Source organism: Nonomuraea sp. NPDC047529, from assembly GCF_040642995.1.
Lineage (GTDB): Bacteria > Actinomycetota > Actinomycetes > Streptosporangiales > Streptosporangiaceae > Nonomuraea.
Genome location: NZ_JBEYTJ010000015.1, coordinates 1 through 57671 on the forward strand (window position 1 = coordinate 1; position 57671 = coordinate 57671).

Sequence of the window (57671 nt, forward strand, 5' to 3'; positions counted from 1 at the left end):
GGGTGCTCTCGGCGGCGTCGGCCGGGATCGCCGTCGCCAGTGCGGTGATCAGGCCGAGGGCGCCTAACGCGCCGGTGATCAGTGCCCGGCGGCGCGCGCCGCGCGGCCGCCGGGCGGTCGGTGGGGACATGGCGTTGACACGCATGGTTCGAGCCTCCAAAGGCGAATCATGGGGGAGGGATCGTGCGGGGCGCGACCCGTGCGCCGGTGGGGACGCACACCACAGGCGCCGGGACGGTAGTCCGTGTGCTGGACACCGCCGATCCGATAGGGGGGACCACCTCGGGCACTCAGTGTGAGAATGGCGGCCGAAAATTGTCAAGGACGCAGTGAAAATTTCCGGCCCCGGCCCGTGCCGTTCGTCTCGATTGAGCAGGTGCAACGTGCATCTTGGTGCCCGGAAAGTTTCGTCAGCTCCTGTCGTGGGGAGGCGGATGAAAGTTTCATGGCGACGCTCTCGCCGGCCCTCTCGATAATTCAAGGTGAGCGGGCTCGGCGGTCGCCTCCTCCGGTCGCCGCGCGTCACGGCGCTCTTGACAGCGCCGTTCCGGCTCGTATTTGCTCCCTCCGTCCCTTCCATCGGCCCGGAAGAGCTCGACCGGTCAGCGCCTTTGTTAGCGCTAACAGACGAGAGGTGGATGCATGAGACCAGGCGAATCGCGCAGGAGAAGGCGCGCGGGCATCGGAGCCGCGCTGGCGGCTGTGATCACGGCGGCGGCCACCACGTTGGCCATGTTCCTCACCACTGCTCCGGGAGCGTCGGCGGCGGCCTTGACCGAAGTGACGAACTTCGGGAGCAATCCCGGCGGACTGCGGATGTACCTCTACGTCCCCGACAGGGTGGCGGCCAGGCCGGGCGTCCTGGTGGCGATGCACGGCTGCAACGGCTGGGCTCCGGGCTTCCACCAGGGCACCGAGTTCGCCTCGCTGGCCGACCGGTACGGCTTCATCGTCATCTATCCGCAGGCGAACAAGACCGCCAACGGCCTGTCGAACTGCTTCGACGTGTGGTCGAACGAGGCCCTGCGGCACGGCGGAGGCAGTGACCCGGTGTCGATCGTCTCCATGACGAACTACGTGCTGCAACGCTACGGCGGTGACCCGCAGCGGGTGTTCGCGACCGGTTTCTCCTCCGGGGCGATGGAGACCAACAACCTGCTCGCCACCTACCCCGACGTGTTCAAGGCGGGAGCGCCGTTCTCGGGTGTCCCCTACGGCTGCCTCGGGCCGGCCGGATGTGGGGACAAGACGCCGCAGCAGTGGGGTGACCTGGTCAGGAACGCCTATCCCGGCTACACCGGACCCCGGCCTCGCGTGATGGCCTGGCACGGCACCGCCGACTCCGTCCTGCCGTACACGATGTTGCAGGAGGAGGTCGACCAGTGGACCAACGTCCACGGACTGGGCCAGACCCCCGCCTCCACCGACAGTCCGCAGTCCGGCTGGACGCGGCGGGTGTTCGGTTCCGGGCAGGTCGAGGCGTACACCGTCGCCGGCGCCGGTCACGACCTGCCCCACCCGGGGATGGCGGCGTACGCCATTCGCTTCTTCGGCCTGGACGGCGGGTCGTCCACCACGACGCCGACTCCACCACCCGCAGGTCAGATCAGGGGAGTGGCCTCCGGCCGCTGCGTGGACGTGCCCAACGCCGCCACCACCGACGGCACCGCCGTGCAACTGTGGGACTGCAACGGCCGCACCAACCAGCAGTGGACCCAGACCTCGGCCGGAGAGCTGAAGGTGTACGGCAACAAATGCCTGGACGCCGGCGGCACCGGCAACGGCGCCAGAATCCAGATCTACTCCTGCTGGGGCGGCGACAACCAGAAATGGCGCCTCAACACCGACGGCACCATCACCGGCGTCCAGTCCGGGCTCTGCCTCGACGCCGTCGGCGCAGGCACCGGCAACGGCACCGGGCTCCAGCTCTACACCTGTCACGGCGGCACCAACCAGAAGTGGACCTGGACGTGACGCCCCTCAACGGCGGGCGTCATCGCCCGGCTCGCCCGGCGCGTGGCCGGTGGTGAGGGGGTGAGCATGCGTACCTGGAGGCGATGGCGGGCCGCCGTGCTGACGGTGGCGGTGTTGCTGGCGGCCGGCACGGCGATGGGGACGGGGGTCGCCGGAGCCGAGTCCAACGGCGGGGTACGGGTCATGCCGCTCGGCGACTCGATCACCGAGGGCACGCAGGTGCCGGGCGGCTACCGGATCGGCCTGTGGCAGCGCCTGGCCGGCGGCCGCTACACGGTCGACCTCGTCGGTTCGCAGTTCAACGGGCCCAGCAGCCTGGGCGATCATGATCACGAGGGCCACCCAGGCTGGCGCATCGACCAGATCGACGCGAACATCACCGGCTGGCTGCGTACGTACACGCCGCGTACGCTGCTGCTCCACCTGGGCACCAACGACATCCTGCAGAACTACGACGTGGCCGGCGCTCCGCAACGGCTGTCCACGCTGATCGACCACATCACCGCGGCCGTGCCGGACGCGGACGTCCTCGTCGCGACCGTCATCCCGCTGTCGAACGCCGGACAGGAGTCCGCGGCGCGCACGTTCAACGCGGCGATCCCCGGCATCGTCCAGAGCAAGGTGAACAGTGGCAAGCACGTCCACCTGGTCGACCTGCACAGCAGGCTGACCACTTCGGACCTGATCGACGGCGTTCACCCGACCGCCGGCGGCTACGACAAGATGGCCGCCGCCTGGTACGCGGCGCTGCAAGCGGTTCCCGGCAGCATCGGCCAGCCGCAGGGCAACCCCTCCGGCGGCTCGGAGATCAAGGGCGTGGGCTCGGGCCGTTGCCTGGATGTCACCGGCGTGTCACAGGCCAACGGTGCGCAGGCGCAGATCTGGGACTGCAACGGCCAGAGCAACCAGCGCTGGACGTCGACCAGCGCCGGTGAGCTGCGCGTGTACGGCGGCAAGTGCCTGGACGTGGCCAACCGGAGCACCGCCGACGGCGCCGGCGTGATCATCTGGGACTGCAGCGGCCAGGCCAACCAGCAGTGGCGCTTCAACACCGACGGCTCCATCACCGCCGTCGGTGCGAACAAGTGCCTGGACGTGCCGAGCAACAGCACCGCCAACGGCGTCAAGCTCCAGATCTGGTCCTGCAGCGGCGCCGCCAACCAGCGCTGGACCCGCGCCGGCTCATGACGACCCCCAGGAGGTGGAGAAGCGAATGCGCACAATTCTCGGCCTGACGACGGCCGCGTTACTGGCGGCCGGCTCCCTTGTCGCGATCGGCGGCGCCACGTCCCCGGCCGTCGCGCTGGAGAACGGCCTCGCCCGGACCCCGCAGATGGGCTGGAACGACTGGAACAGCTTCGGCTGCAACGTCAACGACGGCCTCATCCGCCAGACGGCCGACGCCATGGTCTCCAGTGGCATGGCGGCGGCGGGCTACACCTATGTCAACATCGACGACTGCTGGTCCACCAAGAGCCGGAACGCGAGCGGCGACCTGGTGCCGGATCCGCAGAAGTTCCCCGACGGCATCAAGGCCCTGGCCGACTACGTGCACTCCAAAGGGCTCAAGCTCGGCATCTACTCCTCGGCCGGTACCACGACGTGCGCGGGCTACCCGGCCAGCCTGGGCTACGAGCGGCGGGACGCGGCCCTGTGGGCGTCGTGGGGGATCGACTATCTGAAATACGACAACTGCGGCGACCATCGCGGCATGAACGGGCAGCAGCGGTACACGGCCATGCGGGACGCGCTGGCCGCCGCCGGCCGCCCGATCGTGTACAGCCTGTGCAACTGGGGTCAGGAGAACGTGTGGACCTGGGGGACGCCGGTGGGCAACTCCTGGCGTGACACCGGCGACATCGCGGCCAACTGGAATTCCGTCATGGGCATCCTGGACCAGCAGGTCGGGCTGGAGTCGTACTCGGGCCCGGGGGGCTGGAACGACCCGGACATGCTGGAGGTCGGCGTCGGTTCGGTGACGGCTACCGAGGGGCGCGCGCACTTCAGCCTGTGGTCGCTGCTGAACGCGCCCCTCATCGCCGGCAACGACCTCCGGACGATGAGCGCCGACACGCGCACCATCCTCACCAACACCGAGGTCATCGCGGTCAACCAGGACTGGGGCGGCAAGCAGGGCCACAAGATCAGCGACAACGGCAACCTGGAGGTCTGGCGCAAGCCGATGAAGAACGGCTCGGTCGCGGTCGTCCTGCTCAACCGGGGCACCTCGACCGCGACCGTCTCCACCACCGCCGCGGCCTTGGGGCTGGGCTCGGCGTCCTCCTACTCGGTGCGTGACCTGTGGGCGCACACGACGTCCTCCTCACCGGGGACGATCAGCGCGCCGGTCCCCGGGCACGGGGCGGCCATGTACGTCGTGACGGGAGGCGGCATCGTCCCGCCCACCGCGGTCGCGATCAAGGGAGTGGGCTCGGGCAGGTGCCTCGACGTCGCCGCCGCCTCGCAGGCGAACGGCGCGCAGGCGCAGATCTGGGACTGCAACGGCCAGGGCAACCAGCGCTGGACGCCCACCGCGAGCGGCGAACTGCGCGTCTACGGCGGCAAGTGCCTGGACGTGTACGACGGTGGAACCACCGACGGCACCAACGTCATCATCTGGGACTGCAACGGCCAGAGCAATCAGCAGTGGCGCTTCAACGCCGACGGCACCATCACCGCCGTCGGTGCGAACAAGTGCCTGGACGTGCCGAACAACGCCACCGCCAACGGCACCAAGCTGACCATCTGGTCGTGCAACGGCGGCGCCAACCAGCGCTGGACCCGTAACTGACCCGTCATCCCGGGAGCGATCGTGAGAATGGCATTACGGTTGCCGGCCACCACAAGAGCCGGACGCGGAATCGTATGGGTGCTGGTCCTGCTCGGCCTCGTGGCGTTCCTGCCCGCCCACCCGGCCAGGGCGGACAACCCGATCATCCAGACCGTCTACACCGCCGACCCGGCGCCGCTGGTGCACAACGGCCGGGTGTACCTCTACACCGGCCATGACGAGGACGGCTCGACCTGGTTCACCATGAAGGATTGGCGGGTCTGGTCCTCCGCCGACATGGTGAACTGGACCGACCACGGATCCCCGCTGAGCCTGACCACCTTCAGCTGGGCGAAGTCCGACGCCTGGGCGGGACAGACCATCTACCGGAACGGCCGGTTCTACTGGTACGTGCCCACGACCAACCGGGCGACCGGCCGGATGGCCATCGGGGTGGCCGTCTCCGACAGCCCGACCGGGCCGTTCAGGGACGCACTCGGACGGCCGCTGATCGAGAACGGCGAGATCGACCCGACGGTCTTCATCGACGACGACGGGCAGGCCTACCTCTACTGGGGCAACCCGCACCTCTGGTACGTGAAGCTGAACCCCGACATGACCTCGTACTCGGGAAGCGCAACGCAGATCCCGCTCACCACGGCGGGATTCGGCACCAGGACGGGTGACGCCAACCGCCCGACGCTGTTCGAAGAGGGGCCCTGGGTCTACAAGCGGAACGGCCTGTACTACCTCGTCTTCGCGGCCAAGTGCTGTTCGGAGTTCCTCGCCTACTCCACGGCCCCCGGCCCCACCGGGCCCTGGACCTACCGGGGGACGATCATGCCCACGCAGGGCGGCAGCTTCACCAACCACGCGGGCATCGTCGACTACCAGGGCGGCTCGTACCTCTTCTACCACAATGGCGCACTGCCGGGCGGCGGGGGCTTCACCCGTTCGGTGGCCGTGGAGAAGTTCACCTACGGCTCCGGCGGCACGATCCCGACGATCAACATGACCGCGTCCGGGGCGCCGCAGGTGGGCACCCTCAACCCGTACGTCCGCCAGGAGGCCGAGACGATCGCCTGGGAGTCCGGGGTCGAGACCGAGCCCTCCGGCGAAGGGGGGATGAACGTCGGCTGGATCGAGAACGGCGACTACATTAAGGTCAAGGGCGTCGCGTTCGGCTCCGGCGCCAGGACCTTCGCCGTGCGGGTCGCCTCGGCGTCCAGCGGCGGCAGGCTCGAACTCCGTCTGGACGGCGTCAACGGCCCGTCGGCCGGGACGTGCACCGTGCCGGGCACGGGCGGCTGGCAGACCTGGAGCACCGTGTCCTGTCCGGTCAGCGGCGCGACCGGCACCCGCGACCTGTACCTGAAGTTCACCGGCGGAAGCGGCTACCTGTTCAACATGAACTGGTGGCAGTTCAGCTGACGTCGCATCTCCCGCGCGTCACCGGTGTCACCGCCGCCCGCCTCCTGCCCCGCCGGCGAGAGGGGTTGGGGTTCCCGGTTGGCGGCCGGGCCCCGACACAAGACCGGGAAACCTCCACCGAACTTCCGGCCCGCGCTGGAGGCGACCGCGCCCACGCGGCCGACCTGGCCGTACCCGGGACGCGCGAGGCGGTCGCGGCCACCCTGCCGTGGACGAAGCGGAAGGTGCGTCCGCGGGCCCGTGGCTGCTGGACGGCGACCGGCGTCAGTACTCGTGGTGGGGGTCGTAGCTGAACACGCTCGACCTCTCCTCCTCCTCGAACAGCACGGCCGGGCGGAAGGGTGAGCTCGGCGGCGCCTCGATCGCGGCGGCCCGCCGATCGTGTTCCGCGGTGAAGGCGGAGCTGAGGACCGCCCTTGCAAGAAGCGGCTGATGCAGGAGGAAGTCGCGGGGGCCGAGGTAGAGGTAGGCGTCAACGCCCGGGTAACCGTCGCCGGAGTCCAGCGGCGCGTCGCCGGGCAGCGAGTAGTAGGAGGAGTCCAGGTCGCCGAGCCAGGTGCCGTCGAACGTGGCGAGCGTCGGCACCGGCCAGGAGGCCATCTGCCGCTCCAGCCGGTCGTTGTCCTTGGCGAAGCCGAGGTGGGCCGTGACGATGAAGGCGCAGCCGGGATACTTCTCCTCGTAGATCTCCGCGGCGCCCTGTTCATGCCGTACGTGCCCGGTCCCGGAGAGCAGCAGGGCCCTGCGCTTCTTTGACAGCACCTCGCTCTGCAGGACGGCGGCCATGTGCCGGTCCCGCTGCCCGAGCAGTGACTGCAGATCCGCCTGGCTCGTCACCCTGCTCCAGTCGGCGGGCGGGCCGCAGGCCAGGACGCGCAACCGCTCGTGCACCGGCAGCCGCTGGTTGACGCGGCGGACCAGGGGATAGAGCTGCTCGTAGAAGGCCGAGTAGCCGGCCCCCGGCTGGAGGGTGTCGCGCCACGCCTGCCGTACCTCGGTCAGCGGCACGTCCTCGCCCGCCACGTACCGGTCGATGATCGGCTGGAACCTCGCGTTCCCGCCCTCGACGGCGATGTCGTCGACCCGGCCGGGCAACCGGGGGTCGCGCAGCAGCGAGATGAGGAAGTCGTCGACGTCCTTGACGCCGTGCGACGGGCTCAGCCCGCCGACGAGCTGGTGCGTGCCGAAGGCCCCCAGCAGCGCGTCCTTGGCGTCGAGCGGCCGGGCCTCGCCCGGCGCGGTCAGCGCTCGCGCCCCGCCGACCGCGGCGGCCGCCAGCGCGGATGCCGCGGCCGCGGCGAGGACCTTTCTGCGTCGCATCGGGCGACCTCCTCTTGCGTTCGTGGGATTCGTGTCGCCTGCCGTCCTACTCCGGCGCCGGTCCCGGGACGGTGCGCGCGGCTGTTACGCGGTTGAGACCGGCCGCCCGGCATGCTGGGTGCGGACCACCCGTCAAAAGAAGGAGCCTGGCCGGTCATGAGAGTGCTCGTGGTCGAGGATTTCGAGCCGATGGCTCGGGCGATCGTCACGGGTCTGCGGCGTGAGGGCATGGCCGTCGACGCCGTTCACGACGGCGGCGCCGCGCTCGAACGGCTGGCGTGCACGCGCTACGACGTGGTGGTGCTGGACCGGGACCTGCCCGTCGTGCACGGCGACGAGGTCTGCCGCCGGCTGGCCGCCGACCGGTCACCGGGCCGGATCCTCATGCTCACCGCCGCGGGCGGGCTCGGAGACCTGGTCGACGGCCTCGGCATGGGCGCCGACGACTACCTGGCCAAGCCGTTCGACTTCGTCGAGCTGATCGCCCGGGTACGCGCCTTGGGCCGCCGCTCGGCCCCGCCCACTCCGCCGGTGCTGCGCCACGGCGACATCAGGCTCGATCCGGCCGGCCGGTCGGCGTTCCGCGCCGGTCGGCGCCTGCCGCTCAGCGCCAAGGAGTTCGCCGTGCTGGAGCACCTGCTCACCCGAGCCGAGCAGGTGGTCTCCGCCGAGGAACTCCTGGAACGGCTCTGGGACGAGGCAGCCGACCCGTTCACCACCGCCGTGAAGCAGACGATGTACCGGCTGCGGGCGAAGCTCGGCGCACCTCCCGTCATCCACACCGTCCGCGAAGGCGGCTACCGGCTCGGCGCGCCGAGTGCCTGACGCACGGTCCCCGCGCCGGGGCCGCGGGCTCACCGTCCGGGCGCGGCTGACCCTGCTGTACGCGGCCCTCATCTGCTCCTCCGTCGTCGTCTCCCTCGGCGTGGTCTACCTCCTCCTGAGCGGCAGCAGCTGGCAACGGGCCCCTGGTCAGGTGCGGCAGGGCGGGATCATGGCGGCGGGCGGGCACTCACCGGCCCTCCTCGCGCCCTTCGCCGCCGCGGAGAGGACGGCTGGGCTGGCCGTCGCGCTGGGGGTGGTCGCCGTGGTGTCGGTCGCGCTCGGCTGGCTGGTCGCCGGCCGTTTCGTACGCCCGCTGCGTACCATCATCGCCACAGCCCAGGACATCTCGGCCACCAACCTGCACCGGCGCCTCGGACTGCGTGGCCGCCGCGACGAGTTCACGGAGCTGGGCGGCACCCTGGACGACCTGTTCGCCCGGCTGGAGGCGTCCTTCGAGGCGCAGCGGCACTTCATCGCCAACGCCTCGCACGAACTGCGTACCCCGCTCAGCGCGGGCCGCGCGCTGCTGCAGCTCGCGATCACCGACCCGGCGCCGACCGTGGAAAGCCTGCGCGCCACCTGCGAGGAGCTGGTGGAGCTCGGCGACCGGCAGGAGCGCCTCATCGCCGCGCTGCTCACCCTGGCGAGCAGCCAGCGCGGCCTGCACCGGTCGCAACCGCTGGACCTGGCCGAACTCGCCGCCCGAGCGCTCGCGGCCCGCGAAGCGGAGGCCGACCGGCGCGGCATCCGGCTCGACGTCACGCTCGGCCCCGCCCCGGCGACCGGCGATCCAAGCCTTGTCGAGAGCCTGATGGCGAACCTGCTCGACAACGCCGTCCGCCACAACGTCCCCGGCGGGCAGGCCGAGATCATCACGGGCCGCACCGCCGCCGGCGCGGCCCGCCTGGCCGTCGGCAACACCGGGCCGGTCATCGCGGCCGACGCGGTGGACTCCCTGTTCCAGCCGTTCCGCCGGCTCGGCGCCGAACGGATCCGCCCCGGCGAGCAGGACGGGTACGGGCTCGGCCTCGCCATCGTCCGGGCCATCGCCGGCGCGCACGGGGCCACCCTCCTCGCGCGCGCCCGCTCCGAGGGCGGCCTGCACATCGAGGTCACCTTCCCCGACTGAGGGTCATGCCGCACACCGGCCTGCCCGCGGAAGCGAGCCATACCGAGAACTGTCCCGGTGACCCCAAAAAAGTCTTGGACGAGCGGTTACTGAAATCGTTTTCTGAAAGAGCTGGAGCCGCACCTCCCCTCGTCACCCCGCTCCGGCACCGGGAGGAGAACCATGAGGTCGTTGCGCATCCTGGCCGCCGTCACCGTGACGCTGGCCCTGACGACGAGTCCGGCGGTGGCTCAGTCGCCGCCGCCCGGCAGAGACAAGCCGGTCACCATCGTCTCCGATCAGGCGGGCGAGACCTTCACCGAGTCCGTCAGCACGGCGGATGCCGTCGGGGTCCGGACCATCACCTGGACCTCGAACACCGGCGCGAAGCTCAGGCTTCAGGGAGTGCTGCCCGGCAGCACCGTCCGGGTCGTCCACGCGGCCCCTCAGGTCCCCGGTGTGAGTCCTTCCGCCCAGCTCGCCGGCGGCCGAGCGGTCGGACTGTCCATCACCGGACCGAACCTCAGCAAGTCCGAACTGCTGAAGTACGCCGGGTTCGTCCCCGATCCGGCGACCAGCGGGGCCGCCGCCGCCCTGAGCACCCCGGTGGACCGGAACCCGGACTGGTGGCTGGTCGCCGACTTCACGTACCGCAACGCCCACTTGTACGGCTGGTACAGCTACTGGCTGGTCAACAGCGACGGAGCCGGGAACTGGGGAGTCCTCGGCCAGATCTGGCACAGCGCCAACGACCTGGCGAAGGGCACGGAGCTCAAGCAGACCTGGCAGTGGACCTATGTCCCGCCCGGCAACTGGGTCGTCGACCAGGACCCCAAGTGGACGCAGTTCTTCGAGCCCTGCCGGCAGCAGCCCATCTCCATCAGTTTCCTCGGCTTCTCGGTCGGAGGCAGCATCTACAACTGCCGGGGCCAGGTCGACCCCTGGGCCTGGGCCAACAGCACCGACACCGGCGTCGGGGTGAGCTGGAAGGGCAAGAGCGGCTACACGACCGTCGGTGGCGCGATCGACTTCGCCATCTACAGTCCCTCGACCGCGGCCTGGAATGTCTCGGGCTGGGTCGCACTGATCGACGACTGACCGCTGGTAGTCAGGAGCAGTCCTGGGCCCAGGCGAGGCTCGCGGCGATGTAGCCGGTCACCAGGGGCGAGTGATCGGTGCTTCGCCTGGCCAGGACGAGGTGGGTCGGGGGATGATCGGCCAGCGGGACGTAGCGCACGCCCGGGACGGGAGTCGTCCGCGTCGTCCGCTCGGGAACGAAGATCGCGGCCCGCTGCCACAGGACCGCGTGCAGCCCCTCGCCGAGTGATCGCACCACCGGACCGTCGCCCGGAATCTGCCAGAACCTCACCCAGGTGGGGTCCGCCTCGCTGGGCAGCCGGACGGTCCGGTGGCCGTGCAGCTCGGCGCGGGCGAGTGAGAGCCGGTCGGCCAGCGGGTCGTCCATGGGCAGCGCCACGTATATCGGCTCCGCCCGGACCACGTGAACCGCCAGCCCGGTCTCGTCGAACGGCGTGAACGTGATCGCCACATCGACCTCGCCGCGCCCCAGCCCGATCGTGGGATCGGCCACGTTGCCCTGGCGAAGCTGGACCCGCGAGGCCGGATACCGCTGGGTGAAGCTCCGGGCGGCCTCGGCCGACAAGGCGGACTCGGCCGGGCCCAGCACGCCGACCCGCAGTACCGGCTCACCGTTGGCCTGCCGTACCCGCTCGACCGCGCCCGCGGCGGCGGCGAGCAGTCCCCGGGCCTCCCTGAGCAGCACCTCGCCGGCCATGGTGAGGATCATCCCGCGCGCGGTGCGGACGAACAGCGCGCATCCCAGCTCCGCCTCCAGTTCGCGAATGCGCTGACTCAGCGGCGGCTGGGAGATGAGCAGGCGGTGGGCGGCGCGTCCCACGCTGCCCTCTTCCGCGACGACCACAAAGTATTGCAATCGGCGTAAGTCCACACGCGCGACGGTATATCGAAATCTTGACCATGGATCTACCGAAGGGGGCATGAACTTGATGGGGAGGGAATGGCGGGCACGAAGCTACGAATCGTCCTGCCGGCCGCTTTCCCGGCCCGGAGGTCCGCGACGCCGTGGAGCCATCCCATGAAGCCCAACGGCAGGAGACCGTCTGCGGCGCCCTGGGGGTAGTTGACCATCATGATTCTGGCCTTGCCGCTGGTGGCGGTGCGCATCGCATCCGGCGAGCGTGAAGTGTGCCCGTCCGCCGGGCCGTCGCGTAGTGCCCGGCAGGGGGCGTTCAGGAATGGACGGCGCGGATCTCCGTCACGGTGAACGTGTCGACGATGTGCCGGTTCTGCACCAGGAACCCCACCACCCCGGCCACCGCCTCCACGCCCAGGGCGGCCCTCACCCGTGCACTCAGAAGGTAGACCAGGGGCGTCGACGGCTGGGTCAGCGTGAGCCCGCGGTCGTGGCGGTGCACGTCCTGCAACGCCCTGATGGGGATCGGCCGCTCGGTGGTGAACCACGCCGCCACCTCCCATTGCAGAAGTGCCGGATCGGCGTCGGCACAGGCGTGGTAGCAGTCGACGCAGCCATGGCCGGCATGCCGTCCATGCGGGCAGGTCCACTGGGCGACCTCGGCGGGGCTCTGGTCGTGGGCGCTCAGGACGGCTGCTTCGGTGACGCGGCGGCGCGCCGGCCGTGACCGGTCCTCCGGCGGAGAGGCAAAGTCGCTGCTGATGATCGGATCCCTTCCCGGCTGCATCCCAACACGTCGGAGCCTACCGGCGGCAGCCTGTGGACTTCCTGGCACAGGTGGTGCAGCAGCGGTTCGACGACGGCGCCGAACCGCCGCCGTCGGTGACGTTCGGGGGCTCTTGCTCGACGATCGCCTTGCCGCCGCTTGGGCGCGCCCTGAACCATGCGGAGTTCTCGTTCGAGAAGAAGGCCCCCTTCGGGGTGGAGGTGAGGCCCAGTAGGTGGATGCGGCGGGTCTCGATCTCCATGACGAACGGGACCCGGCTTGTTGAGCGCGGCCCTGGCACCAACCGCTTCACCAAGGCCGTCGAGCAACTCGGCGGAAACCAGGCTCCGGCGCGGCTGGGCGGGCTGTACGCGCTGGAGCAGCTCGGGCAGAACAACTCAGGCCGAAGGGGACGGGACGCCGAAGGCGCGGCCCACGGTATGGAACCAGTGCTCGTCGAGGGAGCGGCCCGTCATCCGTCCCACGACGGTGAGAAGGCGTGCGCCAGCTTCTTCTCGCCCGCGTTCAGGAGGGGGCGCCCGGCTCCCCCCGGTTCGGGTCGGTGCCCTTGACCGGCGGGTGCCCGCACAGGGCGGCGACGGCGGCTCCAGGGACGACTACCACTCGGCGAACGAGCCGTCCCGGTGCCGCCAGATCGGGTTGCGCCAGGCGTGCGACGACGCCTGGCGCACCGCCTTCTCGTCGACCTCGATGCCCAGGCCGGAGGCCGTCGGGCGATCGAGGTGGCCGTCGGTGAAGGTGAAGACCGAGCGGTCCACCAGGTAGTCGAGGAGTTCGCTGCCGTCGTGGTAGCCGATGCCCAGCGACTGCTCCTGGATGAGGAAGTTCGGGGTCGCGAAGTCGATCTGCAGGCAGGCGGCCAGAGCGATCGGGCCGAGGGGGCAGTGGGGAGCGAGGGTGACGTCCCAGGTCTCGGCCATCGCGGCGATCCGGCGGACCTCGGAGATGCCGCCGGCGTGCGACAGGTCCGGCTGGATCACCGCCACGCCCGTGGGGAGCACGTCGCGGAAGTCCCAGCGGGAGAACAGGCGCTCGCCGGTCGCGATGGGGATCGTTGTGGACTCCACCACTCGTCGCAGGTCGCGGGAGAACTCGGGAAGCACCGGTTCTTCGGCGAACAAGGGGGACAGCGGCTCAAGCGGCGGCAGCACCTTGCGCGCGGCCGCCGACGTGAAGCGGCCGTGCAGGTCGACGGCCAGGTCGACGCCGTCGCCCACCGCATCGCGCACCGCCGCGAAGCGGGCCACGATCCGGCTGGTGAGGGCCGGTGACGGGATCGGCGGCAGCCGGCCCTCCCAGGCGGCGAACTTCAGCGTGTCGAAGCCCGCCTCCACCCTGGCCATGGCGTTCTCGGCCAGTTCCGCGTCCGTGTCGCCGTGCGCCCAGGTGTAGACCTTGGCCTGATCGCGTACCGGGCCGCCGAGCAGGTCGTAGACCGGCACGCCGAGAGCCTTGCCCTTGATGTCCCACAACGCCTGGTCGATCCCGGCGACCGCGCTGGACAGCACCGGGCCGCCCCGGTAGAAGCCGCCCTTCGACATCACCTGCCAGTGGTCCTCGATGCGGCCGGGGTCGGCCCCGACCAGCGCCTCCATCAGCGTGTTCACGCAGGCGGCGACCGTCTCGGCGCGGCCCTCGACGATGGGCTCGCCCCAGCCGCTGACGCCCTCGTCGGTGTCGACGCGCAGGAACATCCAGCGCGGGGTGACGATGAAGAGCTCGAAGCCGATGATCTTCACTGGAACACCTCGGGGTGGTCGCCGTGCAGGTTCCGGTGGAACGGGTCGCCCGGACCGATTTCGCCGGCACGCACCGGCCGCCCGGTGAGCGCCGACTTGTACATCGCCGTGATCAGCTCCAGCGCCCTGCGGCCGTCCTGGCCGCTGCCGCGTGGCCGCCGTCCGGCCCGCAGGTCGGTGATCAGGCCCCGGAGCTGGGCCAGGTGGGAGCTGGGCACGTCGTCGGGCGGGGGCCAGTCGAGGCCGGTCACGCCGGGGGCGGGGGTGATCGTCCAGTTCTCGTTGGCGTAGCCGTACAGGTGGGTGAGTTCCAGGGTGGCGGCGGCGAGGTCGACGCGCAGGTGGCTGACCTGGCGCGGCGCGAGCGACGTGCTGACGACCGTGGCCAGCGCGCCGGAGTCGAAGCGCACCAGCGCGGTCGTCACGTCGTCGGTCTGCACGTCGCGGGCGAGCCTGGCGGCCATGCCGCGCACCTCGCTCCAGTCGCCGAGCAGTTCGAGCATGAGGTCGATCTGGTGGATGCCGAGGCCCATGGCGGGGCCGCCGCCCTCGGTGTCCCACCGGCCGCGCCACGGGACCGCGTAGTAGGCGGGGTCGCGGAACCAGGTGGTCTGGCAGTGCGCGACGTACGGCCGGCCGAGCGCGCCGCCGGAGATCAGCGCGCGGGCGTGCCGCGCGGCCGAGCCGAAGCGCTGCTGGTAGATGATCGCGGCGTACGGGCCGCCGTCCCGCTCGGCCGCGGTGATCTCGTCGTACTCCGCCAGCGACAGGCACGGCGGCTTCTCGCACCACGCCCACGCGCCCGCGCGCAGCGACGCGATCACCTGGTCGCGGTGGAGCGCGGGCGGGCTGGCGATGTCGACCAGGTCGGGGCGCACGTCCCGCAGCGTCGTGGCGAGGTCGTCCGAGGCGTACGGCACGGCCCACCGATCGGCGAACGACTCGGCCGCCTCGACGGTGGCGTCGACGACCGCCACAACCTCGATATCAGATGACATTTCGCGAAAAGTCGGCATGTGGGTGGAGTTGGCGATCTGGCCGCCGCCCACCAGGGCGACGCGAAGAGGGGAAGGCATGGGGGGTACCTCGGGGGTTCAGGCGGTTTGGGCGGAGACCACGCGCAGATAGGCACGAGCCGACTCGCGGGTGCGGATCTCGATCGGCAACACCACGTGCTCGACCTCCGACGCCGTCTCCGGGTGGTCGATGCGCTCGGCCAGCAGCCGCATCGCCCGCTCGCCCATCTCCCGCGACGGCAGGCGGGCGGCGGCGACGGTCAGCGGCAGCAGGTCGAACGGGCCCGCGTCGTCCATGCCGGCCAGCTCGACCTGGCCGGGCACCTCGACGCCCATCGCGGTGAGGTCGGAGGCCGCGTGCGCCAGCACGAACCCGTTGGCGCACAGCAGCACCGTCGGCGGCTCGCGCCGGTCGAGCAGCCCGGCCAGCATCTCCCGCCGCCGGTCCTCCGGCAGCCGCAGGTAGGTCTTGAGCGCGGTCAGCTCCGGCGAGACCGGCAGCCCGTGCTCGCGCAGCGACTGCACGTGCCCGGTGAGGCGCTCCTGCACGGAGGTGCACTCGGTGGCGTCCCACAGCGCGGTGATGCGCCGGTGCCCCTGCCCGATGAGATATTCGGTCAGCCGGTAGCCGATGGCGAAGTTGTCGAAGAGCACCGCGTCGGTGGGGGACTCGGGATGGTAGCGGTCGACCATGACCAGCGGGACGTGCCGCCGCCGCAGCTCGGCCAGGGCGGGGGAGTCGTGGTGGGCGTCGACCGAGTACAGCGCGACGCCGCTGGCCTGGGTGTCGAGCGCCTGACGCAGCGCCTTCTCCTGGGCGGCCGGTGAGCCCTTGGTGTTGGACAGGAACATCCGGTAGCCGAGTTCGGCGCAGACCGATTCGATGCCGTCGATCACGTCGGAGTTGTGCGGCCCGTGCCCGTGCATGATGTAGGCGATGGAGCGCTCCCGCGTCGACTCGGCCGGGACGGGCCGATCGGCCACGAACGTGCCGCGTCCGCGCCGCCGTACCAGGTAGCCCTCGGTGACCAGTTCGTTGAGCGCGCGCACCGCGGTGGTGGTGCTCACTCCGAACCGTTCGCAGACCTCGCGCTGGCTGATGAACGGCTCGTCCTGCACGTACTCACCGCGCGAGATCGCCGCGACCAGATCCCGCTTGACCTGCTGGTAGAGCGGCTCCTGGCTGTCGGACGATTCGTTCATCCTGCCCCCATCTGTCCCATTCGTGATCGTTGACACGTTAACACGCTAAGACTAACGTCGGGCCGCATTCGGCGAAAGGACACCCAGCGGTGACACCCGAGGAGTTCCTGAAGGTTCAGGACGAGCGCTACGACCCCGAACACCGGCTGCCGTGGCAGCTGTCACGCAGCAACGGATACCACACGACGATCCCGGCCGGCACCCGCGTGCACGACACCCGAACCTCCACCGACTACGCGATCGCGTTGCTGCAGGCCGGCCGCCTCGACCGCGCCAAGGACGTGCTCAGCGCGATCGTCGACCTGCAGGAGCGCGACCCGCTCGACGATCACTACGGCATCTGGGGCTACTTCATGGAGGAGCCGCCCCAGGCCATGGCGCCCGCCGACTGGAACTGGGCCGACTTCATCGGCGTACGGCTGGCCCAGGTGCTGGCCGCGCACGGGGACGTCCTCGACGGCCGGATCGCCGAGGCGCTGCGCCACGCGGCCCTGTCCATCTTCCGGCGCAACGTCGGCCCGCGCTACACGAACATCGCCCTGCTCGGCTCCGTCACCTGCGCGAGCGCCGGCGAGCTGCTCGACACCCCCGGGTTCCTCGACTACGGCAGGCGCAAGCTCACCGCGATGCTGGAACGCGACGCCTTCGCCGAGTACAACTCGCCCGCCTACAGCCCGTTCCTGCTGGAGATCTGCGAACGCGCTCACGCGCTGGTCCGCGACCGGGAGTTCCTGGAGCAGATCGAGGTCATGCGCGAACGCGTGTGGGCGGCGCTCGCCGAACGCTTCCACCCGGGCACCGGGCAGCTCGCCGGCCCACACGCCCGCGCGTACACCGACTGGCTCAGCGAGGAGTTGACGTGTTATCTCGCCGCCCAGACCGGAGCGCCGATCGAGGCGCGCCCCGGCGTCGGGACCCGCGACGACACCCCGCGCATGGTGCCCACCCTGCCCTGCCCACCGCACCTGGCCGAGCGCTTCGCCCGGCTCCCCGAGCCCGAGGTGCAGGTCAGGACCGTCTTCGACGGCCGGACCACCGGCACCACCTGGCTCACCGAGGACGCCACACTGGGCACGGTCAACGAGGAGTTCGCCTGGGTGCAGCGCAGGCCGCTGCTCGGCTACTGGCGCACGCCCGAGGACCCGGCCGTGGTGCTGCGCGCCCGGATCATGCACAACGGCCACGACCTGACCGCCGCCTGGTGCCGCCAGGCGCAGGACGGCCCCAGGGTGCTGGCCGGATGGTGGCTCACCTACGACTCCGGCGACTTCCACCCGAACCTCGACAAGCCAGAAGGCAGCATCTTCGACGTGGGCGACCTGCGGCTGCGCGTCACGTTGCGCGGCCGGGGCGTGCGGGGCCGCGAGCTGGGCGACGGCGTCTTCGAGCTCGCCGCCGGGACGCGCCGGGCGGTCGTGCACACGGGCGAGGCCGGCTTCCTCGGCGAGCCCGCCACCTGGGCCCTGGCCACCGGTGAGGACGAGGTCGCCGTCGAGGCGGTGCTGTACGACGGGCCGCGCGAACCGGTCGACTTCCACCACGCGATCCTGCGTGCCGGGTTCGCCGTGGAACTGCTCAGGGCGGGCGCGGAACCCGCCGCGCAGCCGGTGCTCAGCGCCGTGGGGGAGGAGGAGGTCCGCTGGTCGTGGGGCGGCCTGGAGGTCGCCGTGCCCGCCCGTCCCACCCGCTTCTGAAAGGCGCGTTCCCGCATGCAGGAAACCCAGGCCCCCTGGCCGTCCAGGGACGGGCTGACGATCACGCGCGTGCGTGCCGTCGTCACGGCGCCCGAGGGCATCCCGCTGGTCGTGGTCAGGATCGACACCTCCGACGACGGTCTGTACGGCCTCGGCTGCGCCACCTTCACCCAGCGCTTCCACGCCGTCGCCGCGGCCGTGGACGAGCACGTGGGCCCGATGCTGATCGGCCGCCATCCGGCCGACATCGAGGACATCACCCGCATGGTCCACCTGTCGTCCTACTGGCGTGGCGGGCCGGTGCTGAACAACGCGCTGTCCGGCGTCGACATGGCGCTGTGGGACATCGCGGGCAAGCGCGCCGGCATGCCCGTGTACGAGCTGCTCGGCGGCCGGGTGCGCGCGGCGGCGCCCGTCTACCTGCACGCCGAGGGCGCCACCGTCGAGGGCACGCTGGAGCACGCCCAGCGGCTCATGGCCGCCGGATATCACCACGTCAGGCTGCAGACCGGGCAACCGGGGCTGGGCGGCTACGGCGCGCCCGGCAGGGCGAACGCCTACCCGGACTCGCCACATCCCGACGGCTGGGACGTCAGGCACTATCTGCGCACCACCCCCGCCCTGTTCGAACGGGCCCGCGAGGTCCTGGGCGAGGACGTCGAGCTGCTGCACGACGTGCACAGCCGGCTCACGCCCAAGGAGGCGATCCTGCTGGCCAGGTCGCTGGAGCCGTACCGGCTGTTCTTCCTGGAGGACGTGGTCGCGCCCGAGCATTACGACCGGCTGCCCGAGGTGCGGGCGGCCTCGCCCGCGCCGATCGCGGTAGGCGAGCTGCTCGTCTCGGTGCCCGACGCGGCCAGGCTGGTCCTGGGCGGCGGCGTCGACCTGCTGCGCTGCCACGTCTCGGCCATCGGCGGGCTGACCCCGGCGCGCAAGCTGGCCGCGCTCTGCGAGCTGACCGGGGTGCGCACGGCCTGGCACTCCCCGGGCGACGTCTCGCCCATCGGCGTGGCGGCGAACCTGGCGCTGGACGTCACCACGCCCGCGTTCGGCATCCAGGAGGGCCATGTCTACCCCGACAGCGTGTGCGAGGTGTTCCCCGGCACGCTCAATCCCGTTCGCGGCCACCTCCGTCCCGCCGATCTGCCCGGCTGGGGGATCGAGCTGGACGAGCGGCTGGCCGCCGCGTACCCGCCGGTCACGCACCTGCACGAGCGGTGGGCGGCACGGGTCCGCCGCCCCGACGGCGGGATAGAAGCACCTTAGTTGACGCGTTAACTCGTTGCATTTCGCCCGCGTTACCATCCCGTGCTTTACACGTTAACGCGTCATATATAGCGTTCGACTCGACTCGCCCCCCGGCATGAACTGGAGTCCCGATGAACACGTACATGGCTAGAGGAGCCGCGGGTCTGCTGCTCCTGGCCGCGGTCGCGGCGTGCGGCGGCGGGCAGGACGGCACGTCCGGCGGCAAGACCGAGATCACCGTCTCCGGCATGCCGCCCAGCACCCAGCCGGAGAGCCAGAAGAACTTCCTGGCCCAGGTCGCCGAGTTCGAGAAGGCCAACCCGAGCATCAAGGTCAAGCCGACCGAGACGCAGTACGACGTCAAGACGTTCGCGGCGCGCCTGGCCGCGGGCCAGCTGGAGACGGTCTTCCGCGTCCCGCTGACCGACCCGCAGGCCATGATCAAGCGCGGCCAGGTCGCCGACCTCACCGCGGACCTGAAGCTGCTCGCCAAGTCCGACTTCGACAAGCGCATCCTGGCCCCGAGCAGCACCCCCGACGGCAAGATCTACGGCCTGCCCACCGAGGCGTACGCCGCCGGCCTCGTCTACAACCGTGAGCTGTTCACCAAGGCCGGGCTCGACCCCGACAAGCCCCCCGCCACGTGGGACGAAGTGCGGGCCGCCGCCAAGACGATCAGCGACAGGACCGGGGTGCCCGGCTTCGGCATGCACGCCACCGCCAACACCGGCGGCTGGATGCTCACGACCATGACCTACTCCTACGGCGGCCGGATGGAGAAGGAGGAGGGCGGCAAGGTCGTCCCCGCCTTCGACGACGCCCCCACCAGGCAGGCCCTCGGCCTGCTCAAGGCGATGCGCTGGGACGACCGCTCGATGGGCACCCAGCACCTGCGCAACCAGGACGACCTGCTGCGTGACTTCGCCGCCGGCAAGGTCGCGATGATGATGGGCGCGCCCAACCTCTACGGCAGTTACATCGCCAAGTTCAACGGCAAGCCCGAGGTGTACGGCCAGACCACGCTGCCGTCCGGGTCGGGCAAGGGCACGCTGCTGGGCGGCACGGTCGCCGTCGTCAGCCCGAAGGCCACCCCCGAGCAGCGCCGGGCGGCGGTCAAGTGGATCGACGCCGTCTACCTGCGGCCCAAGTACGACCCGGCCCTGGCCACCGAGCGGGCCGAGAAGAAGAAGGCCGACGGTCTCGTGGCCGCCGTGCCGCAGCTGCCGTTCTTCGCCCCCGCGGTCTCCGACCCCGTGATGGCCGCGGAGAAGGCCGCCTCCAACGTCGACTGGGAGCACTTCGCCACCTACAACGAGGGCGTGAAGGCGCAGGAGTTCATCTCCGAGCCGGCCGTCGCCGGCCAGGAGCTCTACGCCGCGCTCGACACGGTCGTCCAGGCGGTGCTGACCCGCCAGGACGCCGACCCGGCGGCCGAGATCACCAAGGCCGTCGAGAAGGTGAAGCCGATCCTGGACAGGTCGCAGCAGTGACGGCGCTGGCCGAGAAGGCGGGCGCGGACACGACGGCCACCACGCCGCGTCCGCCCCGGCGGCGCGGGACCAGGCACCCCTACGCGGTGGCCTCGGTGTTGTTCCTCGCGCCGCTGGTGCTCGTGTTCGCCGTGTTCTCCTGGTGGCCGATCCTGCAGAGCGCCATGCTCGCCTTCCAGCGCACCAACCTGGTCGAGGCGGCGAGCTGGGTCGGCTGGCAGAACTTCACCAACCTGTTCGCCGATCCGCTGCTCGGCAAGGCCGCGCTGAACACGCTCTGGTTCACCGTCCTCGCCCTGGTCCTCGGCTTCCCCATGCCGGTCTTCCTCGCGGTGGTCATGTCGGAGCTGCGCAAGGGCGGCGGCCTGTTCCGCGTGCTGGTCTACCTGCCGGTGGCGGTGCCGCCGGTCGTGGCGATCATGATGTGGAAGTTCTTCTACAACAGCGACTACGGCCTGCTCAACGGCCTGCTCGGGCTGGTCGGCCTGGGCCCGTTCCCGTGGCTGCAGGACACGCAGTGGGCGATGCCCTCGCTGGTGCTGGAGGCCACCTGGGCGGGCGCGGGCGGCACCGTGCTGATCTACATCGCGGCGCTGACCAGCGTCCCCAGGGAGCTGTACGAGGCGGCCGAGAGCGACGGCGCGTCGATCCGGCGGCGCGTGTGGCACATCACGCTGCCCCAGTTGCGCGGCGTGCTGCTGCTCATGCTGCTGTTGCAGGTCATCGGCACCTTCCAGGTCTTCACCGAGCCGTTCGTCATGACCGACGGCGGCCCGGAGGACGCGACGGTCACGGTGCTGCTGCTCATCTACCGGTACGCCTTCGTCTACGGCGACTACGGCATGGCCGGCGCGCTGTCGGTGCTGCTGGCGGTCGTGCTCGGCCTGCTGTCGGCGGTGTACCTGCGCATGACGAAGGCTTGGAGCACGACATGAGCGGACTGATCTCCGATTCCGACCGGAAGAAGCGCGGCGTACGCGCGGTGCTCGGCTCGACCCAGTTCGCCGTCTTCCTCGGCGTGCTCGTCGCCGGGCTCGGCCCGATCCTGTGGACGGTCAAGGGGGCGATCTCCCCGACCCGGGAACTGCTCACCGACCCGCTGCGCCTCTACCCGGCCGCCCCCGACTGGTCGCTGCTCGCCGAGGCGTGGAGCAGGCTGCGCATCGGCCACTTCATGCTCAACACGGTCGTCCTGGCCGGAGGGTCGTGGCTGGCGCAGATCGTCGTGTCGGTCATGGGCGCGTACGCGCTGTCGGTGCTCCGGCCGCGCTACGGCAAGTACGTCTACGGCGCGATCCTGGCGACGCTGTTCCTGCCGGGCAGCGTGTCGCTCGTCGCGCTCTACCTGACGGTGCTCGACGTGGGCATCGCCAACACCACGTGGGCGGTGTGGCTGCCGCACGCCGCGCACGCCTTCACCGTCCTGCTGATGAAACGGTTCTTCGACGGGATCCCGCGCGAGCTGTTCGGCGCGGCCCAGGTCGACGGCGCCGGACCGTGGCGGATGTTCTGGTACATCGTGCTGCCCATGTCGAAGCCCGTCCTGGCCGTGACGTCCCTGCTGACGATCATGGGCGCCTGGAAGGACTTCCTGTGGCCCATGGTGGCCATCTCCGACGGCGAGATGCACCCGATCTCGGTGGCGCTGCCCAGGCTGGCGGAGTTCGCCGAGGAGAACATGGTCATCGCCGGCATGTTCATGGCGTTGATGCCGCCCGTGCTCGTCTTCATCGTCTTCCAGAAGTACATCGTGCGCGGCGTGGGGTTCACGGGGGTCAAGGGTTGATGCTCAGCAGAGTGCTCGTCACCGGCGCGGCCGGGTTGATCGGCCGGGCCGTCCTCGCGCGCTGCGCGGCCGAGGACGTGCCGGTGACCGCGCTGGTCCTGGAGGATCCGGGCGACCTCAAGGCCGACCGCGTCGTCGTGGGCGACGCGGGCGACCCCGAGGTCGTACGGCAGGCGCTGGAAGGCGTCGAGGCCGTGATCCATCTCGCGGCCATCCCCAGCCCCAACCACAACCCCCCGCAGGAGGTCTATCTCAACAACACCGGCGCCACGTTCGCGGTGCTCGACGAGGCGGGCCGGGCCGGGGTGCGCCGGGCGGTCATCGCCAGCAGCCTCAGCGTGCTCGGCATGCCGTTCTCCCCACACGGCCTGGAACCGGCCTACCTGCCCGTCGACGAGGCGCACCCGCTGCTGGCCGCCGACCCCTACGCGCTGTCGAAGGAGGCCGACGAGTCCACCGCGCGCATGATGCACCGGCTGCACGGCATGACGGTGGTGGCGCTGCGCTTCCCGTTCGTCGGCGGCCCCGAGGACCGGCTGCCCGAGCGGGCCGCCGAGTTCGCCGCCGAGCCGGCCAGGGGAGCCGTCGACCTGTGGGCCTACCTGGACTCGCGGGACGCGGCCACCGCCTGCTGGCTCGGCGTCACCCGGCCGATCGACGGCTCCCACGTGCTGTTCGTGGCCGCCCCCGACACCATCGTCCCGCTGCCCACCGAGGAACTCCTCCACCACTTCCTGCCTCGTTCCCCGCTGCGCGCGGCCCTGCCCGGCCGGGCCGTGCCGATCGACGTGACCAAGGCCCGCCGAGTCCTCGGCTTCGAGGCGGAGCACCTGTACCGGCTCTGACGAACGGAGAGGATCCACCCCCCATGAGATCCCGCATCCATCTCTGGTTACGAACCGTCATCACCTCACTGCTGATCGTTCCACTCCTGGCCGTGCCGTCCCACGCGGCCACGGACATCGACGAGGTCGTCGGCGACTTCGAGTACGGCACGCAGGGCTGGGCCCTGGGGCTCGGCCCGGAGTTCCCCGGCGCCAAGGGCACCCTCACCAGCGACGCGGCCGACGCGAAGACCGGAGCGCGCTCGGCCCTGCTGACCGCCGACCTCACCGCCGGCGGCAAGTACGTGGAGGCCGGGTTCGCCATGGCCGCCGACCTGAAGGCGCTGTCGCTCTGGGCGCGCTCGCCCGCACTGCCCACGGTGACGCTGCGGCTGGTGGACAGCACCGGGCAGACCCACCAGCAGCGGCTGCCGCTGGCCGCGGGCGGCGGCTGGCAGCGGCTCACCGTCGCCGCCTTCGCCGCCGGGCAGTCCTACCAGCACTTCGGCGGGGCCGGCGACGGCGTGTGGCACGGGCCGGCCAAGCGGGTGGCGTTCCTCGTCGAGCGCACCGGGCAGCTCAGGCTCGACGGGGTCACGATCACCGCGCCCGCTCCCGACCTCGCCCTGGGGCAGCGGGCCGTGGGCAACGTGTTCGTGCAGCCCGCCCAGCCCTCGTTCGACGTGACGAGCCGGGGTGACGCGCTGACCTGGAGCGTACGTGACCTGTCCGGCGTGCAGGTGGCCGCGGGCAGCGGAACCGCCGGGACGCTGGCCGTACCGGTCGCCGAGCCGGGGCACTACCGGCTCAGCGTGACCGCGACCTCGGCCGGGCAGGCGATCGCCACCAAGGAGACCGCGTTCGCCGTGCTCACGCCCTTCACCGCGACGGGCGACTCCCCGTTCGGCGTGGCCGGGCACTTCACCCGGGCCGACTGGGGCGCTCCCGGCGGCGACCTGCTGGAACTGGCCGCCAAGGCCGGGGTGCGCACCGTGCGCGACGACGCGGTCTGGGAGTCGATCGAGAAGACCGAGGGCGTCTACGAGTACGGGCGCTACGACCCGCTGCACGCCACGCTCGACGCCGAGGACATGCGCTGGCTGGCGATCGCCGCCTACACCAACCCCCACCACGACGGGAACGCCACACCGTACACCGACGCGGGCCGCGCCGCCTACGCCGCCTACGCCTCGGCGTTGATCGGCACGTACGACCTGCCGTGGATCGAGGTCTACAACGAGTTCAACATCGGCTTCGGCGACCGGGGCAACGGGCCCGCAGACTCGCGCGCCGACTACTACTTCCCGCTGCTGAAGGCCACCTACGAGAAGGTCAAGGCCGACCACCCGCAGGTCACGGTCGTCGGCCCGGCCTCCGCCGGCGTGCCGCTCGCCTGGCTGGAGGAGCTGTTCAAGCTCGGCGCCCTCGACTACCTCGACGTGGTCTCCATCCACCCCTACGTCTACCCGGGCACCCCCGAGTCGGCCGCCAAGAGCATCGACGACCTCGACGCCCTGATCAGGAAGTACAACCACGGCAGGTCCAAGCCCATCTGGATCACCGAGCAGGGCTGGCCCACCCACACCGACGCACGCGGCGTCACCGAGGCCACCCAGGCCGCCTACGTGGTCCGCGCCCACGTGGCGGCGCTGGCCAAGGGCGTTCAGCGGTTCTTCTGGTACGACTTCATGAACGACGGCACCGACCCGGCGCTCAACGAGGACAACTTCGGCCTGGTGCGCAACACCGCCGACGCCTCCGGCCGGTGGACGCCCAAGCCCGGCTACGTCGCCTACGCCGCCATGACCAGGCAGCTCACCGGGGCCGCCTACGTCAGGCAGGAGGCCGAGGGCCGTCAGCTCTTCCGGAAGGACGGCCACGACCTGCGCGTCCTGTGGTCGGCCCAGCCCGCGACCGTCTCGCTGCGCACCGACGCCCCGCTCACCGTCACCGACCTGACCGGCGCGAGCGAGGTGCTGCGCCCGCTGGGCGGCCGCGTCACGCTCTCGCTGTCCGGCGACCCCGTCTACGTGCGCGGCGACGCCGTGCTGGAGGACGCCGCCCGCTACACGATCACCGGCGGCGGCGCCGTGGTCGGCGAGGGGATCGAGCTGAAGCTGGCCGTGGACACCACGCGCGGCCCCGCCGTACGCGGCAGCTTCGCCGTCGGCGACGTCGACGTGCCGGTGTCGGTGCGCGGCGGGCGCAAGGCCGAGATCCCGGTGTCGCTGCCCGCCGTGACCCGCACCGGCCCGCTCGACCTGGTCGGCCGCCTGAAGATCCACGGGAGGCCGGTCGCCAGGCTCGGCTCGCGGGTCGAGGTGACGCAACCGTTCGCGATCACCGCCAGGCACGTGCTCCCGGACGACCTGGCGATCACCGTGCGCAACCTGTCGGCCAAGGAGCTGGCCCCCGGCGACCTCGGCTGGGCCTTCGGCGCTCGCACCGGCACGCTCCCGATCGCCGGGACCGTGCCCGCGGGCGGCTCGCGCACCGAGCGCCTTCCCCTGGCGGACCTGCCTGCCGGGCCGTACGAGCTGCGGCTGGGCGCCGTCGCGGGCGTCGGCGTCACCGGCCGGGTGGCCCGCGTCGCCGACGGCGCGCTCAACCGGGCCGACCGCGCCACGATCACCGTCGACGGCGTGCCCGACGACCTGACCGGCCGCCCGGCCGTCGACCTCGCCGACGGCACCGTCAAGATCCCCTCGTACGGCGGGGCGGACGACCTCAGCGGCACCCTCCACGTCACCTGGGACGCCGACCGCTTCTACCTCAGCGCCAGGATCCACGACGACGTCCACACCCAGGCCGGCACCGGAGCGGACATCTGGCAGGGCGACTCCCTGCAGTTCGCCGTCGCCGCCGGACTGCCCGGCGAGACGCGCACCTGGTCCGAGCTCGGCCTCGCGCTGACCGCCCAGGGCCCGCAGTTCCACCGCTGGCTCGGCGACGGACCGGAACCCGACGCCAAGGTCGCCGTCACCCGGGACGAGACCGCCGAGGAGACCGTCTACGAGCTGTCACTGCCCTGGGCGGCACTCGCCCCGCTCACCCCGGAGGACGGCCTGTTCAGCCTGTCCGTCGTCGCCAACGACAACGACGGGACCGGCCGCGAGGGCTGGATCGAATGGGGTTCCGGCATCGCCGGGACGAAGAACCCCGCCCTCTTCCGCCCCGCCCGCTTCATCGGGCAGTAGACGAAACCCCCTGCCCCCACCTCACCCTGCCCACCGGGACCCGCACCGGTCTTCGCGCGGGGCCCGATCACGAGCGTCACCTAGGAGTGGCATGCATCGGCTGAAACGCTGGAACACCCCCACCGTCTACAACGGCTGGGAACAGATCACCCAGCGCGACATCGCCTTCCACCAGGAGGAATCGCGCGACTTCATGCCCCAGATGGGCCCCATGGTCGGCCGGGCGGTCACCGTCGTCATCGAGCCGGGCAACCCGGAGCACCCCGCTGACGTGTGGGACGACTACCGGCGCTACGTGGCCTCGGTCGACGGGCCGAAGATCGTCGTCGTGCAGGACCTCGACAAGCCCAGAACCGTCGGCTCGTTCTGGGGCGAGGTCAACAGCGGCGCGCACCGCGCGCTGGGCTGCGTCGGCACCATCACCGACGGCGCGATCCGTGACCTGGACGAGATGACCGGCGCCGGGTTCAAGGCCCTCGCCAGGCGGCTGTGCGTCGGGCACGCCCATGTCCGCCCGGTGCGCTGGGGCGTACCGGTCGAGGTGTTCGGGCAGGTCGTCGAGCCGGGGCAGCTCGTGCACGCCGACCAGCACGGGTTCCTGGCGATCCCGGCCGAGGACGAGGAGGGACTGCTGGAAGCGGCGGCCTTCATGGACGCCAACGAGTGCGGCACCGTCATCCCCGCCGCGCAGGCGGCGGGCCGCTCCCACGAGCAGGTGATCGCCGACCTCGGCGCGGCGGGCGAGGACTTCGCCCGCGCGGCCGGAGAGCGCTACGGACGGCAAGGAGAATCCCGCTGATGAAGATCATCTCAAGGAGGGTGGCCGCCGCCTGCGCGGCCATCCTGGCGGCCGGGCTGCTGACGGCCCTGCCCGCGCAGAGCGCGAGCGCCGCGGCGGCGGCCACGGCCGTGCTCGGCGCCGACCCCGTCTACACCGGCGTCGTCAAGGCGTGGCCGGGCGACGGCGACAAGGACCCGGCCCACGCCGTCAGCGAGCGCGGCGGCGAGTCGTGCTGGCAGATGTCCGGCACGCCGTACAACCGCTACGTCTACGTGGACGTGGCCGACGCCTCGATCCCGGCCGGGGCGACCCGCGCGTGGGTCGTGGTCCGCTACTTCGACGCGGGACCGGTCGGCCTCGACGTCCACTACGACGGAAAGGCGGGCGCCTTCACCGGCAGCGCCAACGTGGCGCTGACCGGCACCGGCACGTGGAAGAGCTCGGTCATCGGGCTCAGCGACATCAACTTCAAGAACCGGGTCAACGGCGCCGACTTCCGGCTCAACGTCAAGGCCGACGCCGCCTCGATCCCCGCCGTGTGCTTCAGCAGGGTCGAGGTGCACTTCACCGACCCGTCGCAGCTCACGATCACCAACCCGTCGCTGGTCTTCACCCAGGGGACGAACACGATCGACGTCGCCGCGGCGGCCGACCAGGTCGAGTGGACCATCGGCGACCCGAACGGGGTCCCGCTGCGGTCGGGCACGCGGGCGGTGGCCGGCGGCACCACGAAGATCGACATTTCCGATCTCGGCCCGGGTTACTACCGGCTGACCGTCTCGACCGGGGTCACCACTCGTTCCACCTCGTTCGGGGTCGTCACCCCGCTCGCCACGAGGGATCCGTACTTCGCCGCCGCCATCCACTACGGCTGGCAGCCGGGCATCGAGGAACAGCTGCTCAGGACGGCCGCGCAGATCGGATGGACCGAGGTGCGCTCCGACGCCAACTGGTCGGGCATCGAGAAGCAGGCGGGCGTCTACGACTTCACCGGCGCCCTCGACACCGGCCTGCGCAAGGCGCATGAGAACGGCATCACCACGATGCCCATCCTCGGCTACCGCAACCCGCTGTACGACGGCGGCAAGACGCCCAGCACCCCCGCCGGTCTGGCCGCGTTCGCCCGCTTCGGCGCGGCCGTGGCGGCCAATTACGCCTCCTTCACCAAGGACGTCTCGGTCTACAACGAGTACAACTCCACCGGCTTCAACGACGGCGCCTGCGGCATCACCCCACAGTGCTACCTCGATGTCGTCAAGGCCCTCTACCCGGCCATCCATCAGGCGGTGCCCACGGCCAACGTGGTCGGCCCGACCTCGGCCGGCACCCAGCTCGCCTGGCACGACCAGTTCTTCGCCCTCGGCGGCCTGGACTATCTCGACACGCTGAGCGTCAACTTCTACGGCTACGCCGACGCCGGGGCCGGCACGCCGCCCGAGCGGACCGTGATGACGACCGAGTTCCCGCAGCTCGTGGCGAAGGTCAAGGCCAAGAAGAACCTGCCGATCTGGATCAGCGAGAACGGCTGGCCCACCCACACCGCCGGCTCGACCGAGGCCCAGCAGGCCGACTATCTGATCAGGGCGCAGACGCTGGCCAGGAGCGCGGGCGCGGACAAGTACTTCTGGTACGACCTCATCGACGACGGCGACAACGCCGGCGAGCGCGAGCACCGCTTCGGCCTGTTCCGCCGCCCGGTCTCCGGCGTCGCCGCCCCCTCGCCCAAGCCGGCCGCGATCTCCCAGGCCGTGCTGATCCGCAAGCTCGCCGGCCGCACGCTCGGCGCCCGCCAGGACACCGGCGACGCCGACGTCTACTCCTACCCGATCAGCGGCGGCACCCGGCTGCTGTGGGCCACCCAGCCCCGCTCGGTCACGCTCGGCGCGCTCGGCGATGTCACGCTGTCCGACCAGTTCGGCGCGGTCAGCACGCTCAAGCCGCAGGCCGGCAAGGTGCGGCTCGACCTGGACGGCAGCCCGGTCTTCGTCTCCGGCCTCATCGCCTCGGTCAAGGCCGGCGCCTCGCCGCTGTCGGTCAGCGCCCCCGAGCAGTCGGTCACCGGCGAGAAGCTGGCCGTGACCGTCACCGCCGACCGTACCGGCGGCGCGAAGCTGCCGGGCAGGCTGGCCGTGGCCGCCGGCGGGGTCAAGGCCGATCTGGTCACCCGCAAGGGGCGGAAGACGTCGGTCACGCTGGAGTTGCCCGCCACCCCGGCCACCGGCCGCCGGGCGGTCACCGCCACGGTCGCCGACGACCACGGTCCCATCGCCCGGCTGCGCTCGGGCAGCCAGGTGGTCAAGCCGTACACGGTCGAGGGGCGGCCGATCATCGTCGGGAGGAAGCTGCGGATCACCGTGACCAACAACAGCCCCGCCACACCGGTCAAGCCGGGTTCCGTCGGCTGGCAGGTGGGTTCCTGGCGCGGGGTGGTCGCCGATCCGGCCGAGGTGCCCGCGCTGGGGTCGGTCTCCGTGGAGGCCCCGGTGCCGGACGCCCTGCCGTACGTGAACTACAGCTACGCGGTCACGGCCGGCACCGCGAGCGACACCGGGTCGCTCAGCTTCAGTCCGATCGAGAAGGCCGGGGCGACCACCCTGGACTCGATCGACCTGGACGGCCTGGGCCGCTGGGCCGGGCTCCGCGGCGGCACGCGGACCGGCCCCGACGACCTGTCCGGGACGGTCCGCTTCACGCACAGCCCGGACGCGCTGATCCTGGACGCGGTCATCAAGGACGACGTGCACAACGCCGCCCGCACCGACCCGTCGCTGAACTGGCAGGTCGACTCCGTGCAGTTCAGCCTGTACTCGGCCTTCCCCGGCGAGCTCACCGGTGAACGGGTCGAGGTCGGCGCGGCCCTGCTGCCCTCGGGGCCCGCCGCCTACACCTGGACCGGCCCGGCCGGTCCGACCCCGGGCGCCGATGTCGCCATCACCCGGGACGAGACTGCCAAGACCACCACGTACCGGCTGGCCGTGCCGTGGGCGTCGCTCGGCTACGACCAGCCGCCGACCGGCGTGATCGGCATCTCGTTCCTCGTCAACGACGCCGACGCCGGAACGGGCGGCGACGCCCGCGACGGCTACCTCGAATGGGGGAGCGGCGTCGGCAGCGCGCCGAAGAACCCGGCGCTGTTCCGCTCCGCCCAGCTCGTCTGAGCGGACCGGTCCAGGTCGTCGAAGCCCAGGACGTCGAGTCCCAGCTCGGCGGCCTGGGCCAGCACCGTCTCCAGCCGCGCCGGTGACACGTGATTGCACTCGTGCGAGTCCGCGACCGCGTGCGCGTAGAACGTCACCGCCTCCTCCCGCTCGGCGGCGCGCACCAGGGCCGAACGCACCGAGGCGTCGTCGACCCCGGCGGGCCTGAACAGCTTGCCCGTGTCGATCCCCGCCCCGATCAGCACGCGGCGCCCGGCGAGCTCGGCGGCCGGGGTGAAGATCTCGTCCACGGTGTCCAGGCCGCCCTCGGCCGGGTGCCGGGCGCCGCCGCGTAGCCGGTGGAACACCCCGCCCAGCACCGCGTCCGACCGTTCGTCGCGGCGGCTCACCGGATAGGCGAAGCAGGCGGCCTCGAACCCGTGCGCGCGCAGCGCCGCCAGGCACGGGGTGACGTCCTCGGCCAGGTAGCCGTCGCCGCCGAGGGCCGCGATCCGGTCGGGCGCCCACAGGTGCCGGTAGCCGTGCGCGCCCACGGTGTGCCCGTCGTCCGCCAGCTCGCGCAGCCGTCTCCATCCGTCGTCGTCGATCCGGTACGGCTCGCTGACGAAGAACGTCACCCGCGCGCCGTACTCCCTGAACAGGCCGCGCATCGCGCTCCACTCGGGGACGAAGAAGTCGTCGAAGGTCATCAGCAGGATGCCGCTCATGGCGGTGATCGTAACGTGTTAACGCGTCAACCTGAAGGCGTCAGGTCACTCGTACGCGTCCGTTGACGGGAGGTGGTCCGGATCTCTAGTCTCCACTTAATCCGGGGGATGGATTTAGTCGCCGTTCGCGAAGGAGAACCCGTGACCGCAGCCGATCCGCCCGACGTTCCTCGTGCCCTCTCCCGCCGTGCCGTCCTCGCGGGCGCGGGTCTCGGCGCGGCCGCAGCCGTACTCGGGCTCCCCGGGCCGGCGGACGCCGCCGTGACCCCCGTGCCGTTGGGGGCGCTGCTCGGGACCAACCACGCCGGCACCGCCGGTCCCGGGATCGGCGCCCTGGCGGGCATGTCATGGGATCGCGCCGACGTCCTCTGGGCCGCCGTCGAACCCACCCAGGGGACGTACGACGACAGCGCCGTCCACGCCTTCGGCGCCCGGTTCGCCGCCGCCGCGGCCAACGGTGTGACCCTGCTCCCGGTGCTGGCCTACTCCGCCCCGTGGGCCGCCCGGACGACCGCGTACGGCTGGACGCACTGGGACGTGCGGTACGAGGTCGGCGCCGCCCAGGCCGCCGTCGGCCCGGGCTGGCAGCGCCGGGTGACCCGGACCCGGATCAGCACCGGTGAAGTCCTCCAGGACGAGGTCGTCGTCCTGCCCAAGGACAGGACGCCGCCGGCGGACCCGGCGAGGTGGAGCGCGTTCGTCGACCACGTCGTGGGGATCCTGCGCGGCACGTACGGGGTCGAGTACTTCCAGGTGTGGAACGAGGCGTACTGGTCGGCGGGGTTCTGGTACGGCAGCCCGTACGAGTACGTCGACCAGATCCACAAGCCCGCGTCCACGATGATCCGCGGCCACGGCGGCAAGGTCGTCTACGGCGGCTGGCCCTCGGTGGCGGCGATCGCCCGCTTCACCGCCCTGCTGACCGAGACAGGCGCCTGGTCCAGCATCGACGTGCTCGACGTGCACTACTACAAGCCGTCCGACCTGGAGTCGCTGCGGGTCGCGTGCGTCGCCGCGCTGGGGACGTCGCTGCCGATCTGGCAGACCGAGATCGGCTACTCGACCAGCCCGGCGGCGGCCGCCCTGGTGTACCCGGGACTGCTGCACTGGGCGATCACCCGCGGCCTCGCGCAGCGGCCGGACGGCTTCAAGCTGCTCTGGTACGCCTGGCAGGCGCCCGCCTCGGCGTCCGCGGCCGACGCCGGCCGCTACCTGCGCAAAGCCGACGGGACGCCGACCTCCCACGGCGTCTGCCTCGGCACCGTCGCCGACCTCTTCGACGGCGTGGTGCCCGAGACCTACGACACCCACACCAACGACGCCGGGCTGACGACGGCCCGGGACTGGGCCTCCGGTTCCGTCGAAGGGTTCCTGGTCGGCGGCAGCAAGATCGTCATCGCCGTCCACACCCCGGCAGGCTGGGCGGGCACGCACGTGACCTTCACCCTGGCGTCGCCGCCGCCCACGGCCGTCGCGGCCCGCGTGGACCTGACCGGTCAGCGCACGCCGCTGGCCCTCACCGGCGGCACGGTCACCGTCCCGCTGGCCGACGCGCCGGGGTCGGCCGCCGCCTCCCACAACGCCGCTTCCAGCATCCGCACCTGCTATCTAGAGGTCTCCTCGTGACAATCTCCCGCCGTACCTTCCTGCGCGGCGTCGGCGTCTCCGCCACCGCCGCCGTGCTCCCCGCCGTCACCGCCCAGTGGGCGGCCGCCGATCCGCGCTCCGCCCTGCTGACCCGCGAACAGCTGACGGCGCTGCTCGGACGGGGCGCGCACCTCCCGCTCGTGAGACTCGCCGCGGCGGGGGACCTCGGCGGCGCGTTCGGCGCCCACCTGCCGAGCCGCGACGGCCAGGTGTCCGTCACGGGCTGGGCCGGCGCGGACGACCTGTCGGCCGACCTCGCGCTCGGCTACGACGCCGAACGGCTGTACGTCGCCGCGACGGTGACCGACGACGTCCACCACCCGATCGGCGGCACCAACCAGTGGCAGGGCGACGGGCTCCAGATCGCCTTCGGCGACAGCGGCGGCGGATACGGCCCGGAGTACGGCCTCGCGCTGCTCGACGGCTGCCCCGAGGTCTACCGGTTCAGCGACGGCCCGGTCACCTCGCCGGTCGGCGACGTCACCCTGACCGCCCGGCGAGAGGGGACGAAGACGCACTACCTGGCGGCGTTCCCGTGGGCCTCGACCGGCGTCGACGCTCCGGCTCCCGGCGGCTCGGTGCTGTTCAACGCGATCGTCAACGACAACGACGGCGCGAACCGGCGGGGCTGGATCCAGTGGCGTCCCGGCATCGCCACCGGCAAGTCCGCGCAGGAGTTCGTCCGGCTGGCGGCCCTGCCCGAGTCGGGCGCGTGCCAGGCGTGGATCACCCTCGACGAGGACGAGGTCGAGGCGGGGTCCACGATCGAGGCGTCGATCTTCGTCCTGAACTGGGACGACGCCGACCGCCGCGTCGAGGTGACCGGCCCGGACGGCGCCGCGACGCCCGCGGCGATCCCGGCTCGCACCACCCTGCGGCTCACGATCCCCATCACCGCGACGACCGCGGGCGAGCTCGCGATCACCGCCTCGGTGAAGGACCTGACCGGCGGCGCCACCACCGATCTGGCGGCGACCGGCCGGGTGACGATGTCGGCGGAGGCGATCGCGCGGGACCTCGCCGAGATCGCCGCCTCCGTCAGGACGGCCGGGGACCTGCTGGCGCAGTGCGCGGACCGGGGGATCCCCACCCACTACGAACGCGTCGACGCGACCACCTTGGAGAAGTTCACCGGCTACACCCGCGACGACGTCACGGCAGGTCAGAGGTGGCGCGCCACCTACAACACGGTCACCATGACGGCGATGGCCGACCACCTCCTCACCCGCCTGCGCGCCCTGGCCGCCGGGAAGGCGGAGGGGACGCGGGTGCCGCGCTACGTCACCGGGCCGATCGGCCGCGAGGACTGGATGTTCACCGGCACGGTCTCCGACGGCACGACGACTGGGAAGGGCCGCCCGGTCGTGTTCAGCGGCCCGATGGGATGGGCCGAGGTGGTCGCCGACATCCCCAGGCTGGCCGATCTGGGCTTCAACGCCTGCGCCCTGGAGATGGGGCCGCAGAGCGCGATCGTCCCGCCGGACGCGATCCCGGGCTGGGGCACGACGGGCGTCGGCGACGCGGCGGTGACCTTCGCCCGCGACGCGTCGGTCTCGCACGGCTCCGCCGCGTCCCTGCGCGTGTCGTTCGCCGGTCCGAGGAGGCCGAACAACTACCGCCAATTCTCCCAGCTGCTGACCGTGGAGCCGGGGGCCGCCTACCGGGTCCGCGCGTGGATCAAGGGGCAGGACGTCACCCTTCGCGCGGTGTCGATCCCCACCGCCACCTGGGCCACCCGCTACTACCCGCCGGAGGGCACCTACGACTGGCAGCCGGTCGAGTTCACCCTCACCCCCGGCAACGTGTCGTCCTACCGCTTCTCGATCATCTGCGAGGGCCAGGTCGGGGCGCTGTGGATCGACGACCTGACCATCACGCGCGCCGATGGGACGGGGCCGGAGAACATCGCGGGCAACGGCGGGTTCGACGAAGCCGTGACGGTCGCGGCGAGCGGCGAGTACGCGGTGTCGCCGTACGAGATCGACCGGGGCCCGGTGCGCTGGCTCGCGGCGGCGGCCGAGGCGGACGTCGCCCTGAGCCTGCTGCTGGCGCCGCAGTACTTCCCGGCCTTCCTGACGGCCAGGCACCCCGACCTCAAGCTGGCCGAGGGGTACGACGTCCACCACCCGCTGGCGCGGGAGGTGATCGAGGCGTTCCTGCGTGCGATCATCCCCAGGATCGCGAAGTCGCCCGCGCTGCACAGCCTGATCCTCAGCAACGAGCCCCGCTACGTCGACACGGCGAGCCCGTCGACCAGGCGCGGCTGGGCGCGCTTCCTCACCGCGGAGTACCGCGACATCGCCGCGCTCAACAAGGTGTACGGCACCGCGCACCGGAGCTTCGACGAGGTGCCCGTCCCCGGCGTGCGGGCGGTCGAGCCGACCGTGCCCTGCCACGACTGGATCACCTTCAACACCAGGGCGTTCGCCTCGTGGCACGCGTGGATGGCCGAGGTGGTCCACGACCTCGCCCCGGACGTCCCGGTGCACTCCAAGATGGTGGGCAGCACCCTGAAGGACCGCAACTACCTGCTGTGGGGCCCCGATCCCGAGCAGTGGGCCACCTTCTCCCAGCTGTCGGGCAACGACGCGTCGAACTACCCGGGACAGGGCGTCGACGGCTTCCTGGGCAAGTTCGCGTTCTACGACCTCCAGGCCGGCATCGCGCGGACCCCGGTGTTCGACTCCGAGGACCACGTGATCCCCGACCGCAGCACGTCGTACTCCAAGGTGGAGGCGGCCCACGTCGCGGCGGACCTGTGGCAGGGGGCCCTGCACGGCCGTTCCGCCACCGCCTTCTGGGTGTGGGCGCGGACCACCGAGGCGGCGTCCACGCTGGCGGGCAGCATGCTGCACCGGCCGGACGTGATCGCCGCGGCCGGCCGGACCAGCCTGGACCTGAACCGGTTCGCCGCCGAGGTGGCCCTGTTGCAGGGTGCCGGGGCCGGTGTCGGCATTCTGTACTCGCGCACCTCGTCGGTGTACTCCGCGCGGCACCTGGCCGCGGTGCGCGAGGTGTACAAGGCCCTGACGATGAACGGCGTCCCCGTGCACTTCGTCACCGAGTCCGGCCTGTCCGGGCGGCAGGCCACCGAGGGGGTGAAGATGGTGATCGCACCCGGGGTGACGCATCTGCCGTCCGCCTGCCTGCGGGGGCTGCGGGACCTGGCCGGCAAGGCCCGGCTCGTCGTCGCGGGCGCCGACGCCCTGACGCGCGACGAGCGGAACCAGGCCCTTCCGGCCGGTGAGCGCGCGCAGGTGCTCAGGAAGGCGACCGTCCTGCCGGCCGACGGCCCGGCCGGCCTCGGGGCCGCCGTGCTCGGCCTGGCGCGGCGGAGCCGGCTCGACGTGGTGACGCTGGAGCGTACGTCCGGCGGCGCGCCCGCGGACGTCGAGTGGCGGCCGGTGCACGACGGCAGGCGCTGGCTGGTCGGCGTGACGAACTACGGCAAGCGCACGGAAGTGGTGACGATCAGGCTCCACGGCCGCGGGCCTCTCGAACTCCAGGACCTGCTCACCGGCGAACGACTCGACCGGTCGAGGACGGAGCTGGCCCCGCTGACGCCGCGCCTCCTGACGCTCCGGTAAATGCCGTCTTTTTATTCCAACCAGCGGACTAAAGGAAACCCAACGTGTTGTGGACCGTGAAGTCGCCCGAGGGCGCGGTCGAGCTCGACGTCTCACTGGACGACCGGGGCCGGCTCTTCTACGACGTGCGGCGGCGCGGCGTCGTACTCCTCCGGCGCTCCAGGCTCGGCGTCGAGCGGCAGGACGCGTCGTTCCACGACGGGCTCACGCCGGTCGCCGAACCCGTGGCCGAGGTGCGGGACGACGGTCACACCGCGGCGCACGGCAAGCGCGCCGTGCTGCGCGAGCGGTTCACGGCGGCCACGCTGTCGCTGCGTGGACGCAACGGCGCGCGTCTCGATCTCGACCTCCGCGTCCTGGACGACGCCGTCGCGTTCCGCTACCGCTTCCCCGAGGGCTCCGGCACGGCCACGGTCACCAGGGAGCTGACGACCTTCGCGTTCGCGTCGGAAGGGCGGGCCTGGGCGCAGCCGACCTCGCCCTCCGACGGTGGCGGACCCGCCCACGAGCACCTCTACACCAACGGCGTGCCCATCGGCACCCCGACCGGCGCGCGCTCGTACGACCTGCCGGCCACGTTCGAGGTGAACGGGCAGTGGCTGCTCGTCTCCGAGGCCGGGCTCGACGAGACCTTCCACGGCACCCGGCTGGCCCCCGTCCCGGCCGGCCGGGAGTACGGCGTGCTGGGCCCCGACCCGGACGAGGGCCTCGGGCACGGCGACGTCCTGGCCACGTCGGCGCTGCCGTGGACGCTCCCGTGGCGGTTCGTCGCGATCGCGGACACTGCGGCCGAGCTGGTCGAGTCCACGACCGTGTGGCACCTGGCCGAGCCCTCCACGATCACCGACACCTCGTGGATCAGGCCGGGACGCGTCTCGTGGAGCTGGTGGTCGGAGAACGCCAGCCCGCGCGACCTGGCCGCGCTGCGGCGCTTCGTGGACCTCGCGGGCGAGATGGGCTGGGAGTACTCGCTCGTCGACGCGAACTGGACGGTCCACGCGGAGCAGGAGATCCGCGACCTGGTCCGCTACGCCGCAGAACGGGACGTGCGCCTGTTCCTCTGGTACAACTCCGCCGGGCCGAACAACGACTCGACCGAGGGGCCGCGCGACCTCATGCACCTGGCCGAGGCGCGGCGGGCGGAACTGGCCAGGATCGCGGACTGGGGGATCGCCGGGATCAAGGTCGACTTCTTCCACTCCGACAAGCAGGCCGGGATCGCGCACTACCTCGGCATCCTGCGGGACGCGGCCGAGGCCAGGCTGATGGTCAACTTCCATGGCAGCACCGTCCCGCGCGGCTGGGAGCGGACGTGGCCGCACCTGATGACGATGGAGGCCGTACGCGGGGCCGAGTGGTACCTGTTCGGGCCGACGTTCGCGGAGGAGGCCGTGTGGCACAACACCGTGCTCCCGTTCACCCGCAACGTGATCGGCCCGATGGACTACACGCCGGTCACCTTCGGCGACGCGCTGAGGCCCCGCAGGACCACGGCGGCCCACGAGCTGGCGCTCGCGGTGGTCTACGAGTCGGGGCTGCTGCACTTCGCGGACTCGCCCGAGTCCTACCGGGCGCAGCCGGCGGAGGTGCGCGAGGTGCTGCGGGCCGTGCCGGCCGCCTGGGACGACACGGTCGGGCTGGCGGGGGAGCCGGGCGACCACGTCGTGCTGGCCCGCCGTACGGGAGGGACCTGGTGGCTGGCGGGCATCAACGGCCCGGTCGCGCGCCCGGCGGCCACCCTCGGCCTCGGGCGTCTCGGGCCGCTGAGCGGCACCTGGCGCCTGGTCGGCGACGGCGCGGACCGCGACGCGGTGGCGGTCTCCGACGTCGCGGCGGGCGAGGCGTTCCAGGTGCCCGCCATGCCCCCGGGCGGCGGCTTCGTCGCCCGCCTGCTTCCCGGGTGGGGCTAGGGGCGGGCCGAGAAGCGTTCGTCGAGGATCAGGCAGGCGGCGCCGATCGCGGCCACGTCGGCGCCCAGAGCGGTGCCCACGACGCCGAGGTCGTGGATCTCGCGCATCACGAACCGCTCGGCCACCGCCGACCGGAGCAGCGGCAGGTAGTGGTGTGGGGGCCGGGCCCCGGCGGGCCCCCCGCACACCACCACCCCGGGGTCGGGCCCGTGGGCCCGGGGGGGGCTCGCGCGGGGGCGCCAACCCCCACCCCCGCCCCCCGCGCCCCGTGTTGGCGGTTGTGGTTGGGGGGGCGGCCGGACGCCCGGGGGGCCCCCCCCCCCACCACGAGCTCGGTGTCGAGCAGGTTGCCGATGGTGAGGATCGCGCGGGCGAGCCGCCGCCCGGACCGGCGCAGGATCTCCACCGCCCGCGCGTCGCCGTCGTCGGCCGCCCGGCACAGCGCGCCGAGCCGCCTGACCGCCTGGACGAGCTGCCCGTCCTCCGGCGTGGCGGGCAGGACGCCCGCCGCGACGGCCTCCTGGATGAGGAACAGCGGCGAGCAGGCGGTGCCCAGGCAGCCGCGCTGCCCGCACTCGCAGGGCGGCCCGTCGGCGTCGACGATCAGGTGTCCGATGTCGCCGGCGTTGCTGGACCGGCCGCGTACGACGATGTCGCCGCTGACCAGCCCCACCCCGACGCCGGTGCCCAGGTAGAGGAAGGCGAAGTCGCTGTTGCCCGTCGCGCCGCCGGCCCAGCGTTCGGCCACCGCGGCTGCGGTGACGTCCTTGTCGAGCACGATGGGCAGCCCGGTGGCCCGGTGCAGCCGGTCGACGAGCTCGACGCGGTGCCAGCCGGGCAGGTGGGGCGGGTCGACCATGGCTCCGCCCGCGATGTCCAGGGGGCCGGGCGCCGCGATGCCGAGGCCGAGCACCCGCTCGCGCTCGACGCCGGATCCGGCGAGCAGGACGTCGAGGGCCGAGGCCATGCCGGTCATGATGGCGTCGGCGTCCTGGGGGCTGGAGGTCTGCCTGCTGAAGTGGGCCACGAGGTTGCCGCCGAGGTCGAGCAGCACGTACGTGATCGTGGCCGGGTCGATGTGCACGCCGAGCGCGTAGCGGCTGGCGGGCACCAGCTCAAGGGTGCGGCGGGGCCGGCCGAACCCGGTCGTGGACGTGCCGGTCTCCGCGATGAGCCCCTGGTCGAGCAGCCGCTGGCAGACGTCCGACACGGTCTGCGCGGCGAGGCCCGTCTCGACGACCAGCTCCGCCCGCGAGCTCCCGGTCCGCGCGCGCCTGATCGCGTCGAGGACGACGGAGTCGTTGAAGTCCGCGACGTGTTCGAGGTTGGAGCCGCGCCGGAGCCCGGAGGAGCGGCCGGGCGGCCCGCCCTCGCGCCTGGCTGCCTTCCCGACCGTGGTCGACTCCCGCCTGGCTGCTGCCACTGATCCCCGTTCCCCTCGCTGTCGTCGCGCTCTGCGCCTACCTTAGCCAACCCGTCGTTGACTTATTCAAGACGTCGGAAATATTGTAGATCCGCTTTGCTTGATTCGACCCCAGAAAGTCGGCATCCATGATGCAGCTCGCACACGCCGCCGATGTCACCGTGGTCGGCGGCGGCCTGGCCGGAGTCACGGCCGCGGTGAGCGCCGCGCGCAACGGCGCGAAGGTGGCCCTGATCAACAACAGGGGAGTGCTGGGCGGCAACTCCAGCAGCGAGATCCGGGTGTGGGTGGTGGGCGCCACCGCGCACGGCGCGCAGAAGTTCGCCCGCGAGACCGGCCTGATGGGCGAGCTGTTCGCGGAGAACCAGTGGCGCAACCCGGAGGGCAACCCGATCCTTTGGGACCACGTCGTCCTCGACCTGGTACGCGCCGAGCCGAACATCACCCTCTTCCTCAACACCGAGGTCCGCGAGGTCGAGGCCGACGGCGAGGAGCATGACCGGGTGATCCGCTCGGTCACCGGCTGGCAGTCCGGCTCCGAGAAGCTGATCACGTTCGAGTCGCCGATCTTCCTCGACTGCACCGGCGACGGCCTGGTGGGCCTGCTCGCCGGCGCCAGGTTCGCCACCGGCAGGGAGGACCGCGGCGCGTACGGCGAGGAGTGGGCCCCCGAGGTGGCCGACGACGACATGCTCGGCAGCACGATCCTCTTCTACACCAAGGACACCGGCCACCCGGTCCGTTTCGTCCCGCCGGGCATCACCAAGGACATCGAGGCGTTCGACCTGCCGCTGCGCCGCCACATCGACCCCGGCATGAACGGCTGCGACTACTGGTGGATCGAGTGGGGCGGCGAGCTCGACGCGGTCGCCGACAACGAGCGCATCCGGGACGAGCTGTGGGGCATCGTCTTCGGCATCTGGGACCACATCAAGAACTCCGGCCGCTTCGAGGCCGACAACCTGACGCTGGAGTGGGTGGGCAGCCTGCCGGGCAAGCGCGAGTACCGCCGCTTCCTCGGCGACCACGTCCTGACCCAGCAGGACATCACCGGCCAGACCCGCTTCCCCGACGCGGTCGGCTTCGGCGGCTGGTCCATCGACCTGCACCCGCCCGGCGGCATCTACGCCGACGACAGCCCCTCCAAGCACCTGTTCGGCCCCGGCCTGTACGACATCCCGTTCCGCTGCCTGTACTCCGCCAACGTGCGCAACCTGCTGCTGGCCGGCCGCGACATCTCCGCCAGCCACGTCGCCTTCGGCAGCACCCGGGTGATGGCCACCTGCGCCGTCGTGGGAGAGGCCGCGGGCGCGGGGGCCGCGCTCGCCGTACGCAGGGGCGTGACGCCGCGCGAGATCACCGCCTCGCACATGGACGAGTTGCAGTCGATGCTCCTGCGGCAGGACGCCTCCCTGCTGGGCGTGCCCTGGCAGGACCCGTCCGACCTGGCGCTCAAGGCCGTGGTGACGGCGTCGTCCACGCTCACCCGCCTGGCGGGCGGCGCAGACGGCGAGCCGGAACCGTTCCCGATCGGCGAGGCCGACTTCGGGCTGCTGCTGCCCGCCGACCCGCGGATCGACGTCGTGCGGATCGGCGTCGACGCCGCCCGCGCCACCACCGCGACGGTCGAGCTGTGGGGCACGGGCGGCGGGCTGAACCACATCCCCGTGGAACCGCTCGCCCGGCGCGAGGTCCCGGTCGAGGCCGGGCGCGGCCTGCTGGAGGCCCGCTTCGACGACGTGCCCCCCGGCGGGGGCGAGGCGGTCGTGGTCGTCCGGCGGAACGCCGACCTCGCCGTCCTGGCCGGCGCGGGCCGCCCGCCGTACGGCGTCCTCGGGCTGCTCAGCAGGGAACCGGCGCTCGACACCGGCAAGCCGCAGAGCAACGCGTGGTCGGCCTTCGAGCTGCGCAGGCGCACGCCGCGGTTCGAGGTCGAACCCGCGACCGCCGCCTACCGGCCCGAGCAGGTCGCGGGCGGGCCGGCCAGGCCGTACGACGGGCCCAACCTGTGGGTCTCCGAAGGCGGCGGCGAGCAGCACGTCGAGCTGCGCTGGAGCGAGGAGCGGACGATCGGCCGGGTGGAGCTGATCTTCAACGACGACGTCGACGAGGACCTGATCAACCTGCATCACCACCGTACGCCGTACCTCGTGCCGCCGGAGCTGGTGAAGGACTACCGGATCGAGGTGGAGCGCACGGGCGGCCGGGAGACGGCCGTGTCCGTCACCGGCAACCGGATGCGGCGCCGGGTCCACGTGCTTGACCCCGCCACGCGGGCGGGCGCCCTGCGGGTCGTCGTCACGGCGACCAACGGCGACGAACGAACCATGATCGTCGCCGTGCGGGTCTTCGAAACCTGACTTTGGAGAGAGTGCATCGTGCATGACAACCGTTTGATCGTCGAGGGACGGCTGGAGCGTTTCGTCCAGCAGTTCCTGCCCGGCGCCCTCTACCGGGAACGGCGGCCCCTCGCCGTCGAGGCGTGGAACGTGCCGGGCGAGCCGGTGCCCGCACCGGTGGCGTTCGCGGCCGGCTACCAGCCGGTCACGCTGCCGCACTCCTGGGGCGACCCATGGGGCACGACCTGGTTCCACGTGACCGGCCGCGTGCCGGAGGAGATTCCCCCGGGCACCCGGCTGGAGCTCGTCGTCGACCTGGGCTTCTCCGGGCCGCGTCCCGGGTTCCAGGCCGAGGGGCTCGCGTACCTGCCCGACGGCACGCTCATCAAGGCCGTGGCGCCGCGCAGCTCCCACCTGCCGTGGGACCCGGCCCGGCCGTCCATCGACCTGTACGTGGAGGCGGCGGCGAACCCGGAGCTCGCCGGCGAGAACACCTACGAGCCGACGCCGCTGGGCGACCGGGCGACGGCGGGCAGCGGGCCGCTCTACACGGCCAGGGCGTTCGACGTGGCGCTGCTGGACGTCGGGGTGTGGGAGCTGGCGCAGGACATCTGGACGCTGGACGGGCTGATGCGCGAGCTGAGCCCGGACTCGGCGCGCCGCTGGGAGATCCTGCGGGCGCTGGAGCGGATGCTCGACGCCGTCGACCCCGCCGCCGTCTCGGCGACCGCGGCGGCCGGACGCGCGGCGCTGGCCGGGGTGCTGGCCAGCCCGGCCGCGGCCAGCAGCCACCGGATCGTCGCCGTCGGGCACGCCCACATCGACTCGGCCTGGCTGTGGCCGGTGCGCGAGACGATCCGCAAGTGCGCGCGCACGTTCGCCAGCGCGGTGACGCTCATGGACGAGCACCCCGAGTACCGCTTCGCCTGCTCCTCCGCCCAGCAGCTGGCCTGGGTGAAGCAGTATTACCCGGCGCTGTTCGAGCGCATCAGGAAGAAGGTGGCCGCCGGGCAGTTCATCCCGGTCGGCGGCATGTGGGTCGAACCCGACATCAACATGCCCGGCGGCGAGTCGCTGGCCCGCCAGTTCCTGTACGGCAAGCAGTTCTTCCTGAAGGAGTTCGGCGTGGACACGCTGGAGGCGTGGGTGCCGGACACCTTCGGCTACTCGGCCGCGCTGCCGCAGATCATCGCCGCCTCCGGCAGCCGCTGGTTCCTCACCCAGAAGATCTCCTGGAACCAGGTCAACCAGATCCCGCACAGCACCTTCCTGTGGGAGGGCATCGACGGCACCCGGATCTTCACCCACTTCCCGCCCGCCGACACCTACATCTCCGAGCTGTCCGGCGCCGAGCTCGCCCACGCCGCGCGCAGCTACAAGGAGAAGGGCGTGGCCGGGACCTCGCTCGTGCCGTTCGGCTGGGGTGACGGCGGCGGCGGCCCGACCCGCGAGATGCTCGCCGCCGCCGAGCGGCTCGGGTCACTGGAAGGCTCGCCGGTGGTGACGATCGACTCGCCCCAGGCCTTCTTCGAACGCGCCGAGGCCGAGTACGAGAGCCCGCCGGTGTGGTCGGGCGAACTCTACCTCGAACTGCACCGCGGGACCCTGACCAGCCAGCACCTGACCAAGCAGGGCAACCGCCGCAACGAGCACCTGCTGCGCGAGGCCGAGCTGTGGGCCGCGACCGCCGCCGTCCGCGAGGGGGCCGCCTACCCCTACGACGAGCTGACCGGCAGCTGGCACACCGTGCTGCTGCAGCAGTTCCACGACGTGCTGCCCGGCACCTCGATCGCCTGGGTGCACGACGAGGTCGAGCAGAACGACGCCCGCCTGCGGGAGAGCCTGGGCCGCGTCATCGACGAGAGCGTACGCACCCTCGTCGGCGAAGGCGACCTGGAGCTCGCCACGGACGGGCTCGGCATCCGGGAGCCCGCCGCGCACCCGGCGGACGTCTCCCTCACCGAGGAGGACGCCGGATTCGTGCTCGACAACGGGCTCGTCCGGGCCGTGATCGACCGCCGGGGCCACCTGGTGTCGCTGCGCGACGCCGCGACCGGCCGCGAGGCGATCGCGCCGGGAGCGGCGGGCCACCGGCTGGTGCTGCACCGCGACATCCCCAACGAGTGGGACGCCTGGGACATCGACGAGCACTACCGCCGCGTCTCCCGCGACGTCGACGAGGTCGAGAGCCTGGAGACCGGCGCCGGTGAGGTCGTCGTCACCCGCCGCTTCGGCGACTCGACGATCAGGCAGACGCTGCGGCTGCGCCCCGGATCGGCCGCGCTCGACCTGGCCTGCGAGGTCGACTGGCACGAGCGCCACGCCCTGCTCAAGCTCGTCTTCCCGCTGGACGTGCACGCCGACAGGTTCGCCGCCGAGACCCAGTTCGGCCACGTGTACCGGCCCACGCACACCAACACCTCCTGGGACGCCGCCCGCTTCGAGGTGTGCGCGCACCGCTGGATCCACGTCGGCGAGCCCGGGTACGGCGTGGCCATCGCCAACGAGTCGACGTACGGCCACGACGTGGTGCGGCACACCCGCCAGGACGGCGGCACGACCACGACGGTCGGCCTGTCCATGCTGCGCGGGCCGATGTTCCCCGATCCCGGATCCGACCTCGGCAGGCACACGCTCGCCTACTCGATCAGGCCGAACGCCGGCATCCGCGAGGCCGTCGCCGAGGGGTACCGCGCGAACGTGCCGGCGCGTGCCGTGCGCGGGGCGCGGGAGGTCGAGCCGCTGGTACGGGTCTCACACCCGGCCGTGATGGTGGAGGCGGTCAAGCTCGCCGAGGACCGCAGCGGCGACGTGATCGTCCGCCTGTACGAGTCGGAGGGGACCAGGGCGTCCGTGCGCGTCGAGTGCGTCGGGGACGCGCGCTTCGTGGACCTGATCGAACGCGACGTCGAGCCGCCCGCGGGGGCCGAGTTCGAGCCGGGGGCCGTGTCGCTGACGCTGCGCCCGTTCCAGCTCGTCACCCTGCGCTTCACAGCAGCTGGTCGATGAACTCCAGGAGGGTGGCGAGGTCGGGGGCGGCCTGACCGCCCGCGGTCGTGCGGCCGACGACGAGCTTCGGCGCGAAGTCGGCCGCCGTGCCGGGCGCGATCAGGTGTCGCGCCGCCGCGTCGCCGAGCGCGGGCAGGTTGGGGTCGATGGTCGTCAGGAACCCCGACCTGCGCTGCGGCGGGTCCATGGAGAAGTGGTCGTGGCCGACCAGCGCGACGTCCTCGGGGATCCGCAGGCCGTGGGCGCGCAGGCCGACGTAGGCGCCGTAGGCGATGAAGTCGTTGGCGCAGAAGATGGCGTCGACGTCGGTGCCCGCCTCGATCAGCCGGTTGACGGCCTGGAGGCCCCACGCCTTGGACCAGTCGCCGAAGATCGGCTCGACCGGGTGCCCGGCGGCGGCGAGGGTCTCGACGAACCCGCGTGTGCGCAGCTCGGCGCCCCTCTCGCTGCCCTCCCCGATGTGCGCGATCCTCGTCCTGCCGAGTGACAGCAGGTGCTCGGCGGCCAGCCGCCCCGCGCCGTGGTCGTCGGGCAGGAACGAGACGTCGGCCGGGTCGTCGGACTCGCAGAAGGCGTAGGCGACGGGGCAGGACAGCCGGTCGGAGACGGACGGGTAGAGGCCCGACGGCCCGGACCCGATGACCAGCACGGCGTCGACGTGGCGGGCCTCCAGCGCCCGGACGAACTGGGAGCGCCGCTGGTCGCTCTCGGCGGCGTCGCACACGAGCGTGGCCAGCCCGGCCGCGGCCAGCCTGCGCTCGGCGCCGCGCAGCACCATGCTGCTGAAGATCTCCGAGGCGTCCTCGATGATGATCCCGACCAGCTCGCTCCGCCCCCTGGCGAAGGACTTGGCCAGGGCGTTGGGCCGGAAGTCGAGGCGTTCCACGGCGTCGTGGATGCGCCTGCGGGTCTCCTCGGAGGCGCGTCCGGTGTTGTTGAGCACCTTCGACACCAGCGACACCGAGACCCCGGCGGCAGCGGCGACGTCCGCGAGGGTTGTGGCCTTGCGCGCCATCAGTTCCTTCCCTCCCGGTGACAACAGGTTACTTCCACGTTTCTCCGGACTCTTGACAAAGTACCAGGATCAGCAAGACCATGGCGATGGTCAACCGGTTGACCATCGCCATGAAATCCGCCGGCACGCCACTGCTGCCCGCGTGAGCCCCCAGCGGTCACGACACCGCCCGAGCTCGATCGCCACCATGCCCGCAAAGAGGGATTCGTCATGCTGCATCACAAGAACTGGCGGCTCGCCGGTATCGCGATGACCGGAATCATAGCTCTCACCGCCTGTTCGTCCGGACGTCCCGAGGCCGGGGCGGACCCGGACGCCAAGGTGACGATCCACGTCGGCAACATGCCCACCAAGGACAACGCCGACAATCTCGCCCTGTTCGACAAGCAGGTCGCGGCCTTCCAGAAGCTCCACCCGAACATCACCGTGGTGGGCGAGGAGACCAAGTTCGACCCGCAGACGTTCGCCGCCCTCGTCGCCGGCGGCTCGATGCCCACCACGATGCAGGTGCCGTACACCAACATCCAGCAGCTCGCGCTCAACGGCCAGGTACGCGACATCACCGACCTCGTCAAGGGCGACGTGGTGCTCTCCAAGCTCAACCCGGCCGTCGCCAAGCAGACGCAGAACGCGGAAGGCCGCACCTTCGGCGTCGTCTCGGCCGCGTACACGATGGCCTTCATCTACAACAGGGCGCTGTACGAGAAGGCGGGCCTCGACCCCGACGCCCCGCCGAAGACCTGGGACGAGGTGCGCGCCAACGCCAGGGCGATCGGCAGGTCGAGCGACGCGGCCGGCTTCACGATCGCGACCACGACGAACTCCGGCGGCTGGATCCTCACCACGATGGCCTACGCCAACGGCAGCGCCATCCAGCGGCGCGAGGGCGACACCGTCACGTCCACGATCGACGCGGCCGGCGTGAAGGACGCGCTGACCCTCCTGCACGACGTCCGATGGACCGACCAGGCGGCGGGCAAGAACTTCCTGCTGAGCCAGGACGACATGCGCAACTCCATCGCCGCCGGCCGGATCGGGCAGACCGTCCTCGGCGCCGACCTCTACCGCGACCTCGTCGGCAACCGCGACATGCCCGGCGACGACCTGGGCATCGCGCCGCTCCCGCAGTCGGCCACCGGCATCGGCACGCTGGGCGGCGGCGACATCGCCGTCGTCAGCCCCAAGGCCGCCCCGAGCGAGGCGGCCGCCGCGCTGGAGTGGGTGAAGTTCCGGTACCTGAACCGCTTCCTCGACCAGCGGGCCGCGGTCGAATGGGCCGAGACGTCCAAGGCGGGCGGCCTGCCCGTGGGCGCGCCCGAGGTGCCGCTGTTCTCGCCGGAGATCTACGACCGCTACCTGACCTGGGTCTCCGCCTACGTCAACGTCAAGCGGGACAACTACCGGGCCTACTTCGACAGCCTGGGCAAGCTGCCCATACTCGGCGAGCCGCCCGTGGCCGCGCAGGAGACGTACGCGCTTCTCGACGCCGTCACCCAGCAGGTCCTCACCAAGCAGGACGCCGACATCCCGGCGGCGCTCACCCAGGCCCGGACGGACGCGCAGGCGCTGATCGATGCCGCCGCTCAGTAGGTGGACCCAGCGCGGTGGCCTCGGCAAACTTCTGTTCACCGCGCCCATGCTCATCGTGTTCGGGCTGTTCTCGTGGTGGCCGATCCTGCGCAGCCTGGTCCTCAGCTTCCAGCGCACCAACCTGGTCACCGACCCGACCTGGGTCGGGCTGCGCAACTTCAGCAGGGTGCTCGCCGACCCGCTGCTGGCCACCGCGGCCTGGAACACCGTGTGGTTCACCGTGCTGGCCCTGGTCGTCGGCTTCCCCGTGCCGGTGCTGCTCGCCGTGTTCATCGGGGAGCTGCGCCGGACCAGGACTATCGCCAGCGTGCTCGTCTACGTGCCGATCATCATCCCGCCGGTCGTGGCGGTGCTGCTGTGGAAGCAGCTCTACGATCCGAGCGAGCACGGCCTGCTCAACACCGTGGCGGGCTGGGCCGGGCTGGGGCCCTTCCCCTGGCTGCAGAGCGCCGAGACGGCGATGCCCAGCATCGTCGTGCAGGCGACGTGGGCGGGCTTCGGCACGACGACGATCATCTACGTCGCCGCGCTGATGTCGGTGCCGCCCGAGCTCTACGAGGCGGCCGAGCTCGACGGCGCCGGGGTGCTGCGCCGGGTGTGGCACATCACGCTGCCGCAGTTGCGCCCGGTCATCCTGCTCATGCTGATCCTCCAGGTGATCGGCACGTTCCAGGTGTTCACCGAGCCCTACGTCATGACCGGCGGCGGGCCGGACAACAGCACGGTCACGCTGCTCATGCTGATCTTCAAGTACGCCTTCGTCGCCGGCGACTTCGGCAAGGCGACGGCCCTGAGCCTGATGCTCGCCGTCTTCCTCACCGCCCTGTCCGCGGTGTACCTGCGAGCCACGAGGGGGTGGAAGCGTTCATGAACGAGCGTGGCATCCTGTCCAGCGGCGAACGCCGCAGGCCGGCGACCCGCGTGGTGTTCACCGGACTGATCGTGGCCGTGCTCGCCTGCCTCGCGGTCGTCGCGGCCGGGCCGATCCTCTGGCTGGCCAAGTCGGCGGTGTCGACCTCGCAGGACATCCTGCGCGACCCGTTCGGCTGGTGGCCGAGCGGGATCCGGTGGGACAACCTCGTCAGGGCGTGGAACGGCATGGACATCGGCCGGGCCCTGGCCAACACGGTCTGGATCGCGGCCGGCAACTGGTTCTTCGGCCTGCTGGTCGCGCTGACCGGCGGCTACTCCCTCGCCATCCTGCGGCCGAGGTACGCCGGGGTCGTCTCGGCCGCGGTGATGGCCACCCTGTTCATCCCGGGCGTCGTCTCCCTCGTGTCGCTGTACCTGACCGTGATCGACGTGCCGGGCGTCGGGGCCAACCTGATCGACAGCTACTGGGCCGTCTGGCTGCCCGCCGCCGCGCACGCCTTCAACGTGCTGCTGGTGAAGAACTTCTTCGCCGAGCTGCCGAAGGAGGTCTTCGAGGCGGCCAAGGTCGACGGGGCCAACTCCTTCGAGGTGTTCCGGCGCATCGTGCTGCCGATGTCGCGGCCGATCATCGCCGTCGTCTCGCTGCTCACGCTGGTGTCGGCCTGGAAGGAGTTCCTGTGGCCGCTCCTGGTGCTGCCCTCGCCCGATCTGCAGCCGCTGTCCGTCGTCCTCTACAAGATCTCGGCCACCGCGGAGACCAGCACGCTCGTCGCCGCCATGTTCATCGCGGTGATCCTCCCGCTGGTCTTCTTCCTGCTGTTCCAGAAGCAGTTCCTCCGGAGCGCCGGCCGAGCCGGCGCGGTCAAGGGGTGACCCGATGAAAACACTGTCCGCGCTCCTCCTCCTCGCCACCGCGTTAGCCGCCCCGAAACTCCCGTACTCCAACACCTTCGACCCGTGGGCCATCAGCAGGAGCGGCTCGGCCGAGGTCGCCTTCACCGCCACCGCCCAGGGCCACACCGGGTCCGCGGTACGCATCGTCAACCAGACTCCGAGCAGCCCGAACACCTACGGGCAGCTCGCCCAGACCGTGCCGGTCAAGCCGGGCACGCTCTACCGGTTCACCGCCTGGGTCGCCTCGGAGGGGCTGTCGAAGGCGGCCGCGCTGCAGGCGGTGCTGAGCCCGGACAGCAGCCGGCGCTTCAACTTCCCGATGGGCGCCTACGACTGGCGCCAGGTCTCCTGGACCTACACCACCCTGGCCACCCAGACCAGCTTCTCCCTGCGCATCATCTCCCAGGACGTGACCCCCGGCGTACGGCTGGACGACCTGACCATGACCGAGGACGGCACCGCGCAGATCCTGCTGGCCAACCCCGGCTTCGAGGAGCACTCCACCTACTTCGGGGTCATGAACGACTCCCTGCTCTTCGACCCCGGCCAGGCCGCGCTGGAACTGTTCACCGACGCCCGGGACCCGGCCCCCGCCCCCTGGGCCGTCCAGGACGCCCGGGGGACGCAGGTCGCGAGCGGCACGGCCGCCTTCACCGGCGGGAACAGCGTGGTGAACCTCGCCTCGCTGCCCAACGGCTTCTACACCTTCACCTCGGGCACGCTGAGCACGAGCTTCGGCATCGTCCCGTCGATGCCCGCCGCCGCGGCCGACTCGCCGTTCGGGGTCGGGCTGCACGGCTACGAGCAGGAGCTCGTCGACGGCATCGCGCGCATCGGCTACACCCACTCGCGCAACGACGTGGGCTGGTCCGCGGTCGAGAAGCAGGCGGGCGTCTACACCTTCGACCGCTACGACGCCGGGTTCGCCGCGCTGGACGCCGCCGGGATCGAGCCGCTGCCGATCTCGGCCTACCGCAACCCGCTCTACGACGGCAACCGTACGCCGAGCTCGCCCGAGGGCCTGGCCGCCTACGGACGCTTCACGGCCGCCGTCAACCAGCACTTCGCGAGCTACACCCGGGCGACCGAGGTCTACAACGAGTTCAACATCAACTTCAACGACGGCCTGTGCGGCCGGACGCCCGCCTGCTACGCCCAGCTCCTCCAGGCGGCCGCCGCGGTCAAGCCGCAAGGAGCGCGGCTGGTGGGCCCGGCGATCTCCGGCGCCTCGGCCGACTACGTGCGCCAGGTGCTCGAACAGGGCGGCGCGGACGCGCTGGACGCGGTGTCCGTCCACCCCTACCGCCACCCCACGCCGCCCGAAGGCATGGACACGCAGATGGCGTCGCTGAGCCAGACCATCGACGCCGCCGCCGGCCGCTCGCTTCCGCTGTGGCTCACCGAGTACGGCTGGCCGACCCACACCGCGGGCGGCACGACCGACGCCATGCAGGCCGACTACCTGGTCCGCTCGGCGGTGCTCTCCCTGGCCGGCGGCGCCGACCGCCTCTACTGGTACGACGCCCGCGACGACGGCACCGATCCGAACAACCAGGAGCACAACTTCGGCGTCTTCGAGGTCCGGCGCGCGACCGCCCGCTACGCCGCCGAGCCCAAGCCGGCCGCGGTCGCGCAGGCGGTGATGGCGGCCGAACTCGCCGGGCGCACGATCACCCAGCGGGACACGCTGGACGCGACCACGTACTCCTTCCCCTTCAGGAGCGCCGCGGGCGACGACCTCGTCCGCGTCATGTGGGCGTCGGACGGCCCGAGGACCGTGACGATGCGGACCGCCCAGCCGCTCACCCTCACCGACCAGTACGGCGTGCCCGCCACCCTCACCCCGCACGCCGGAGCCGTCCAGGTGACCCTGACCGAGCACCCGGTCTACGTCAGGGGCCAGGTCGACTCCCTCGTCCTCGACCCCGCGCCCGCGATCACACTGAGGACGTCGCCGACCGTCGCCGACGGCGAGGGCATCGAGGTGCGCGCGGTCGTCGACCGCACCGGCCGCAACTGCCGCGCCGTCCCCGCCAAGGTGACGATCACCCTGGACGGGCGGCGCCACGACGTCAAGGTCAAGGGGTGCGGCACCGCCGAGACCGTCTTCGACCTCCCCGCCCCCGCGGGCGGCAAGGCGAGCTGGGTCACCGGCTGGGCCGCGACCGGGCACGAGAAGGTGGCACGGCTGGCGACACCGACGATCAGGGTCACCACCCCCGTGGTCGCCGCCGTGGGGGTCGACCTCGTCCGCGACGGCGGCTACCGGGCGCGGGCGTCCGTTTCGCTGGCCAACACCTCCCGCAGGACCCCGGTGACCCTCGACGGCCTCACCTGGACCCTCGGCGAGCAGTCGGGCACGATCGCCGACACCACCACGCTGCAGCCCGGCGAGCAGGTCGCGCACACCATCCCGCTCCCGTCGCTGCGGGTGTGGGAGCAGGGCTACCTGGAGGTGTCCATCGGGCTGCGCGGCCGTGACGCCCTCCGGTTGCGGCAGTCCGTCGGCGCGGGACCCATCGAGCCCGACACCGCCACCACGGCCGCGCCGATCGACCTGGCGGCCGACGCGACCTGGTTCCGCTACACCGCCGACTGGGGCGGGGCCGCCGACCTCGGTGGTCCCGTGCGGATCACCCAGACCCCGACGGGGCTGCGTGTGCAGGCGACGGTCCAGGACGACGTGTTCACCCAGAAGAACCCGGCGGGCAACCTGTACAACGGCGACTCCATCCAGCTCTCCCTGTCGCCCGCGCTCCCCGGCGCCTCCACCGAACGCACCGAGATCGGCCTGGCGCTGACGCCCGACGGGCCGGCCGCCTACACCTTCGCCGCCTTCGGCATCGCGATCACCGGCCCGACCCCGACGGACCGGCTCGCGGTGACCCGGACGGGCACCACCACGACCTACGACGTGGTGCTGCCCTGGCAGAGCCTGGGACTCAACGGCCCTCCGGCCGGGGTGTTCGCGCTGTCCCTGCTGGTCAACGACGACGACGGCCCCGGCAGGAAGGGCTATCTGGAGTGGTCGTCCGGCATCGGCCACAGCAAGGACACCGGGCGGCACTTCCCCGTACGACTCACCAGCGGGCTCCAGGGGTCGTCCGGCTCCTGAGGCCCGCCCCTTCCTCCGCGAGGGCCCGGGACGACGACGAGGTGATCGATCACTTCGTCGTCGCCCGGCGAACGGGCGACCGGCTAGGCTGTGACGCGCAGCGCGAGGAGAGGGGGCCCTTGGACGAGGCCGAGACGCCGCGCCTCACGATCCACGAGGTGGCCCGGCGCGCGGGCGTGTCGCACCAGACGGTCTCCCGATACTTCAGGAAGAACGAGACCCTGAGACCGGCGACCCGCGCCAAGATCGACCTGGTCGTCCAGGAGCTCAACTACCGGCCGAACCTCGTCGCGCGTTCCATGCGCACGCGGCACACGAACCGGCTGGCGGTCACCCTGCCCGCCTCCGACTACCTGTGGCCGGCGCGCATGCTCCGCGCCGCCGCGGCCGCGGCGCACGCCGAGGGCTTCCAGCTGGAGGTTCTCAGTGTCGAGGGAGATCCGCGGGCCAGGGCGGAGCGGGTGCTGGAGCTGGCCGGTTCCGGGCAGGTCGAGGGCGTTCTGTCGCTGACGCCTCTGGAGACCGATCTCGCCGCCTCGCCGGTGCCCATCGTCGTCACGGGCGACTACGACGACCACCTGCGCGGGACGAACGAGCTGGCGGACGCCTCCCCGGTCGAGGAGATCATCGACTGTCTCGCCTCGCTCGGCCACCGGGTCTTCTTCCACATCGCGGGCGCGCAGAGCTGGGCCTCGGCCCGCAACCGCAAGCTCGTCTTCGAGCAGACGATCGAGCGCCGCGGGCTCACCTCGTACGGCGTCGCGCTCGGTGACTGGAGCTCCCGGTCCGGCCATGACGCCGTTCGCGGTCTGCCCGACGGCTGCGGCGTGACCGCCATCGTGGCCGTGAACGACCACGTGGCGATGGGGGCCGTACGCGCGGCGCTGTCACGGGGCTGGCGGGTCCCGGGCGACGTCAGCGTGTTCGGCTGGGACGATGAGGAACTGGGACGTTTCGCCACCCCCTCACTGTCCACCGTGGCGGTCGACCGGGAAGTGCAGGGGCGGGAGGCGATGGCCCGGCTCATCGCGGCGGTGCGCGGCGAGCCCGCGCCGCCTCCGTCCGACCGGTCGATCAACCGGGTCATCGTCCGCGAGACGGCCGGTCCGGCGCCCGCCTGAGAGACCGGCCCGCACGGCGGCGCCGATCCGGCCACAGGACCCGCCGGCCGCCCGATCAGGGACGCGGCGCCCACGTGCGCAGCCGGCCGCACATGCCGAACGCGCGAGGGCCCGGCCCGGGCGCGGTCCGCACCACGGCGGCCTGCCCGAGATGGGCGGCATCACCACCCGCGAGCGCGTCGAGCTGTGACCCCGTGCGCTCGGTCTCGGCGGCGACGGTCCCGTCCCACAACTCCTTCCAGGACGCGACCCGGGGGCGCACGATCGCCGCCGCCAGCCGATGGAAGTCCGCCAGCGCCTGCCCGCCGCGCTCCTCGGCGTCCGCCACCAGTCGCCGGAACCCGGCGACCGCCAGGTCCCTGCGGGCCCATGCGGCCGCCGCCCGTTCGTCCTCCGAAACCCCCACCGGCAGCGTCGCCGCGGCGAGGTAGGCGTCGCGGTCGCGCAGGACGTCGGCGGGGAAGGTGAGCACGGCGTCCCCGGCCTCGGGCAGGCCCGCGTTCTGCATGATCACCAGCAGCCGGAGCCCGTCCTCGTTGACCAGGCGGTGAATCGTCCCGGGCGAGAACCACAGGACCGTGCCCGCTTCGAGCCGGTCGCGGGCGAAGCCGGCGGCACTGAGGGTGTGCACCTCCCCGCGGCCCGCGGTCACGACGTACGCCTCGGTCGAGACCGTGTGCAGGTGCGGCGTGCCGCCGTGCACACCGTCGGCGCACTCCCAGTCGTAGACCGCCAGATCGCTGATCGAGGTGCCGCCGGGGAACAGCGGGGTCACAGCGCGAACTCCGTGCCGAGTTCGTCGAGCTCGGCACGGTCGCACATGTGGTCGACGAAGACGTAACGGTGCGCGAGTTCGAGGGTGTCGCCGTCGGCCAGAGCGATCTCCTCGTCGAAGGAGGGGGAGGGGCTGATCACGGCGAACGCCTCGTTGCGGACGAACCACTTGATCGGCGCCGGCGCGCTGGAGTGCCCGGCGACGGCCAGCACGGTCCCGCCGCCGTCGATCCCGTCGTGCTGCCCGACCATGGCCAGCCACGGTGCCTCGACGCCCATCATCTCCTCACCGCCCAGACCGCCGGCGCCGATGATCGTGCCGCCGGTCCAGGACCTGGGGCCGCGCCAGAAGTAGCCCGCGTACCCGGCCATCGGCCGGCCGTGCGTGGTGGGGCTGCCGAAGTCGAGCGTGGCGCCGCGGACGTTGTGCAGCGACGTGGTGAAGTCCAGGGCCCAGATGCCGCGCGCGCCGTCCACGCCGTGGAAGACCTGGCGGCGCTGCTCGGTGATCCAGTGCTCGCCCCGGGCCGAGAGCCAGTGCAGGCTCTCCTCGACCACGACCCGCGTGCCGTCGGAGGTGACGTCGGTGAAGGCGAGGTGGTTGATGTGGCCGTGGTTGTCCTCCCAGTGGTAGTCGCGCTCCACCGAGAAGGTCGGGCCGCCCCAGAAGTTCTGCCCCGACAGGTGCGCCCAGGTCATCTGCAGGCCCTTGTGCCAGCGGTGGTCGTGCGGCCGGTAGACCGACATGGGCGCGCCCGACAGGCTGCGGATGGGGTGCAGGTAGGGCTTGGGGGACTCGGCGTCGGGAGCGTCCGGCTGGTGGACGTACCGGGCGATCCGCACGTCGCCGGCGGTGATGGCGAGGGAGTCGTCCTCTTCGCGGACGGCGAGCGTGGTGTCGGGCGTGGTGTCGGGCGTGGTGTGGGGCGTGGTGTGGGGCGTGGTGTGGGGCACGGGGCGGGTCCTTCTGCTGGGAGCGGGCGGCGCGTGGCCGCCGCCCGGGGGAGTGCATGGCCGGACCGCCGCTCCCGGTCTTCCGTCGGCCGCGCCACGAAGCCTCGGGGGGAGGGACCAAGAGTGATCGATCACTTTTTGCTTGATCAAGCTATGCCGACCGCCCCTCGGGGTCAAATCTCTGCGTGCTCGTCCCGATCGCTCACGGGTGGCAGCGCACTGCGGCGGAAGCGTTCGTGACGGTCAGGCAGGCCAGGCGCAGAGCCGCCGGCGACCGTCGCGCCGGTCGCGACGGCGCCGAAGTCGGCGTGGCCGTCATCGGGTGCCCTCGGCGGGGGCCTGGGCGGTCAGGTCGTAGGGGCCCGTGGTGCAGCCGGTGATGCGCCAGCCGCCCGGCGCCTGCCGGGCGGCGACGTCCTTGAGCCCGGTGCCATGGACGGACGGCCGGGCGTTGCCGGGGAACCAGACGTCGAGGCCGCATCCGCTGCCTTCGCCCCGGGCCGTGAGGCTCGCCCGGTCCGACGTCAGGCCGGTCAGGCGGCCGGGGGCGGAGCGGGGGTAGGGACGCGAGAGCTCGGCGACGTATTCGGCGGGCGGGGGCAGGTCCTTCCCGGTGGCACAGTCCTCGATCATGAGGTTGCCGCCGGTCCTGGAGTCGGTGTCGGCGTGGGCGTCGCCGCAGGACTGCTTCCAGACCCAGAACGCGCCCCCGATGCGGTGCCGATCCTCCTGGTCGGTGTATCTCGCGATCGGGGCCGAGGCGGGGTCGCCGAACCAACCCCACTCTCCTGACCAGAGCCCGGCGCCGTAGTACCGCGCCGCCCGGCTCGCCAGCTCGAAGCCGCGCTCGATGCTCGTGACGGTGACGCCGGTGCCCTGGTCGATGGTGATGGACTCGTTGTAGAGGTGGGGAGCGAAGACGAGCAGCCGGTCGTCGGTGAAGTCCTTGGGCACCGAGACCTCGAAGCCGAGACCCGACCAGAGCACGGACGGCTCGAAGAAGATCAGGTGCGGAAATCCGCGCCGCTCGCCCGCCCTGATGGCCTTGATCGCCCGGTCGTAGTAGCGGCCGAGCAGGACGCCGGAGGTGATCGGCGGGGCCTCGCCGAAGCCCGGCTCGTTCAGCAGGTCGTATCCGGCGACCATCGGCTCGTTCGCGAACCGCTCCGCCAGCATGCCCCAGGCGGCGACCAGGCGGGTCTGGATGCCGTCCCTGTCCTGGTAGAAGTTGGTGAAGGCGCGGGCGACGGCCGGTGAGATGTCGCGTCCGGTGAACTCGCACCTGGGGGCGCCGTCGAAGCGGTCGGCCCAGGTGGGGGCGCCGTCCCAGCCGTGCATCGGGGAACCGTTCCGGCAGGTGGTTCCGGGGGCGGCGTCGACGCCTTTGCCCCACGCGTCCTGGTGCATGTCGATGACCGTGCGCATGCCATGCCGGGCCGCGGTCTCGACGGCCCAGGAGATCCTGGCGAGGTAGGCCGGGTCGTAGTGGCCGGGCCGGGGCTCCAGCGCCGACCAGGACAGAGCCAGGCGGATGACGTTGAAGCCCATCCGCTCCATGCCGGCGAAGTCGGCCTCGGTGAGCGGTCGCGTCACCGCCTTGTCCGGACGCCTCTGGAAGTAGTCTTCGAGCTGGTTGACGTTCACGCCCCGCAGCAGCACCTCGTTGCCGTCGGCGTCGACGATCCTGCGGTCGGCCGAGAGCCCCAGAGCCTTGGTGCGCGGTGGCGGTGCGGCGGTGGCGCCAGGCTGCAGGAGCGGTAAGGCGAGCGCCGCCGCGGCCACGACGACCGCCGTCCGGACCGGTACGGAAGAGGCGACGCCCTTGCGCGGCGGGAGAAGGCCGGTTCTTCGCACCGGCTGGAGGAGGGCGACGATCGTCGCCGTCCCGAGGGCGAGGAGGGCGCCGAAGGAGAGCGCGGGGGCGAGGCGAAGCATGATCGCCGGGGCCCAGAACAGGTCGCCGCCCGCCAGGTCGCCGGAGATCCCGATGGCCACCTCGACCAGGCCCAGCGTCGCGGCCGCGCCCAGCGCGGAGAGTCCGGCGACGACGGCCCGGGGGGACGTGGTGGCACCGAGCCCGCGGTTCAGTGCCCAGGTCAGCACGCCCAGCAGAGTGACGGCGGCCAGGCAGCCCAGCGGTCCCGCCTCGGGCGCCGGGGCCAGCGGGGAGTCGCCGATGGCGTACCCGACGGGTGAGCCGCCCCACCACACCCGGCCGACCGACGCGGCCAGGACCACGGCCACCCCCGCCGCCGCCCATCCGGGCCCGGAAGCCCGCGGGAAGAACGTCCCCGCGGCCGCGGCGGGGTTGGCCTCCGGCCCCGGGGACGGTGAAGAGGCCGACGCGGGAGGAGGTGGGGCGAGGCGGCGGTGCAGGAGCTGGGCGAGCCAGGCGGCCACCAGCACCG

At 71.8% G+C, this 57671-nt stretch carries 39 protein-coding genes (1 of these 39 running past the window's edge); 27 read left to right on the forward strand and 12 right to left on the reverse strand.

The window, feature by feature from the left end; all coding sequences use genetic code 11:
- Positions 1-642 precede the first annotated feature (642 nt).
- The 4 genes from ABZ815_RS23860 (at position 643) to ABZ815_RS23875 (ending at position 6175) form a co-directional block, all read left to right on the forward strand.
- Positions 643-1974 carry a PHB depolymerase family esterase gene (locus tag ABZ815_RS23860; RefSeq protein ID WP_357701351.1) on the forward strand — a complete coding sequence of 444 codons (1332 nt, stop codon included), beginning with the start codon at positions 643-645 and terminating at the stop codon, positions 1972-1974.
- Positions 1975-2040: 66 nt separating this feature from the next.
- On the forward strand, positions 2041-3162 hold the full coding sequence (locus ABZ815_RS23865; protein WP_357701353.1) for a lectin: 1122 nt from the start codon (positions 2041-2043) through the stop codon (positions 3160-3162).
- Positions 3163-3187: 25 nt separating this feature from the next.
- Positions 3188-4765 (forward strand): lectin, encoded by a 1578-nt coding sequence (locus tag ABZ815_RS23870; protein ID WP_357701355.1) that lies wholly within the window; start codon positions 3188-3190, stop codon positions 4763-4765.
- A 78-nt stretch (positions 4766-4843) separates the two neighbouring features.
- Positions 4844-6175 carry a glycoside hydrolase family 43 protein gene (locus tag ABZ815_RS23875; protein ID WP_357701357.1) on the forward strand — a complete coding sequence of 444 codons (1332 nt, stop codon included), beginning with the start codon at positions 4844-4846 and terminating at the stop codon, positions 6173-6175.
- A gap of 264 nt (positions 6176-6439) precedes the next feature.
- On the opposite strand, the gene ABZ815_RS23880 is transcribed toward ABZ815_RS23875, so the two are convergent.
- Positions 6440-7495, reverse strand: coding sequence for a hypothetical protein (locus ABZ815_RS23880; protein ID WP_357701359.1), 1056 nt, complete (start codon positions 7493-7495; stop codon positions 6440-6442).
- Between the two features lie 156 nt (positions 7496-7651).
- On the opposite strand from ABZ815_RS23880, the gene ABZ815_RS23885 reads away from it, so the two are divergent.
- From ABZ815_RS23885 to ABZ815_RS23895, 3 genes are all read left to right on the forward strand, one after another.
- Positions 7652-8320: a response regulator transcription factor gene (locus ABZ815_RS23885; protein WP_357701361.1), complete on the forward strand. Its 669-nt coding sequence runs from the start codon at positions 7652-7654 to the stop codon at positions 8318-8320.
- Positions 8313-9449, forward strand: coding sequence for a HAMP domain-containing sensor histidine kinase (locus ABZ815_RS23890; protein ID WP_357701363.1), 1137 nt, complete (start codon positions 8313-8315; stop codon positions 9447-9449). Before ABZ815_RS23885 ends, ABZ815_RS23890 begins: the two co-directional genes overlap by 8 nt.
- 162 nt (positions 9450-9611) lie before the next feature.
- Complete coding sequence (locus tag ABZ815_RS23895) at positions 9612-10526, forward strand: hypothetical protein (protein ID WP_357701365.1); 915 nt, start codon at positions 9612-9614, stop codon at positions 10524-10526.
- Positions 10527-10536: 10 nt separating this feature from the next.
- Here the strand turns inward: ABZ815_RS23895 and ABZ815_RS23900 are convergent, their stop codons facing one another.
- Together ABZ815_RS23900 and ABZ815_RS23905 are read right to left on the reverse strand one after the other, a co-directional pair.
- Positions 10537-11382 (reverse strand): LysR family transcriptional regulator, encoded by an 846-nt coding sequence (locus ABZ815_RS23900; protein WP_357701367.1) that lies wholly within the window; start codon positions 11380-11382, stop codon positions 10537-10539.
- Between the two features lie 316 nt (positions 11383-11698).
- Positions 11699-12169 (reverse strand): hypothetical protein, encoded by a 471-nt coding sequence (locus ABZ815_RS23905; RefSeq protein WP_357701369.1) that lies wholly within the window; start codon positions 12167-12169, stop codon positions 11699-11701.
- 32 nt (positions 12170-12201) lie between these two features.
- Between ABZ815_RS23905 and ABZ815_RS23910 the strand changes: the two genes are divergently transcribed.
- Entirely contained in the window at positions 12202-12720 is a 519-nt protein-coding gene (locus ABZ815_RS23910; protein ID WP_357701371.1) for a hypothetical protein, read from the forward strand.
- Positions 12721-12765: 45 nt separating this feature from the next.
- Here the strand turns inward: ABZ815_RS23910 and dgoD are convergent, their stop codons facing one another.
- Genes dgoD through ABZ815_RS23925 form a run of 3 tightly spaced genes read right to left on the reverse strand, consistent with a single transcriptional unit; the run spans position 12766 to position 16127 of the window.
- Positions 12766-13908, reverse strand: coding sequence for a galactonate dehydratase (gene dgoD, locus ABZ815_RS23915; RefSeq protein ID WP_357701373.1), 1143 nt, complete (start codon positions 13906-13908; stop codon positions 12766-12768).
- Complete coding sequence (locus ABZ815_RS23920; protein WP_357701375.1) at positions 13905-14984, reverse strand: Gfo/Idh/MocA family oxidoreductase; 1080 nt, start codon at positions 14982-14984, stop codon at positions 13905-13907. Before ABZ815_RS23920 ends, dgoD begins: the two co-directional genes overlap by 4 nt.
- Positions 14985-15002: 18 nt before the next feature.
- Positions 15003-16127 (reverse strand): GntR family transcriptional regulator, encoded by a 1125-nt coding sequence (locus ABZ815_RS23925; protein ID WP_357701377.1) that lies wholly within the window; start codon positions 16125-16127, stop codon positions 15003-15005.
- A gap of 89 nt (positions 16128-16216) precedes the next feature.
- Between ABZ815_RS23925 and ABZ815_RS23930 the strand changes: the two genes are divergently transcribed.
- The 9 genes from ABZ815_RS23930 to ABZ815_RS23970 all read left to right on the forward strand — a co-directional run bounded on the left by ABZ815_RS23930 (position 16217) and on the right by ABZ815_RS23970 (position 30305).
- A complete protein-coding gene (locus ABZ815_RS23930) occupies positions 16217-17821 on the forward strand; it encodes a hypothetical protein (RefSeq protein WP_357701379.1) in 1605 nt (534 codons plus the stop codon).
- A 15-nt stretch (positions 17822-17836) separates the two neighbouring features.
- On the forward strand, positions 17837-19087 hold the full coding sequence (locus ABZ815_RS23935) for an enolase C-terminal domain-like protein (RefSeq protein ID WP_357701381.1): 1251 nt from the start codon (positions 17837-17839) through the stop codon (positions 19085-19087).
- Positions 19088-19200: 113 nt separating this feature from the next.
- Positions 19201-20559 (forward strand): extracellular solute-binding protein, encoded by a 1359-nt coding sequence (locus ABZ815_RS23940; RefSeq protein WP_357701383.1) that lies wholly within the window; start codon positions 19201-19203, stop codon positions 20557-20559.
- The gene (locus tag ABZ815_RS23945) at positions 20556-21494 is read left to right on the forward strand and encodes a sugar ABC transporter permease (protein WP_357701385.1); all 939 of its coding nucleotides are present in this window, start codon (positions 20556-20558) and stop codon (positions 21492-21494) included. Before ABZ815_RS23940 ends, ABZ815_RS23945 begins: the two co-directional genes overlap by 4 nt.
- Complete coding sequence (locus ABZ815_RS23950) at positions 21491-22345, forward strand: carbohydrate ABC transporter permease (protein WP_357701386.1); 855 nt, start codon at positions 21491-21493, stop codon at positions 22343-22345. The genes ABZ815_RS23945 and ABZ815_RS23950 overlap by 4 nt, the downstream gene beginning before the upstream one ends.
- Positions 22345-23190, forward strand: a complete 846-nt coding sequence (locus ABZ815_RS23955; protein ID WP_357701388.1) for an NAD(P)-dependent oxidoreductase — start codon at positions 22345-22347, stop codon at positions 23188-23190. The genes ABZ815_RS23950 and ABZ815_RS23955 overlap by 1 nt, the downstream gene beginning before the upstream one ends.
- 23 nt (positions 23191-23213) lie before the next feature.
- Positions 23214-26366 (forward strand): sugar-binding protein, encoded by a 3153-nt coding sequence (locus ABZ815_RS23960; RefSeq protein WP_357701389.1) that lies wholly within the window; start codon positions 23214-23216, stop codon positions 26364-26366.
- 91 nt (positions 26367-26457) lie between these two features.
- Entirely contained in the window at positions 26458-27165 is a 708-nt protein-coding gene (locus tag ABZ815_RS23965) for an RraA family protein (protein WP_357701391.1), read from the forward strand.
- Positions 27165-30305: a hypothetical protein gene (locus ABZ815_RS23970; protein ID WP_357701393.1), complete on the forward strand. Its 3141-nt coding sequence runs from the start codon at positions 27165-27167 to the stop codon at positions 30303-30305. Before ABZ815_RS23965 ends, ABZ815_RS23970 begins: the two co-directional genes overlap by 1 nt.
- Here ABZ815_RS23970 and ABZ815_RS23975 read toward each other — a convergent pair.
- On the reverse strand, positions 30230-31012 hold the full coding sequence (locus ABZ815_RS23975; RefSeq protein ID WP_357701395.1) for a polysaccharide deacetylase family protein: 783 nt from the start codon (positions 31010-31012) through the stop codon (positions 30230-30232). The genes ABZ815_RS23970 and ABZ815_RS23975 overlap by 76 nt on opposite strands.
- Positions 31013-31153: 141 nt before the next feature.
- Between ABZ815_RS23975 and ABZ815_RS23980 the strand changes: the two genes are divergently transcribed.
- The 3 genes from ABZ815_RS23980 to ABZ815_RS23990 are packed head-to-tail and all read left to right on the forward strand — an operon-like array spanning position 31154 to position 38156.
- Positions 31154-32638, forward strand: coding sequence for a twin-arginine translocation signal domain-containing protein (locus ABZ815_RS23980; RefSeq protein ID WP_357701397.1), 1485 nt, complete (start codon positions 31154-31156; stop codon positions 32636-32638).
- The gene (locus ABZ815_RS23985; RefSeq protein ID WP_357701399.1) at positions 32635-36246 is read left to right on the forward strand and encodes a beta-galactosidase; all 3612 of its coding nucleotides are present in this window, start codon (positions 32635-32637) and stop codon (positions 36244-36246) included. Before ABZ815_RS23980 ends, ABZ815_RS23985 begins: the two co-directional genes overlap by 4 nt.
- 44 nt (positions 36247-36290) lie before the next feature.
- The gene (locus ABZ815_RS23990) at positions 36291-38156 is read left to right on the forward strand and encodes a glycoside hydrolase family 97 catalytic domain-containing protein (protein WP_357701401.1); all 1866 of its coding nucleotides are present in this window, start codon (positions 36291-36293) and stop codon (positions 38154-38156) included.
- Between the two features lie 106 nt (positions 38157-38262).
- Here the strand turns inward: ABZ815_RS23990 and ABZ815_RS23995 are convergent, their stop codons facing one another.
- On the reverse strand, positions 38263-39579 hold the full coding sequence (locus ABZ815_RS23995; RefSeq protein ID WP_357701403.1) for an ROK family transcriptional regulator: 1317 nt from the start codon (positions 39577-39579) through the stop codon (positions 38263-38265).
- A gap of 128 nt (positions 39580-39707) precedes the next feature.
- Between ABZ815_RS23995 and ABZ815_RS24000 the strand changes: the two genes are divergently transcribed.
- Complete coding sequence (locus ABZ815_RS24000) at positions 39708-41939, forward strand: FAD-dependent oxidoreductase (protein WP_357701405.1); 2232 nt, start codon at positions 39708-39710, stop codon at positions 41937-41939.
- 18 nt (positions 41940-41957) lie between these two features.
- Entirely contained in the window at positions 41958-44927 is a 2970-nt protein-coding gene (locus tag ABZ815_RS24005) for a glycoside hydrolase family 38 C-terminal domain-containing protein (RefSeq protein ID WP_357701407.1), read from the forward strand.
- On the opposite strand, the gene ABZ815_RS24010 is transcribed toward ABZ815_RS24005, so the two are convergent.
- A complete protein-coding gene (locus ABZ815_RS24010) occupies positions 44908-45942 on the reverse strand; it encodes a LacI family DNA-binding transcriptional regulator (protein ID WP_357701408.1) in 1035 nt (344 codons plus the stop codon). The two genes, ABZ815_RS24005 and ABZ815_RS24010, sit on opposite strands and share 20 nt — an antisense overlap.
- A 210-nt stretch (positions 45943-46152) precedes the next feature.
- Between ABZ815_RS24010 and ABZ815_RS24015 the strand changes: the two genes are divergently transcribed.
- From ABZ815_RS24015 to ABZ815_RS24035, 5 genes are all read left to right on the forward strand, one after another.
- Positions 46153-47532 carry an extracellular solute-binding protein gene (locus ABZ815_RS24015; RefSeq protein ID WP_357701410.1) on the forward strand — a complete coding sequence of 460 codons (1380 nt, stop codon included), beginning with the start codon at positions 46153-46155 and terminating at the stop codon, positions 47530-47532.
- Positions 47516-48403, forward strand: coding sequence for a sugar ABC transporter permease (locus ABZ815_RS24020; RefSeq protein WP_357701412.1), 888 nt, complete (start codon positions 47516-47518; stop codon positions 48401-48403). Before ABZ815_RS24015 ends, ABZ815_RS24020 begins: the two co-directional genes overlap by 17 nt.
- Positions 48400-49278 carry a carbohydrate ABC transporter permease gene (locus ABZ815_RS24025; protein ID WP_357701414.1) on the forward strand — a complete coding sequence of 293 codons (879 nt, stop codon included), beginning with the start codon at positions 48400-48402 and terminating at the stop codon, positions 49276-49278. Before ABZ815_RS24020 ends, ABZ815_RS24025 begins: the two co-directional genes overlap by 4 nt.
- Positions 49279-49282: 4 nt before the next feature.
- Entirely contained in the window at positions 49283-52414 is a 3132-nt protein-coding gene (locus tag ABZ815_RS24030; protein ID WP_357701416.1) for a glycosyl hydrolase, read from the forward strand.
- Between the two features lie 119 nt (positions 52415-52533).
- On the forward strand, positions 52534-53535 hold the full coding sequence (locus tag ABZ815_RS24035; RefSeq protein ID WP_357701418.1) for a LacI family DNA-binding transcriptional regulator: 1002 nt from the start codon (positions 52534-52536) through the stop codon (positions 53533-53535).
- 55 nt (positions 53536-53590) lie between these two features.
- Here ABZ815_RS24035 and ABZ815_RS24040 read toward each other — a convergent pair whose 3' ends face one another.
- The 3 genes from ABZ815_RS24040 to ABZ815_RS24050 form a co-directional block, all read right to left on the reverse strand.
- Complete coding sequence (locus tag ABZ815_RS24040) at positions 53591-54310, reverse strand: cupin domain-containing protein (RefSeq protein ID WP_357701420.1); 720 nt, start codon at positions 54308-54310, stop codon at positions 53591-53593.
- Complete coding sequence (locus tag ABZ815_RS24045; protein ID WP_357701422.1) at positions 54307-55263, reverse strand: PmoA family protein; 957 nt, start codon at positions 55261-55263, stop codon at positions 54307-54309. Before ABZ815_RS24045 ends, ABZ815_RS24040 begins: the two co-directional genes overlap by 4 nt.
- Before the next feature lie 315 nt (positions 55264-55578).
- Positions 55579-57671: the 3' portion of a cellulase family glycosylhydrolase gene (locus ABZ815_RS24050; RefSeq protein ID WP_357701424.1), read on the reverse strand. The gene runs 379 nt beyond the window's last position; the window shows 2093 of its 2472 coding nt (coding positions 380-2472); the start codon falls outside the window, past its right edge; the stop codon is at positions 55579-55581.

What these genes read in the sequence shown, in the direction of transcription:
- ABZ815_RS23860 (WP_357701351.1), top strand. Translation starts at nt 643, where the DNA reads ATGAGACCAGGCGAATCGCGCAGGAGAAGGCGCGCGGGCATCGGAGCC.
- ABZ815_RS23865 (WP_357701353.1), top strand. Translation starts at nt 2,041, where the DNA reads ATGCGTACCTGGAGGCGATGGCGGGCCGCCGTGCTGACGGTGGCGGTG.
- ABZ815_RS23870 (WP_357701355.1), top strand. Translation starts at nt 3,188, where the DNA reads ATGCGCACAATTCTCGGCCTGACGACGGCCGCGTTACTGGCGGCCGGC.
- ABZ815_RS23880 (WP_357701359.1), bottom strand. Translation starts at nt 7,495, where the DNA reads ATGCGACGCAGAAAGGTCCTCGCCGCGGCCGCGGCATCCGCGCTGGCG.
- ABZ815_RS23885 (WP_357701361.1), top strand. Translation starts at nt 7,652, where the DNA reads ATGAGAGTGCTCGTGGTCGAGGATTTCGAGCCGATGGCTCGGGCGATC.
- ABZ815_RS23895 (WP_357701365.1), top strand. Translation starts at nt 9,612, where the DNA reads ATGAGGTCGTTGCGCATCCTGGCCGCCGTCACCGTGACGCTGGCCCTG.
- ABZ815_RS23905 (WP_357701369.1), bottom strand. Translation starts at nt 12,169, where the DNA reads ATGCAGCCGGGAAGGGATCCGATCATCAGCAGCGACTTTGCCTCTCCG.
- ABZ815_RS23920 (WP_357701375.1), bottom strand. Translation starts at nt 14,984, where the DNA reads ATGCCTTCCCCTCTTCGCGTCGCCCTGGTGGGCGGCGGCCAGATCGCC.
- ABZ815_RS23925 (WP_357701377.1), bottom strand. Translation starts at nt 16,127, where the DNA reads ATGAACGAATCGTCCGACAGCCAGGAGCCGCTCTACCAGCAGGTCAAG.
- ABZ815_RS23935 (WP_357701381.1), top strand. Translation starts at nt 17,837, where the DNA reads ATGCAGGAAACCCAGGCCCCCTGGCCGTCCAGGGACGGGCTGACGATC.
- ABZ815_RS23940 (WP_357701383.1), top strand. Translation starts at nt 19,201, where the DNA reads ATGAACACGTACATGGCTAGAGGAGCCGCGGGTCTGCTGCTCCTGGCC.
- ABZ815_RS23950 (WP_357701386.1), top strand. Translation starts at nt 21,491, where the DNA reads ATGAGCGGACTGATCTCCGATTCCGACCGGAAGAAGCGCGGCGTACGC.
- ABZ815_RS23955 (WP_357701388.1), top strand. Translation starts at nt 22,345, where the DNA reads ATGCTCAGCAGAGTGCTCGTCACCGGCGCGGCCGGGTTGATCGGCCGG.
- ABZ815_RS23960 (WP_357701389.1), top strand. Translation starts at nt 23,214, where the DNA reads ATGAGATCCCGCATCCATCTCTGGTTACGAACCGTCATCACCTCACTG.
- ABZ815_RS23965 (WP_357701391.1), top strand. Translation starts at nt 26,458, where the DNA reads ATGCATCGGCTGAAACGCTGGAACACCCCCACCGTCTACAACGGCTGG.
- ABZ815_RS23970 (WP_357701393.1), top strand. Translation starts at nt 27,165, where the DNA reads ATGAAGATCATCTCAAGGAGGGTGGCCGCCGCCTGCGCGGCCATCCTG.
- ABZ815_RS23975 (WP_357701395.1), bottom strand. Translation starts at nt 31,012, where the DNA reads ATGAGCGGCATCCTGCTGATGACCTTCGACGACTTCTTCGTCCCCGAG.
- ABZ815_RS24000 (WP_357701405.1), top strand. Translation starts at nt 39,708, where the DNA reads ATGATGCAGCTCGCACACGCCGCCGATGTCACCGTGGTCGGCGGCGGC.
- ABZ815_RS24010 (WP_357701408.1), bottom strand. Translation starts at nt 45,942, where the DNA reads ATGGCGCGCAAGGCCACAACCCTCGCGGACGTCGCCGCTGCCGCCGGG.
- ABZ815_RS24015 (WP_357701410.1), top strand. Translation starts at nt 46,153, where the DNA reads ATGCTGCATCACAAGAACTGGCGGCTCGCCGGTATCGCGATGACCGGA.
- ABZ815_RS24020 (WP_357701412.1), top strand. Translation starts at nt 47,516, where the DNA reads ATGCCGCCGCTCAGTAGGTGGACCCAGCGCGGTGGCCTCGGCAAACTT.
- ABZ815_RS24025 (WP_357701414.1), top strand. Translation starts at nt 48,400, where the DNA reads ATGAACGAGCGTGGCATCCTGTCCAGCGGCGAACGCCGCAGGCCGGCG.
- ABZ815_RS24030 (WP_357701416.1), top strand. Translation starts at nt 49,283, where the DNA reads ATGAAAACACTGTCCGCGCTCCTCCTCCTCGCCACCGCGTTAGCCGCC.